The organism is Roseomonas sp. CAU 1739 (assembly GCF_039839775.1).
Lineage (GTDB): Bacteria > Pseudomonadota > Alphaproteobacteria > Acetobacterales > Acetobacteraceae > Neoroseomonas.
This window is the reverse complement of sequence record NZ_JBDOQQ010000003.1, coordinates 1-57,671: the sequence shown is the minus strand read 5'-3', so window position 1 is coordinate 57,671 and position 57,671 is coordinate 1. Positions and strand designations below refer to the sequence as shown.

The window sequence follows — 57,671 nt, the reverse complement described above, 5'->3', positions numbered from 1 at the left end:
CGCATCGTCGCTCGATCCCCCAATCCTGCACTGTCCTTGCAGGAGGTGGGCCGGCGCGACAAGAGGGTGCCCCCTTTTCCACACCCGCCCGTGCCCTCGGGCGGTTCCCCCCGGCGCTCGAAACGCTCGCGCCCCGCTTGATCGAGCATCTTCACCCGCCCTGGGGGGTGATTCCACCCGGGCGGGATCTGCTCTAGTTTGCCCGCCGCACAGGAGACCACCCCATGGATATGAGCGGCGAGCGCCGCATCCACGCCCCGCGCCAGCGGGTGTGGGATGCGCTGAATGACCCCGAGATGCTGCGAGCGTCGATCCCCGGCTGCGAGTCCGTGACCCGCACCGCCGAGGATGCTTTCGAGGCCAAGGTCTCGCTGAAGATCGGTCCGATGGCCGCGAAATTCGGCGGCAAGGTGAAGCTCGAGAACATCAACGCGCCGATTTCCTACACCATCACCGGCGAGGGCAATGGCGGTGCGATGGGCTTCGCCAAGGGCGGCGCCGATGTGGCGCTGGAGGAGATCAGCGCCGAGGAGACGCTGCTGAAATACGCCGTCAAGGCGCAGGTCGGCGGCAAGATGGCGCAGTTGGGCGCGCGGCTGATCGACAGCACCGCCAAGCAGATGTCCGACCAGTTCTTCGACCGTTTCGCCGCCGCCGTGGCGCCGCCGCCGCCCGCCGAAGCGCCGATGCCCGCCGCGATGGAGATCGAGCACGCCGCACCGGCCGCTGCCGCCCCGCGCGCACTGCCGGCAGCACCGGCTGGGATTTCGATCTTCGACCTGCTGCCCGAAGCACCGCTTGGCATCCCGCTCATGGCTTGGGGTGGCGGGGCGATCTGGCTTGTCATCCTGGTGTTGCTGTTCCTGTGGCGCTGAGCGGCGCGCCGTCCCGATCGGCGCCGAACAGCGTCGAGGAAACCCAGGCGCTGCTCGCGGCCGGCGGCTACATCGCCGACCGCGCGCTGGCGACGACGGTGCATCTCGCGCTGCGCATGGGCCGGCCGCTGTTCCTGGAAGGCGAACCTGGCACCGGCAAGACCGAGATCGCCAAGGTGCTGGCCAAGATGCTGCCGCGCCACCTGGTGCGGCTGCAATGCTATGACGGGCTCGACCTGTCGGCGGCGGCCTATGAGTGGAACCATGCGCGCCAGCTCATGGCGATCCGACTGGCCGAAGCCGCCGGGGAGACGGATCGCGAGGCGCTGGAACGCGGCATCTATGACCGCCGCTTCCTGCAATCCCGCCCGCTGCTGCAGGCGCTGGAGGGCGAGCCCTCGGTCCTGCTGATCGACGAGTTGGACCGCGCCGACGAACCGTTCGAGGCGTTCCTGCTAGAGATCCTCGGCGACTTCCAGATCAGCATCCCGGAACTTGGGACGGTGCGCGCCGAGACGCCGCCGGTCGTCATCATCACGTCGAACCGGACGCGGGAGGTGCATGACGCGGTGCGCCGGCGCTGCCTCTATCACTGGGTCGATTATCCCGATGCAGCACGCGAGCGCGCCATCCTGCGCGTGCGCGCGCCGGGCCTGCCTGAGGCGCTGTCGGCGCAGATCGTTGCCTTCGTGCAGAAGGTCCGCGAGGGCGACTACTTCAAGCTGCCCGGCGTGGCCGAGACGATCGACTGGGCGCAGGCGCTCGCGGCGCTGGACGCAAAGGAACTGGAACCCGGCGCCGTCGATGAGACGCTGGGCGTTCTGCTGAAATACCAGGACGACATCGCCAAGCTGAAGGGTGCCGAGGCCGCGCGGCTGATCAGCGAGGTCAATGTCTGAGACGGGTGGCGCGGCGGATCAGATCCGTCGCGCCGTCGCCCAGATCAGCAGCGGCGACACCAGCAGACCCACGATTACCGGCGACATCCAGGCAGCGAGCCAGGGATCGACCAGCAACGCCGCGGCCAGCATCAACAGGCCGATCACCACGCCGCCACGGGCGAAGCGCCACGCCTCGACGAAAGGTAGCGTCGCGCCGTCCCGGCATTGCGTCTTCCATCCGGAATCCCGCCCGGCCAGCACGGCGACGACGTGCCCGGCCTGGCGCACCATCGTCGCCGGGGAGATCAGTGCGGAGATTAGGATTTCAGCCACCGTCCCGCCGATCAGCCGACCCCAGCCACGCACCCTGACCGGGCGCCGCGCCGACACCGCGACCGACAGCACACCAAGCAGTTTCGGCGCCAGCAGCAGCGCCAGCGTGGTGGCGAAAACCCATACCGCGCGTTGCGCATCGACCACCGGCCATTGCGGGAACAGCACATGGGTCTGCGGGAAGTATTCCGGCCGCAGGAAGCGCCCCTGCAACGCCACCGCGATGCCGAGCACCAGAAACATGAGCCACAGCGCCGCGCTGAGGTAGGACCCGATACCGATCGCCAGGTGCAGCCTGCTCAGGGGATGCAGCCCAGCCGCACCGATCACCGCGGCATGTTGCAGGTTGCCCTGGCACCAGCGGCGGTCGCGGGCATCGAGGTCCGGCAGCGTGGGCGGCCCGCCCTCGAAGCTGCCGCCGAGTCTCGGCAGCATGTGGACGCCCCAGCCGGCGCGGCGCAGCAAGGCGGCCTCGACGAAATCATGGCTCATGATGTCGCCGCCGAAGGGCTTGCGGCCTGGCAAGGAAGGCAGGCCGCAGGTCTCGGCGAAGGCGCGCGTGCGGATCAGCGCATTGTGCCCCCAGTAATTTCCATCCGCGCCATGCCAGGCCGCCGCACCGGCGGCGAGCACCGGCCCATAGACTCGGCTGGCGAATTCCTGGAGCCGCGCGAACACCGTCTGCCCGCCGCGCAGCACGGGCACGGTCTGCAGCAGCCCGGCATTGGGGTCGGCCTGCATGGCGGCGACCAGATGTTGCAGCGTCGCCGCGGTCATCAGGCTGTCAGCATCGAGGATGAGGAAGGACTCGTAATCCGCCCCGAACCGCCGCACCCATTCGGCGATGTTGCCCGCCTTGCGGCCCGTATTGTCGCCGCGATGGCGGAAGAAGACGCGACAGCCGGGTGATCCGCGCAGCAGCAGCACCGCGTCGCGTTCGGCGGCGATCAGCGCCGGGTCGCGGCTGTCGCTGAGCACGAAGATATCGAAGGCGTCATCCGCATCGCGCGCATGCAGTTCCTCGCGCATCGCCACCAGCGCGGCGATGAGGTCGGACACATCCTCGTTGCAGACCGGCATCAGCAGCGCCGTCGGTCCCGCCCCCACCGGCCGGGACACCGCCGGCGCACGCCGCAGCAAGGCAGCGAAGCCGAGCAGTGCCGTAGCGAAGGACAGCGCGATCGGCAGCAGAAGGATGGCGAACAGCAGCGTCATGACAGCGCCGGACACCGTCCAGCGCGCCAGGCCCAGCACCTGCCACATCTCGCTCGTGGCAAGCACGGTCACGCCGGCGGTCATGGCGATGACGAAGGCGCGGCCGCGCCTCGTGCCGGCCGGCGACGCAGGCGCGGGGCGCGGCGAACCTGCGCATTCCGACAGCCCGCGCACCGGCATGGCCAACGGTGCCTCCGGCGGCAGTAGGCTCGGCGCCGCGTTCAGCCCGTCCATCGAAAAGTCCAGCTTTCCGACACCGGCGCGGATGGCGTGCCCAGCACCGCGCGCAGTTCGGCCAGCCGCGCGCCGCCCGGTTCTAATTCGAAGGACAGGCGCACCCCCCCCGTCTCGGGATTGGCCTGGACCACTTGGTTGGCGATGCGACCGGCGCTGGTGGTGATGCTGGCCGGCGGCAGCGTGTCGGTCCGACTGGTGAGCGGGGATGTGTCGAGCGCGAAACGCACCGCTTCCCCGCGCCCGCTCGCGCCGCTGCGCGTGGCCGCGAAGCGCAGTTGGTCGGCCGGCAGCGGCGGTTCGGAGACCCAGTGCAGCCGGTAGCGCAGCCGATGCGGCATCCCTGCCTTCAGGCCCTCACGCGGCACCCAGGCGGCGACGATGTTGTCGTGGATCTCACTCTGGGTCGGGATCTCGACCAACTGCACCTCGCCCGCACCCCATTCGTCCAGCGGTTCGACCCACAGGCCCGGGCGGCGGTGATAGGCGGCTTCGAGGTCCTCGAAATCGGCGAAGGCGCGGCTGCGCTGCATCAGCCCGAAGCCGCGCGGCGCGGCATCCTGGAAGCCACTGACCTGGAGCCGGCGCGGATTGGCGAGCGGGCGCCAGATCTGTTCATCCCGCCCGGTCCGCATCAGCAGCCCGTCGGAATCGTGCACGGCCGGCCGGAAATCGCTGATCTCGCCGCGATGGGCTGGGCCGAACATGAACATGCTGGTGCCCGGCGCGATGCCGATGCCGTCCACGGCCACGCGCGGGAACAGTTCAGCTTCCACATCCATCACGGTCGCCGCACCCGGCGCGATGACGAAGCGATAGGCCCCGGTCAGCGATGGCGATTCCAGCAACGCATGCACCGTGATGCTGCGTGCGCCGGGTTCGGGGCGTTCGATCCAGAAGGCGGTGAAGGCGGGGAATTCCTCACCCGCGGGATGGCCGGTGCGGATCGCCAGGCCGCGTGCCGACAGGCCATAGACATGCCCGCGCCCTAGCGCGCGGAAGTAGCTCGCGCCGAGGAAACTGCACACTTCGTCGAAATGATCCGGGCGGTTCAGTGGATGCAGGATGCGGAAGCCAGCGTAGCCGATATCGCCGATGCCCGCGGGCGGCGCCGGGCCATCGAAGGTGAACTGGGCCGGGTCGTAGCGCAGCGGCACGGCATGGCCCTGCTCGACCTCGAACACATCGACGCGGTCCTTGAACAGGAAGCCGAGGTGGTGCGGTTGCACGCGGAAGCCCAAGCCCGCATCCGCCCACAAAGCCTGGTCGGGGCGGAAGCGGATGCCGCGATATCCATCATAGTCGAGCGCATCGAAGCCGCGCGGCAGCGTCGCGCGGAGCGATCGATGCGGACGTTCGGCAAGGGCGCGGGCGATCGTCGGCACGCTTGCAGCATCGAAGCTTGTGCGGCCCGGCGTGCCAAGGCTCCCGGACAAGGACGCCCGGCGCGGTGGCAATGCCAGCGCGGTAGCACCCAACATCGCGGCCAGGTGCCTGCGGTTCAGCTTCATGCGCGGGGTGGAGCCGGGCAAGGCCGCGACGGCGTTCGAACGATCTGCTGCATGGCCTCCTGCCCTCCGTGGCATCCGGAACGACAACGCAGTGAATGGGCTGGGGTTGCCGCACTGCGTCATGGCTCCGTTGGGCGTGGGGCGGGAAGCCAGTATAAGGGTGGTTCCTGGAGGCAATCCGGCCCGCATGTTCCCCGACCGTGACCCGACCCGCATCATCACCCCGCGCGGGACGTCCGCGACCGCCCCACGCGGCATGGCGGCGCCCTCGGGCCACCTCGCCGACAATCTGCTCGCCTTCACCCGTCTGCTGCGGCGCACCGGCCTGCCGCTCGGCCCTGGCGAGGCGATCGCAGGCCTTGAGGCCCTGACCGAGATCGACCTCGCGGAGCGCCGCCAGGTCCATGCCGCGCTGCGTGCCGTGATGGTCCACAAGCGCGAGCATTTCGAGATTTTCGACCAGGCCTTCCAACTGTTCTGGCGCGACCCGGAGGCAGCCGCGCATGCCGCCGCCATGGCGCTGATGGACGCCAACAAGTCGCCGCAGGAGAAAGCGCCGCCGGCATCGCGCCGCCTCGCCGAGGCGATGCAGGAGAACAAGCCCAAGCCGAAACTGACCGACGAACCGCCCCCACAGCACGACATGACCTTCACTGTCAGCGAGCGCGAGCGGCTCCAGGAAATGGATTTCGAGGCAATGTCGGCCGCCGAGATCGCCGCGGCTAAGCAGGAGATCAAGCGGCTGGTCCTGCCGCTCGATGAACGGCGGACCCGGCGGTTCCGCCCTGATCCGTTCGGCCCGGTGGCGGATCTGCGGGCGACGGTGCGGCAATCCCTGCGCACGGGGGGCGAGATCCTGGACCTCGCGCGACGGCGTCGGGTGACGCGGCCGCCGCCGCTGGTCGTGCTGTGCGACATCAGTGGAAGCATGGCGCGCTATGCGCAGATCATGCTGCATTTCCTGCATGCCGTCGCCAATGACCGGGAGCGTGTCCACACCTTCCTGTTCGGCACGCGGCTGACGAATGTGACGCGGCAATTGAAGCACCGCGATCCCGAAGTGGCCTTCGAGATGATCTCCCACATCGTGCCCGACTGGTCGGGCGGGACGCGGATCGGGGAGAGCCTGGCACTGTTCAACAGGCTATGGGGGCGGCGGGTGCTGGGCCAGGGCGCGGTGGTTCTGCTGATCACCGATGGGCTGGACCGGGAGGGTGCACAGGGGCTGGCGGAAGCGACAGGGCGGCTGCGCGGATCCTGCCGGCGACTGATCTGGCTGAACCCGCTGTTGCGCTTCGCGGGCTTCCAGCCCAAATCCCAAGGCATCCGGGCGATGCTGCCCCATGTGGACGACTTCCGCCCGGTGCATAACCTGAACAGCCTGCGCCACCTGATTGCCACGCTTTCCGACAGGCACGGTGCGCAGCGCGGGAGGATGGCGGCATGACGACCGACACCACGAATTCCGAGGACATCCTCGCCACTGCCGCCGCTTGGCGGGCGGAAGGCGAACAGGTCGCGATCGCGACCGTGGTCGAGACCTGGGGCAGCAGCCCTCGCCCGGCGGGCTCGCGCCTGGCGGTCACCGCGTCCGGCCGCCTCGCCGGATCGGTCTCGGGCGGCTGCATCGAGGGCGCCGTCGCCGATGCCGCCAAGCAGGCGATGGCGTCCGGCGCGCCGCAACTGCTCGATTTCGGCGTCTCGGACGAACGCGCCTGGGAAGTCGGCCTGTCCTGCGGCGGCAAGGTGAAGGTGTTCGTGGAGCCGCTGTCGTGAAGGCGGAAACCCTCGCCCGGCTGCAGACCGAACGCGCCGCGCAGCGCCCGGTGGTGCTGCTGACGCGGCTCACCGATGGGGCGGAACATCTGTGGCCGCAGGACAGCGTGTCCTCTGCGCTCGCCGACGCCGCTCGCGCCGCGCTCGGGTCCGAGAAGGCCGGTTCCGTCACCATCGATGGCGAACCGTGGTTCATCCACCCGCACAACCCGCCGCTACGCATCATCGTGGTCGGCGCGGTGCATATCGCCCAGGCAATGGCACCGATGGCGGCCCCGCTGGGCTTCCAGATGATCGTGGTCGATCCGCGCCGCGCCTTCGCCACCACCGAACGCCTGCCCGGCGTCACGCTGAACACCGACTGGCCGGACGACGCCATGGCGGTGCTGAAGCCCGATGCGCGCACCGCCGTGGTGACGCTGACGCACGACCCGAAACTGGACGACCCCGCGTTGGATGCGGCGCTGAAGTCGGATGCCTTCTACATCGGCGCGCTGGGCAGCCGGCGCACCCATGCCAAGCGCCTCGCGCGACTGACCGATCTCGGCCACGGCGCCGAGGCGATGGCCCGCATCCACGCCCCGGTCGGCCTCGACATCGAAGCCGTGACCGCGCCCGAGATCGCGCTGTCGGTGATGGCCGAGATCGTCGCGGCACGCCGCGGTGCGGCACTTGGCGACCCACGCCCCATCTCCGCGCCGACCGAAGGCCGTATCAGCATCGGGATTTCCGCATGATCTTCGGCCCCACGCCGATCGACGAAGCCAAGGGTGCCGTCCTCGCCCATTCGCTGCGACTGACCGGCAAGGTCCTGAAGAAGGGCACGGTGCTCGATGACGAGGCGATCGCCGCGATCCGGGAGGCCGGCAAGCGGGAGGTGATCACCGCCCGCCTCGAAGCCGGCGACGTGCCCGAGGACGAGGCCGCCGAACGCTTGGCGCAGGCGCTGCTGGCGGCGCATCTCGCGAAGTCCCGCGCGGCGACCGGCCGGGTGAATCTGCTCGCCGAGACCGCCGGGTTGCTTGTGCTGGATGCGAAGCGCATCGATGCCATCAACGCGGTGGATGAAAGTGTCACGCTCGCCACCCTGCCGAACCACAGCGTGGTGACGGCGAAGGAGATGGTGGCGACCATCAAGATCATCCCCTTCGCGGTGCCCGGCCCGGTGCTGGCCGTGGCCGACGCCGTCGCGCGCCGCGCAGGCCCGCCCTTCGCCATCCATCCCTTTCGGCCGCTCAAGGTCGGGCTGGTGCTGACCGAGATCCCCGGCATCAAGGACAAGGAAAGCGTGATGGAAGGCGCGGTGGAAGCCACCGCCACCCGCGTCGAGGCACTGTGCGGGTCGATGCTGCCGGTCGAACGCGCCCGCCATGAGGAAGGCCCGGTCGCCGAGGCGCTCGGCCGGTTGAAGCGCGCCGGTGCAGAGGTGCTACTGATCGCCGGTGCCTCGGCCGTGGTGGACCGGCGCGATGTCGGCCCCGCGGCGATCGTGCGGGCCGGCGGCAAGATCGAGCATTTCGGCATGCCGGTCGATCCGGGCAACCTGTTGTGCCTGGGGCGTGTCGGCGACATTCCGGCCATGGTGCTGCCGGGCTGCGCGCGCAGCCCGAAGCTCAACGGCTTCGATTGGGTGCTGCAGCGCGTCTTCGCCGGGCTGAAAGTCACCGGTGCCGACATCATGGCGATGGGCGTTGGCGGGCTGTTGAAGGAGATCGAGGTCCGTCCGCTGCCGCGCGAACAGGCGCCGCGCACGCCGCCGGCCGCGCTGGCGCCGCGCCGCGCGCGCCGCGTCGCGGCCGTGGTGCTCGCCGCCGGGCGGTCGCGCCGGATGGCGCCGCTCAACAAGCTGCTGGTCGCCGATACCCAGGGCATCCCGATGGTCGCGCGGGTGGTGGATAATGTGCTGGCGAGCCACGCCCGCCCCGTGGTGGTGGTGACCGGGCATGAACGCGACCGGGTCGAGGAGGCGCTGGCCAACCGCCCGGTGCTGATCGCCCATGCCGAGGACTACGCCGAAGGGCTCTCGGCCTCGCTCAAAGCCGGCCTGGCGGCGCTGCCGGCGGATGTCGAGGGCTTCCTGGTGTGCCTGGGCGACATGCCGCTGGTCGCGGGGCCGATGCTCGACCGACTGATCGCCGCCTTCGACCCGGAGGAAGGCCGCGCCATCGTCATGCCGACCTTCCGCGGCAAGCAGGGCAACCCGATGCTCTGGAGCCGCGAGTTCCTCACCGAAATGCTGACCATCACAGGCGATGTCGGCGCCCGCCACCTAGTCGGCAAGCACGCCGACCGCATGGTGGAGGTCGAGATGGCCGACGATGCGGTGCTGCGGGACTTCGACACGACGGACGCGCTGAAGGGGCTGCCGGGGACAGTGCGAGCCGGGTGATGACGGTACCGGGTGGGGCCTTGCCCCTCCCGGACCCACCCCACCAAAGGCCGGTGGGCCTTTGGAAACCGTTACCTGGCGCCGGGCATCAGAGGCTGTCGGAATGCTGTCAAGGCGTTGCTAGGCCTCGACCACGACGTAGGATTCTTCCACCCGGACCGGGACTGTCTCGGCCTGATAGGGGCCTTCGACCAGGGCCACGCCCTGTTCCACCGCGGCCGGAAACGGCCGCACCTTGGTCCGCCGCGGGTCGAACCAGGATTTGCCGGTGCGGATGTCGAATTCCCATTGGTGCCAGGGGCAGCGGATGAATTCCCCGGCGCGGGAGAAGTGATATCGCCCGGGTTCGTCCGACAGTGTCAGGCCACACTGGATGCCGCCCGACAGCGCGCCGCCCTGATGCGGGCAGCGGTCGAGCAGGGCGAAGAAATCGCCTTCGAGGTTGAAGACGACGATGCGCTTGCCGGCGGCGTCCACCACCTTGCGCGCGCCGGGTGGGATTTCCGCCACCGGCGCGACGATGTGCTTGCTCATCGGAAGCGATAGATACTGTTTGCATTGCCGCCATAGATCGCCGCCCGCTTCGCCTCGGGGATGAAGGCGGGGATGGCCAGGCGCGGATCGTCGAAATCCCAGTGCGGATAGTCCGACGCAAACAGCACCCGGTCCCAGCCGATCCATTCCAGGGTGTCGAGCAGATGTTCCGGCCGCTCCGGCTCCTCGATCGGCTGGGTCGAGACGAAGATGTGCTCGCGCAGATACTCCGAAGGCGAGCGCTTGAGATGCGGCACCTCGTCCTTCAACCGCTTCCAGGATGCATCGAGCCGCCAGCCGAGTGCGGGCATCCAGCCGAAGCCGCACTCGATCATCACGACCTTCGCAGCAGGAAAGCGCTCGAAGACGCCCTCGACGACCATGGATGCAACCTGCGCCTGGGCCGAGGTCGCATGTTCCTGCACTTCCTCGACATAGAAGGACGGCCAGCCGCCATTGGTCATGGCATATCCGGAATAGCCGAAGGCGTGGATGCCGATGGGCAGCCCAGCCTCGGCCGCGGCGGCGTAGATCGGCCAGTAGCGCTTGCGGCCCAGCGGCTCGCTGGTGCGGCTCATCAGCAGCACCTGGCAGAAGCGCGGGTCATCGGCCCAGCGGCGGATCTCGGCGGCCGATGCGGCACCATCCTCATAGGGCACGACGATCGACCCACGCAGGCGCGGTTCATGGCGCAGCCAGTGCTCGGCCTGCCATTCGTTCACCGCGCGGGCGAGTGCCACCGACAACCCGTCATTCACGTCGCCTTGGCCGGAGGGTTGCAAGGGGTTCAGCACCCCCACATCCATACCGTAGCGATCGAGCAATTGTTCCTGCAGGAACGGCAGGTCCGAGGCCGGGGGGCCACCGCCCGGCGGCCAGGCATCGCGCCGGCAGGCGAGCGGCGCCGCCTTCGGGAAGGGGTAGCCTTTCGCGAAGCCGTGCCGGGCATGGATGCCGTAGGTCACCAGCCGGTGCCAGTCGGCGTCGGACAGGAAGGGGCGGAATTCCGACAGGTCGCGCACGCGCGGATGGATATCGACATCCACCAGGCCGAGCGTCGCGGCCGCCGGGCGTCCGGGCGCGGCAATTGGACGGACGAGGTTCATGCGATGCCTCCTTCCCTGATCCGAGCATAAGTCGCCCGCGGATTGTCCACCATGATCTTCGGCAGCAGCCCCGGCGGCAGGCCGGGCGGGACGGTGGCGTCGCCTTCGAAATGCGCATGCGGCCAGTCGGTGGCCCAGAGCAGCATCTCATCCGACTTCAGGTGGTCGAGCAGCCTCGCGATGGTGTCGCCCTCCTCCGGCGCATCGAAGGGGCGCACGGTCAGGCGGACCTGGTCGCGGATGATCTCGGCCGGCGGGCGATCGACCCAGGGGATCTCGAAGCGCACGCCCTTCCAGGACTTACCCAGGCGCCACAGGAAGGCCGGCAGCCAGGTCACGCCGGATTCCACCAGCACCACCTTCAGCGCAGGAAACTTTCCGAAGACTCCCTCGGTCAGCAGGGAGGCCAGCGACGCCTGGAAGCCATAGGCGTTGGAGACGTATTCCTCGACATGCCAGGACGGCCAGCCCACCGAGGTCGGCGGATGCCGCCAGGCGCTGCCGGCATGGATGGCAAGCGGCAGCCCAGCCTTCTCCAGCGCCGCATACAGCGGCCACCACTCGCGGCGGCCCAGCGGGATCTCCCCCATGCACAGCACCATCGCCTGCACGAAGCGGCGGTCGGGGGAAAGGCGCTCGATCTCCGCCAGCGCGTCCTCGATGCCGTTGGGCAGCAGGATGGCGGCGCGTAGCCGCTCGTCGCGGTCGAGCCATTCGGCCCGTACCCAGTCGTTCACCGCGCGGGCCATTGCCGCCGACATGTCCCGGCTGAACGGCAGTTGCACCGGGAACAGTGGGTTGAGGATGCCGACCGCCGTCCCCCAGCGGTCCAGCGCCTGGGTCTGCAACTGCCCCACCGTGGATGGCGCGCCGCCCTTCGGCCCCCGCCAGTCGCCGCGCACGGAGGATGGCGCATGGGGCGGGTAGGATGCGCTTTCCAGCGCCTCGATGCCGCGTTCCTTCAGCGTGTGGCGCCAATACTCGTCCATGAAGGGCAGAAGCGTCGCCACACCGGGCACGCCCGGATGCAGGTCGCAGTCGATGGCATCGGCCGTCATCGCGTTTCCTCTTTGCCGGCAGGTTCGCCCCGGGCCGCGCCTTGCGCAACCATCCGCCGAAAGGATTCATGGACCGCGCCGCGGATGCCGCGCGACCGTGGCCGGGCAGAAGGCATGGCGGCCCGTGGCCGAACTCTACCTCATCGACGAACGCGCCCCGATGGCCGATGCCTGGGAACGCTTCATCCCGCGCACGGATGCCAGCGTGCTGATCCTGCGCAGCGATGCGATCGCCGCCATCGCGACGGGCGCGCTGTCGCGCCTGTCCGAACCGCGCTTCGCCCATGCCGGGTTGCGCGGGCTGACTATCATCGCCCATGGCAATGCGAGTTCCATGGAGATCGGCACAGGGTGCGGCTGTTCGGTTGCTTCGTGGCATCGGGCCACTGGCAGGCGGGGCATGGCGCTGGCGACTTCGCCACCGGCTGGGTCAGGGCCGGATCGCTGCGGGACTTCACCTCGGGCGCCGGTTACCAGTTGATGCGCCGGATCGCGCAGATGTTCCATGCTACGGTGATCGCCGCCTGCGACGAGCAATTCGCCACCGGCACCCGGGACCAGTCGCTGGTCCATGGCGTGGTCTATGATGGGGAGGTGATGCAGGTGGACCCTTTCGGCTGGTTCACCATCTCGGACGAGACCCGCGTCCCTGTGGACAGCCGCTTCAACCTGCACTGACCCGCCGGCCGCGCACCCCTTCGCCCACCCGAAAACGCCCCTCCCGAAGCTTCCAACCGATCGCGGTCCAGGGGGCCGTTGCCCCCTGGTGGGGTGAGGTCCGGAGAGGGGCGAAGCCCTTCTCCGGGACATCCCTCACTCCGCCGCCGCCGGCACCCCGTGCCCAACCGAGAAGCGCCGCGCCAGCCCGTCGAAGGCGAGGTACAGCACCGGCGTCACGAACAGCGTCAGTGCCTGGCTGACCACCAGCCCGCCCACCACGGCGAGGCCGAGCGGCTGGCGCAGTTCGGCCGCAGCGCCCCAGCCGGCGGCGATCGGCAATGCACCTGCGCCGGCGGCGAGCGTCGTCATCATGATCGGCCGGAAGCGCAGCAGGCAGGCGTCCCGGACAGCGTCGAAGACGGGCACGCCGGCGCGTTGTCGCGTCAGCGCGACGTCGACGATCATGATGGCGTTCTTCTTGACCAGCCCCACCAGCAGCAGTGTGCCGATCACCGCGATGACCGACAGGTCGAGCCCGAACAGCCGCAGCGTCGCGAAGGCGCCGAGGGCGGCGGCCGGCAGGCCTGACAGGATGGTCAGGGGATGGATCAGGCTTTCGTAGAGCACGCCGAGCACGAGATACATGATGAGCACGGCGGCGATCACCAGCATCCCCTGCCCGGCCAGCGCCTGCTGGAAGATCTGCGCGGTGCCGGTGTAGCCGGTGACGATGGTGGGTGGGATGCCGAGTTCCTGCTCGACCGCCTGGATGGCCGCGACGGCTTGTCCCAGGGCCACGCCGGGCGCGGTGTTGAAGCCGATGGTCACCGCTGGCAGCTGCCCCTGGTGCCCGACCGTCAGCGGCCCCGAGCCGCGATCGAGCCGCGACACGGCGGAGAGCGGCACCAGCCGCCCGGTATTGGACCGCAGGTACAGCTTGGCGAGGCCGGTCTCGTCGCGCTGGTCCTCGGGCAGGGCTTCCAGGATCACCGGATAGGCATTGGCCTGGCCGAAGATGGTCGAGATCTGCCTGCTACCGAAGGCGGAATAGAGCGCCTGGCGCACCTGGTCCTGGCTGACGCCGAGAAGGACGGCGCGATCGCGATCGACCGTCACCTGCACCACCGGGCTGTCGAGCTGCAGGTCGGTGTTGACGTCCTGCAGTTCGGGCACGCCTTGCAGGCGGCGTTCGATGCGCTGGGCCCAGTCATACAGCTCGTCCAGCCGCAGGCCCTGCAGCGTGTAGAGGTACAGCGTGCGCGACTGGCGCGCGCCGAAGCTGATGTTCTGGATCGGGTTGACGAAGACCCGCAGCCCCGGAATGCCGCCGAGTTGCCGGCGGAGCTGCTGCACCACCTGCTCCATCGGCGGGCGTTCGCCGAGCGGCTTCAACTCGACGAACAGCCGCCCCTGGTTGATCGAGGCGGAACCACCAACCGCGCCGATATTCGATACCACCGAAACGACAAAGGGCGAGCGCTGGAGGATCTCCGCCGCGCGGTTCTGCATCTCGGCCATGGCGTCGATCGAGGCGCCACGCGGGCCTTCGGTGCTGATCGTCAGCAGGCCGGTGTCCTCGACCGGAAAGAAGCCCTTGGGAATGGTCACCGCCAGCCAGCCGGCCGCGACCAGCGAGGCGGCGAAGGCGAGCCACACCACCGAACGCCAGCGCAGCGCCATGTCCAGCGCACGCCCATAGGCGTGTTCGACCGCCACGAAGCCCTTCTCGAGGAAGGCATCCAGGCGCGACGGCTTGGGATGCGCCGGCAGGCGGGACGCCATCAGCGGTGTCACCGTCAGCGACACCACGCAGGAGGCGACGACGGCGAGCGAGACGGTCGCCGCGAAGGCGTTGAAGACGCGCCCGACGACGCCGCCCATCAGCAGGATCGGCAGGAAGACGGCGATCAGCGACAGGGTGATGGAGATGACGGTGAAGCCGATCTCCTTCGCCCCGCGGATCGCCGCCTGCATCGGCGCGATGCCGTTTTCCATGTGCCGCACGGCGGCTTCCAGCACGACGATGGCGTCGTCCACCACCAGCCCGACCGCGATGGTCAGTCCAAGCAGGGTGACGTTGTCGATACCGTAGCCGAGTGCGTACATCAGCCCGAAGGTGACACACAGGCTGATCGGTACGGCGACGGTCGGGATCATCGTCGCGCTGATGCGGCGGAGGAACAGGAAGCAGACCAGGACCACAAGGCCGATGGCGATCAGCAGGCTTTCCTGCACGTCGTGCACCGCGGCGCGGATCGAAGCGGAGCGGTCGAGCATGACGCCGATCTCGCCGCCGGGCGGCAAGGCGGCGCGCAGCGCGGGCAATGCCTCGCGCACGCCATCGACGACATCCACGGTATTGGCATCCGGCTGGCGCATCACGGCGAGCACCAGTGCTCGGCGCCCATCACGCCAGGACCCGACGCGCTGGTTCTGCACGCCGTCCTCAACCCGGGCGATGTCCTGCAACCGTACCGGCACATTGGATCGACCACCGACGACGAGCCGCCCGAAGGCCTCGGCATCCTGCGGCTGGTCGTTGGCGCGCAGCGACAGCTGCTGCTGCTGCCCCTGCAACAGTCCGACCGGGGTGTTGGAATTGGCCGCGATCACCGATTGCTGCACCTGGTCGAAACCCAGGCCCATGGCCGCGATGCGGTCGGGGTCGAGCCGCACGCGCACGGAATAGAGCTGCTCGCCGAAGACCTGCACCTGCGCGACGCCCGGCACGCGCGACAAGGCAGGCCCGATGATGGTGCTGGAGATGTCGTTCAGCCGATACAGCGGCACGTCGCCATTGGTCTCGAGCGTCAGCAACAGCACCGGCGCATCGGCCGGGTTCACCTTCCGGTAGGAAGGCGGCGTCGTCATCTCGGTCGGCAGGCGCCGCTGGGCGCGCGTCAGCGCCGCCTGCACGTCCTGCGCGGCGGCGTCGATGTTGCGGTTCAGCACGAATTGCAGGGTGATCTGCGTCGTGTCCTGCCCGTTCACCGAGGAGATCTGGTCGATCCCGGCGATGGTCGAGAATTCGCGTTCCAGTGGCAGGGCGACCGAGGTCGCCATCGTCTCCGGGCTGGCGCCGGGCAGGTTGGCGAAGACGGTGATGACCGGGAAATCGACGCGCGGCACCGCCGCGACCGGCAACCTGAGATAGCCGACCACGCCGGCGATGATCGCCGCGGCGGCCAGCAACCCCGTCATCACGGGGCGGCGGATGCAGAGCTCGGAGATGTTCATCGCGACCCGGCCCTACCGCGGCGCTGCCTGGGACACGCGCTGTGGCGTGCCGGGTTCGGTGCGGCCGCGTTCGACGACCCGCATGCCGTTGGCCACGCGCTGCGCGCCATCGACGATGACGCGGTCGCCGTCGCGCAAATCCCCGCGCAGCACGGCACGGCCGCCATTCACCCGCACCAGTTCCACCGCCTGCCGTCGCGCCTGGCCGTCCTTGAGCAGGAAGACGAAGCGGCCTTCCTGTCCGACCTGCAGGGCCGCGGCGGGAACCGAGAGCGCGTCGGGTTCGATGCGCGGGATTAGCGTGACCCGGACGTACTGGCCGGGCCACAGCCGCAGGTCGGCATTGGCGAAGCGCGCCTTGAGCATGATCGTGCCTGTCTGGGTATCGACCGTGCTGTCCACGAAAACCAGGCGTCCTTCGGTCGGCGGCTCGTTCGAATCGCCCGGCACGACGCGCACCAGCGGACCTTCACCGCCCGCGGCCATGGCGGCGCGGATCTCGCCGAGCCAACGCTCGGGCACCGAGAATTGCACCAGGATTGGATCGACCCGCGTGATGGTCGCCATGCCCGCGCTTTCGGCCTGGCGGACGAAATTGCCGGGACGCAGCGGCAGCGCGCCGAGCCGGCCGGACATTTCGGCGCGGACCGAGGCGAATTCGATGGCAAGGCGGGTCTGGCTGATCAGCGCCTCATCCGCGCGGACCACCGCCTGGGCGGAGGCCGCATCGGCCTGGGCCTGCTCGAAGCGCTGCTGGGCGGTGTAGCCTTCCCCGCGCAGGGATTGGTACCGCACGAGATCGGATTGGGTGCGAGTGAGCAGGGCGCGGTCGCGGGCAAGCTGTGCCTCCTGCTGCGCCAGGATCGCCTGGTTCAGCCGGGAATCGAGGATGAACAGCGGGTCGCCCTGGTTGACGGTCTGGCCTTCCTCGACCAGCACACGTTCGATCTGGCCATCGACGCGGGGACGGACGGTGACCACCGCTTCGGGCACCACCAGGCCGTTCGAGGTGATCTCGATCGGCAAGGGACCGCGGATCGCCGGTTCGGTGGTGACGGCAACTGCCAAGGGTCCGGCGGGGCGGGCCTGCTGCGGCGCGGCCGCGGCCATGGGCGCGCGCTGCTGGTACCAGTACCAGCCGCCCACGCCGCCCGCCGCGACCACCACAAGAAGAAATAGTCGCCCCGATCGCGTCATCGCATGTCCCCAGCCGGCCACCGTCCATTGGCGCACTGCAACATGCGACGAACAAGGGGCCGAATACCGATCATTCTCTCAGAATTGTGTCGAAACCCTCCAATTTGTATCGGCGCGCTGTTCGCATGACCGAAACGTCATGCAATGCAACCCTGGCGTACATTCCGTGCTGCTTCCTCCACGCTCCACCTTGCCGGGATGGCGGCAGCCATGCCACGGCGGGGGATTGAGCGCGTGGCCCACCCGCGCCACGCTGCGCCCGACATGCACATTGACATCCCCCCGCCCGGCGAGGCCCGGACCATCATCCCGGGCCTGCGCTGGATGCGCTTCCCCCTGCCCTTCCCGCCCAGCAACGTTAATGTCTGGCTGCTGGAGGACGGCGAGGGGTGGCTCGCCATCGATGCCGGCATCAACAATGACGACACCCGCGGCCACTGGCGCACCGCCATCGCCGGAGAGGCCTTCGGCAACCGGCCGCTGACCGGCTTGCTGATCACCCATTTCCATCCTGACCATGCCGGGCTGATGGGCTGGCTGGCGGCGGAACACCGCCTGACGCCCATGATGACGCGGATCGAGTGGCTGCAGGCGCGGTCGCTATGGTTCGACACCGGTGCCGAGATGATCGAGCACCAGGTCGAATTCGCCCGCATCTCCGGCGCGCCGGCCGAATACGGCGCCTTCCAGCGTGCGCGCGGGCCGCTGTACCAGGTGTCGGTGGCCCCGCTGCCGCGTGCCTTCCGCGCCATCGCCGATGGCGACACCCTGGTGATCGGCGGGCGGGAATGGCGGGTGATGACGGGCCAGGGCCATGCGCCCGACATGGCCTGCCTGTTCTGCGCCGAGGCCAAGGTGCTCATCGCCGCCGACCAGATCCTGCCGCGCATCACGCCCTATATCGGACTGCATGCGGGGGAACCGATGGCCGATCCGCTGGGGGCCTTCCTCGCCACGCTGGAACGCTTCCGCGTGCTGCCGGACGACACGCTGGTGCTGCCGTCCCATGGCGAACCCTTCACCCTGCTGCACAGGCGGCTCGACGCGCTGGCGGCACATCACGCCGATCGGCTCGGCGCGCTGGAGGAGGCCTGCCGGGAACCGCAGACGACACATGCCTTGCTGCCGGCGTTGTTCCGTCGGCCGCTCGACAACCGCAGCCTCGGCTTCGGGCTGGGGGAGACGCTCGCACATCTGCGCCGCCTGGAAGCGATGGGCCGCGTCGAAAGACTGCCCGACGCCGACGGCGTGATTTCCTGGGCAAGGATCTGACCATGGCACGTCCGGCACGCCGCATCCCGACGCCGCGCGCGATGATCGTCGCCCCGCAGCCCGAGGCGGTGGAGGCGGGTGCCGCCGTGCTCGCCGCCGGCGGCAACGCGATCGACGCGACGCTCGCCTGCGCCTTCACCCAGGGCGTGGTCGATCCGATGATGTGCGGCATCGGTGGCCTCGGCGTGCTGACCATCCACGACCCGAAGACCGGCACGCAGGTCGTCTTCGACGGCCTGTCCCCCTGCCCGGCCGGCGCGCATGCGCAGATGTGGTCCAACCTGTTCGAGCGTGAATGCTCTGACGGCTATGGCTTCGTGCTGCGCGGCGCGGTGAATGAGATGGGGCGCACGGCGGTGACCGTCCCATCCATCCTGCGGACTTTCGCCGATGCGCATGCGGCATTCGGCAGGATGCCCTGGGCCAGCCTGTTCGACGGCGCGATCGGCTGCGCGCGCGATGGCTGGATGGTGCGCCCGCATGTCCACACCATGATGGCGATGGATGAGACCGCCTATGGCCGCGTCAACACCGCCGAGAAGCTGAAGCTGACCAAGGATGGCGCACGGCTGTACCTGCGCGCGGACGGCACGCCGAAGCGGCCGGGCGATCGCGTGGTGAATGCGGAACTGGCCGAGACGCTGGGCACGATCGCGCGCGACGGCGCGGATGCCTTCTACACCGGCGAGATTGCCCGCCGTATCGCCGCAGATATGGCAGCCCATGGCGGGTTGATCACCGAAGACGACCTCGCTGCTGTGCGGTCGCGTCGCGCCGCGCCGCTGCGCGTGCCCTATCGCGGCCGTATGCTTATCCTGCCACCGCCGCCCGCCGGCGGTATCTTCGTGGGCGAGGTGCTACGTATCCTCGAACATTTCGACCTGCCGTCGATGGGTCACAACAGCGCGGCGATGATCGCCGTGCTGGCCGAGGCGATGAAGATCGCCGGCATCGACAAGGACACCCATGTCGGCGATCCGGACTTCGTCCCGGTGCCGCTCGACATGCTGCTCGGCGATACGCACACCGCCGACGCCGCCGAACGCATCCGTCGTGGGGAACGCGCGGACCTGACGCGCGTCGGTGCGGAATCGAAGGGCACGACCACCATCTCCTGCGTCGATGCCGATGGGCTGGTGGTGTCGGTCACGCATACGCTCGGCGTGCCGTCTGGCGTGGTGGTGCCGGGCATGGGCTTCATGCTGAACGGCGCGATGAACTGGTACGATCCACGCCCCGGGCGGCCGACTTCCTACGCACCAGGCAAGCGGCGGTATTCATCCATGTCGCCGCTGATCGTGATGGAGGGTACGACACCTGTTGCGACGCTGGGCGCACCGGGCGGCGCTTGGATTGGCGTGGCGCTGGCGCAGGTGCTGGTGAACCTGCTGGATTTCGGCATGGGTATCCAGGAGGCCGTGCTGGCACCGCGCGTGAGCGCGACGAGTGCCACGCTCGACCTGTCGCTGCGCATCCCGCGCGCGACGGAAGCGGCGCTGGCGGCCGATGGCTATCGCGTGAAGCGCGTGCCGACGACCTATGCCTTCGCCGGCGTGCACGGCATCGCCTTCTGGGATGGCGCGCTGGAAGGCGCGGCCGATCCGCAGCGCGACGGCTATCCGGCGGGGATCGCCTGATGGATTTGGCGGCGTTCTGCCGGGCGATCCCGAAGGTGGAACTGCATGTCCACCTGCTGGGCGCCATCCGACTTGACACGCTGGCCGAGATGGCGGGGCGCCAGGGTGCAGGCTTCTCGGCCGAGGAGGTCGCCGAGTTGGCGCGGCGCGATGCCAAGCCCAAGGGCGTCCTGCACATCCTGCGCGCGCTGGAACAGCGCATCCTGCGCGGGCCGGAGGATCTGCACCGCATCGCCTATGAATACCTGGAAGACGCCGCATCGCAGGGCGTCCGCCATGCCGAGATCTTCTGGAATCCGACCGGCACGGCACGCGATTCCGGCATTCCCTATGCGGCCGGCGCGGATGCCATTCTCGCCGCCTTCGACGACGCCAAACACGACCACGGCATCGCCGCGCTGCTGATCCCATCCATCGACCGCGAGGCGACACCCGAGGAAGCCGCCGAGATGGTCGGCTGGATGGAAGCGCATCGGCGCGATCGCATCATCGGGCTCGGCATCGACTATCGCGAGAATGACGGACCGCCCGAGGCCTTCTGGAAGGCCTACCGCGCGGCAAAGCAGGCCGGCTTCCGCCTGACCGCCCATGCCGGCGAATTCGGCTGCCATTGGCGCAACATCGAAACCGCCATCGACCTGCTGGAGGTCGAGCGCATCGACCACGGCTACACCGTGCTGGACAATCCGGCGCTTGCGCGGCGCTGCGCCGATCGCGGCATCGTCTTCACGGTGGTGCCGACCAATTCCTACTATCTGCGGACGCTCGATCCGGATCGCTGGGCGCTCGACCATCCGATCCGCCGCATGCCGGCCGCGGGGCTGCTGATCCATCCGAACACCGACGACCCGCCGCTGCATCGCGTCGATCCGCAACGCTGCTGGTCCATGATGGTGGAGGATTTCGGCTTCGACCTCGATGACCTCCGTGGCTTCATGCTGAACGGCATCCTCGGCGCCTTCATCCCCGATGCCGAGAAGCGCGGGCTCGCCCAGACCTTCGTGGCCGAATACGACGCGCTGCGCGCGGCGATGCACAGCGCCGGCTGACATCACGCTGGCGTGCGGCGGACCGCGCATTGCTTCGGACCGCTGTTTCAATGACCCTGTCGCGCATCGGCGGGACGGCGATCAACGCCACGGCCCCGCGCGTGCCGGAGGATGTTCCAAGAATGCGCCAAAGCCCCATTGCGATCGCCCTGATCGCGGTCACCAGCCTGTCCGGCGCGGCGCAGGCGCAGTCACCGCAATTCCCGGCCTGCCCGCCGACGATCGAGGTGGCCCAGCAATTCACCGGTGCCGCCCCCGAGGGCTGGCAGGTCGTACCGAGGCCGACCGATCGCCGCGTCGCCGATATCCGCTTCCAGAACGGCCCGTCGCCGACCGAACCCTTCATCGCATCCACCTCCGGCAGCGGCCCGGGACCGAGTTGGAGCCTGCACTACGAATTCCCTGCCTCGCTCGCCGCGGTGCACATGGTCTGCATCTACGCCAACACCGCCTTCAGCCTGGTGCGCGAGGTGCGCGGCCCGCTGCCACCGCGTGCCAGCGTGACCTACGACCATGTCCGCTTCACGGTGACCCTGTCCTACCCATGACGTAATCCGACAGGTGGCAGGGTCGTCGGCCCTTACGGCGACGGCCCTGGCCGCCTATGACGGGGCCAACCAGAAGCCCCGATGGATACCGCCGCATGAACGCTTCCGAGACGATCGCCGCCATCCGCGCCGATGCCCGCTTCGCCAAGGCCGCCGAGACGCTGGCCGCAGACCACGATCGCACGGTCGCCGATGTCGTCACCCTGACCGAGATCCCCTCCCCGCCCTTTGGCGAGGAAAAGCGCGCTGCCGCCTATCTCGACCTGCTGCGTGCCCATGGGCTCGAGGAGGTGGAGCAGGACGAGATCGGCAACGTCATGGGCATCCGCCGCGGCTTCGGCAATGGCGACATGCTGGTGGTCGCCGCGCATCTCGACACCGTCTTTCCCGCCGGCACCGATGTGCGCGTGCGCCGCGAAGGGACGAAGCTGTTTGCCCCGGGGGTGAGCGACGACACCTGGTCGCTGGCGGTGAACCTCGCCTTCATCCGCGCATTGGATGCGGCCGGCATCCGCACGCGCCAGGACCTGCTGTTCGTCGGCGATGTCGGGGAAGAAGGGCTCGGCGACCTGCGCGGCGTGCGGCACCTGTTCGCGACATCGCGCCACCGCCCGCGCATCCGCGCCTTCCTGACGGTGGACAGCCCGGATGTGGACCGCATCGTCTCGGGCGGCGTCGGGTCTCGACGGTATCGCGTGACCTTCCGCGGCCCCGGCGGGCATTCCTATGCCGCCTTCGGCCTGGTCAACCCGATGTATGCGATGGCGGAAGCAGCGCGCGGCCTCGCCGCCGTCGAGGTGCCGAAATCGCCGCCGACAACCCATTGCGTGTCTGTTGTCTCGGGCGGCACCTCGATTAACGCCATCGCCAATGCGGTGACGATCGAGGTCGATCTGCGCTCCGCCTCCGCGCTGGAACTCGACAAGCTGGACCAGCGCTTCCTGAAGATTGTCGATGAGGCGGTGGCGACGGAAAATGCCGCCCGCTCCGTCGCTGCCGGCGTGATCACCGCCGAGATCGCCCGCGTCGGCGATCGCCCGGCTGGTGAGACGCCGGCAGGTTCACCGATCTGCGCCATCGCTGCGGCGGCCGTCGCGGCGGAAGGCTATGCGCCGCGCTTCGAATTCTCCTCGACCGACGCGAATGTGCCGATGAGCCTCGGCATCCCCGCCTTGAAGGTGGGTGCGGGCGGGCGCGGCGGGCGGGCGCATTCGCTGGAAGAATGGCTCGACGTCGCCCCCGAGGAGAGCCTGCGCGGCATGCGCACGACACTCGCCGCCATCCTGGCGCTGGCGGGGATGGAGGGGATCGGCTGATCCCCTCACGGCGCCTTCAGAAGGTGAAGGTCACCGCCAGGAAGGCGCCCTGCATCGTCAGCTTGTTGACCAGGTCGTTGCTGCCCTGGTCGAAGGCCATCGCGCGGTAGCCGAGGACAACCCCGGCCCAGCCGCTCTGGTAGCCGATGCCGCTGAAGGCCTGCCAGGTGATGTTGGAATCGCCCGTGCCAATATCGGCGTAGTACGGCACGAAGAAGCCGGAATCGCCGATCCGGATACGCCCGCGCAGCCCGACGATGCCGTTCCAGATGTTGTCGCTGCCCGACAGGCGGCCGTTGCGCGACATCACGACGCCGTTGCCGCGCGGGCCGGTGATGTCGGTGCTCAGCCCGTAATTGGTCCGCGCATCCAGTGCGAGCAGGCGGAAGCCGGCGATCGCATCCACATTGCCCCAGTCCCCCGAGGCAAGCGTATAGCCGCCGCCCAGCGTCCAGACCGTCGCCTGGAGCGAACTGTCGCCGCTCACATTCACGGTACTGGAGATCGGATTCGACGGCAGCACGGCGGCGTTGACCGCATCCACCCGGCTCGAGCTCGATCCGAGATCGACATACATCAGGTCAGTGATGATGGAAAAACGGCCGTAATGCGCCTCGGCCGCGATCATCGCGGCGAAGTTCAGGTCGCTCAGGTAGTTGTCGGCATCCGCCTTGACCGACGCCTGCGCGTCGCGGCCAGTCGGCAGCGCGTAGTTGAGCGTGGTGTTGAACGTCGGCGCCCAGGCGTAGACGCCGATCTGGAAGCTCCAGCCAGAGGCCTCGCCGGCGCCCTGTGCCCTGGCGGCCGGGCCGATCAACAATGCCGCAACAAAGGCCGCGGGAAGCAGGCGTGATAGGCGCATGTTGGCGTGGCCTCCTGACGCATCGGGTAATCGACGGGCATCGGCATGGGGATGCCAGCCGGGACTCCTGGAAATGGCCGAAACAATCCTTCGCCTCGGCCGCCAATGCCAGATGTAATCGATAGCCGTTTCCCGCATTCGTGAGGCCGGCATCGACCGACGCGCCATCAGCCCGCCGGCTTCGGCTGCGCGGCGAGGACGGCGTCGAAGCGATCCATGCGGTCGATGCCGCCGACCAGTTCGGCGAAACCGTCGCGGCGCAGCAGGTCGCGCACATCGCCATGCGGTCCCGCAACGGCCAGCCGGATACCCTTGGCCGCCAAGGTCGCATGCAGCTTGCGCAGCATGCCGACCGCGGCGAGATCAAGCGACGGCGCGGCCGAGAGGTCGCAAACGACGAGATGCACCGAGCCCGGCGGCATGTCCGCGAGTCGCCCGAGCACGGCGGCAAGCACGTTGTCGACGTTCACGTACATCAGCGCCCCGTCCGGGCGGAATGCCAGCACGCCCGGGATCGGTTCGTTGTCCGGATGGCGCGTGCTGTCGCTGTACAGGGCAGTGCCAGGTATGCGCCCGAGGAAAGCGACATGCGGCCGGCTGGCGCGCAACAGCATGATCAGCACGGATACCAGCGCCGCCAACAGGATCCCCTGCAGGATGCCGAGCAGCAGCACGCCCGCCAGCGCCACCGCGGCGGCCGCGAAATCGGATCGGCTGACACGCCAGAGGCGACGCAGCTGGGGAATGTCGATCAGGCCTGCCACGGCCGTCAGCACCACCGCGGCGAGCGTCGCCTTGGGCAGGTCGGCCAGCAGCCCGGTCAGGAACAGCAGGCACAGCGCCAGCGTCGCCGATGCAAAGCACAGCGCCAACGGCGTGCGAGACCCGGCCTTCTCGGCGACTGCGGATTGCGACAGGCCGCCGGCGACCGGATAGCCATGGCCGAGCCCGGCCATAAGATTTGCCGCCCCGATGCCGAGGAATTCCTGGCGCGCATCCAACGCGTATCCGTGCTTCTCGGCAAAACCGCGCGCCGCTGACACGCCTTCGATATAGGCCAGCAGCAGGCAGCCGGCGGCGAGCGGAAAGACGCCTTCCACATCCGTGAGCCGGAGCGATGGCAGCCCAAGTTCCGGTAGCCCAGACGGGATCAGCCCGGTCACCGACACGCCCCGTGCCGCGAGCCCCAGCACCCCGGAGGCGACGATCGACAGCAGCACCACGCCAAGGGCGACAGGCCGCCCCGGCAGGACCTTGCCGCCCATGACGAGCAGCAGAAGGGCGACCAGCCCGACGACCAGCGTGACGACTCTCAAGTCGGGCAACTGACCGGCCATCGTCACGATCCGCTCGATGGTATTCGACCCACCGCCCGCGACCCCGAACAGCGCCGGCAACTGCGTGATCGCGATGGTGATGCCGGCGCCCGCCTTGAATCCGACCAGGATGCTGTCGCTGATCAACTTGACCAGCACGCTGAGCCGCAGCGCCCAGGCGAGGATGCACAGGATCGCGACCGCGAAGGCGGCGAGGCTCGCGATCGACGCGTAACGGGCGGCGTCGCCGCCAGCCATCGCACCGACCGAGGCCGCGACCATCAGCGAGATGGCCGATGTCGGTCCGATGGCGAGATGGCGGGACGAGCCCAGCAGCGCATAGCCGAGCCCGCCCAGCATGTAGCCATAGACGCCGACCTGCGGCGGCAAGCCTGCGAGCGTCGCATAGGCGAGCGCGACGGGCACCGCATAGGCGGCCAGCGTAATGCCAGCGACAAGATCAGCCCTCAGCCACGCAGGCTGGTAGCCCGCGACCCAGCCGAAGGGTGGCAGCAGCGCGCGCAGCCGCCCTGTCCGCATGGCACTCGCGGCGCCCGTCCCGGTGGGCCGGCTGCCAGGGGCGGTGGCATCGTCGGTCGGCGCGGGGGCGCCATCGCCAGTCGGGCCACGCGGTGCGCTCATGCCCCGGGGACCTCCTGTCGCGCCGCTGCTTCGCCGTCACCCGGCCGCCGCGTGGGCGCAGGCATCGTGACGGCTTCGGCGGTCAGGTCGCGCTGCAGGAAGTAGTTCAGGAAGGTGCGGATCGCGGCGACGGCGGCGAGCTTGCCGATCTGGTCCCAGTCCGGCGAGATCGCGGTGCCGACGATGTCGGCCGCAAGCTGGAATTCGAGAGCGAGCAGCAGGCTGCGTGCCAGGCCCATGCGCACGTTGCGCGTCCGCATCCCGACCAACGGCCCGACCAGCTGAACCAGCGCAACGATCATCGCCACCAGGATGATGAGGACGCTTACGGCCTCGATGCCGAGCTTCAGCCAGGATGCCGCGACGCTGACCGCGGCTTCGAGACCCTCGGGCAATGGACCCAGATGCATCGCTCAGCCCCGCATCGCGTGCCGCGGCACGCCGAACATGTCAGTGCGCCCGTCTCGGGGCGGGACGGATGCGGCGCTTGTCCAGGCCGCCGGGTCCGTCGCCTTCGGCCGCCGGCGCGACGGCGCGAAGCCGTGTGGCCGCGGCGGCCACACTCGGCGGCGCGGCGTCGTCCTCGACCCGTGGCGCGGCTGCACCCTCGATCGGTGTTGCGGCTGCGCCCTCGATCGGTGTTGCGGCGGCGCCCTCGACCGAAGCCGCGGCGGCGTCCTCGCCGATGAACATGCGCTCGATCGCCGCAAGGCGCCGGGTCACTTCCTCCGGCATCTCGCCCGCCGCAATGATGACGGAGCGCAGCAGAGCGAAGCCCTCGGCGCGCGCACCCGCATCCGCCGGGAGCAGCGCCGGCAGGCTCTCGATGGCACGCGCCTCGTCGATCAGCAGCATGAAGAACTGGTACCGGACAATGCGCTTGAAGTCAGGCAGCGGCAGCGCCTGAACGCCGAAGTGCCGGCGGATGAGGCGGATCACGCCGAAGCTGCGCTCATCGGCCTGATGGGTGGGCAGGCGGATCCACAGCAGGGCACGCAACACGGCTTCGCGCAGCCCGCCCTCGCTCATCGCCGCGCGCAACCGCTCGGTGGCCATGGCCACGAAGTGCCGATGGTCGGGGGAATCGGCCGGCAGCATCCGCGGCGGGGCGCTGGCGGCAGCCACGCCCGTCATCGCCTGGACAATCGGCGCCGCATAGAACTCCTGGAAGAAGCGCTCGGTCAGCGCGTCGCGCTGCCGGCCATAGGCCTGGAGCGTCTGCGTCACGGCGTCCGAGACCTGGCGTTCGGCGACGCGGCCGGGATTGTCGGGCGCCACCGGCGCGCGGCCGGCGCGTGCCAGGTCGGCCGCCCAGCGGACCCAGCCCATCCAGGGATTGCGGTCCGAGAACAGCGTGTAGGACAGCCGCGCCGGATGCAGCTGCGCCGAGGCCATGGTCATCGCCGGCGTGGCCAGCTGGCGGACCGCCGGCTGGGCAAGCTGGCGGTACAGGGCGAGATTCGTCTCCGACAGCCGGCGCATCGCCGCGAAGCGCTTCGCGTCCTCCTCGCTGGTGCCGCCATAGGCGGCGAGGTCGGCCAGTGCGCGCGCCTCGAAGGTGGCAAGCCAGTCGCCATGGGCAGGAGCGTCCACCGGCTGGTCCTTGGCCGGGTGCAGCACCGCCTCGTAGAGTCCGGGCGGCAGCACGTCGATCATGTCCATGTTCGACGCGAATTCGTTGTGCTCCTTCCGTGCCACACCGCCCGAGACGAAGATGCCCAGGTGCCCGATGCTGGCATGGACGGAATAGACGATGGTCTGCCCGTGCGTGCGAAGGTCGTCGAGGCTGCCGTACAGATCGGTGATCCAGGACAGCGCCTGCGCCGGCGGCGTGATGTCGTCGCCTTCCGAGCAGAACACGATGATCGGCGAGGCGATGGCGCGCAGGTCGACGCGCGTGCCATCGGAGAAGGTGAGCTCGCCGGTGGCCAGGCGGTTGCCGATGAACAGCGCATCGACGATAAACTGCATCTCGGCGGCGTTCAGTTCGACATGGCCACCCCACCATGTCTCGAAGCCGAGATAGCGCTCGGCGGCGCTGTCCACATCGGCCCAGACCTCATACTGCTTGGTCCAGTAGGTATTGGCCGGATTTCCAGATTCGAAATTGGTCACCAGCCAGGCGCCATCGAAGATGCCGCCGCCGAGATCGCCGGTCATGGCGGTCATCCACGACCCGCCCAGCAGGCCGCCCAGGTAGCGCATCGGCGCCTTGCCGGGCACGCCTGCCCAGGTGGAAACCGGGCTGCCCGCGACCATCAGCGGGCCGAAGGCGTCGGGACGGATGGCCGCGGCCATCAGCAGCGCCCAGCCGGCCTGGCAATTGCCGATCGCAACCGGCTTGCCGTCGGCATCCCTGTGGCGGCGCCCGACCTCCTCGGTGAAGGCGACGATGGCGCGGACCACATCCTCGATCGTCTGGCCGGGTTCCGGCTTGGGCCGGAAGCCGACGAAATAGCACGGATGGCCGGCGGCCAGGGCGACGCCGATCTCACTGTCGGCCTTGAAGCCGCCGATGCCCGGGCCGTGGCCGGCGCGCGGGTCGATGACGATGAAGGGGCGGTTGAGCGGGTCGGTCGCCGGGGCGCCGGCGGGCGGGGTGACGCGCGCCATCCAGTAATTCACCGGCCGGGGCAGTTGGCGCCCGTCCAACACGACCTCGAAACCAAAGTCGAGGACATTGCGCATGGGGTCGTCCTCGCGTTCGAGGAACGCGTTGCCGCGCTCCCGAAGAACATCGAGGAACATCACCGAACGCTGCCAGGCATCCACGGCATAGGCCGCCCAGGGTAGAAGGCCGGGATCGGGCGTCATGGGGGTTCTCCTGCGGCGCGTGCGGGTGCCTGGACAGTGAAGCCACCACTAGCAGGGCCAGCGGTCGCCGTGCTTGATTCTGATCATACCAGCAATTTGCCCGGCGACCGCAGGAATGACGCGCCCTGCCCGCCCGGGATGCCGCGCGGCGGGGACACGGCCCGCGCCCGCCACCAATGGCCCGTGGCGGCCCGCCTTGCCCAGGCGGGCCCGCCGGGGTCAGCGCGTCACGCGCACGCGCGCAGTTCGACTCCGCGCTTGCTGCGCTCAGGCGTGAAGGCCACGCCGCCGCGTTCGAAGATCCGCCGCAGCGTGGCGAGGACCGTCGTCGGCGGCATCGCGTGGCCCGCTTCGAAGGTTTCCAGCAGCGCCACCGGTATGCGCGCGACGAAGGCGACTTCCGCCGTGTCGAGATCGAGCAAGGCCCGAGCCTCGCGGCACAGCAGTGGCGTCAGGACAGGTTCCATGGGGCTTGGCTCCCTCGCCTGCGTCGTGTTGCGCCTCAGCCCTTCGAGGCCTTGCGCTTGGCCTTCTTGACGCCGCCCAGCGCGGCGGTCTTCAGCGAGGGGCTGGCCTTGAAGCGCACCGTGGCGCCGGCCTTGATCTGGACCTTCTCGCCGGTCTTGGGGTTCAGGCCGGTCCGCTTGGGCGTCTCGCGCACGGTGAAGGCGCCGAAATCGGGAATGGTGAAACGCCCGCTCTGCACGATCTCGGTCTTGATGGCCTCGATGATGTCGCCGGCCAGCTTGGCCGATGCGACGCCGGACAGTTCGGTGGCGCCGGCGATGACGTCTGTCAGGAACTTCTTTGACACGGACAGGATCTCCACATTGCAGAGATCACCGCATAGCGGAGCGCGCGAAACTTGTCAGCGCCCGTAAGCGGATTCGGACATGCGCGGGAAGCGCCGCTACAGCGCGTCACGCGCCTGCGCCACCGCGTCGCGGGTCGCGACCAGCGCCGCCAGGGTGATCGCGGCCTGTTTCACCGCACCGGCTTCGTCAGGATCGACATAGGAGACCTGCTCCTCGGCATCGACCACCCCGGCGGCGAGCTGTTCGCGCAATTCATCGAGTCGGGTCCCGACCTCGGCGGTGTCGGCATCCGCCATCGCGAGCCATTCGGCCACGATGACGTCGACCTCGCGCGCCATGCGCCCGGGCTGGACGCCGCGGGCGGCCATGGCCTGCAGGCGCAGCAGCGCCGCATCGAGTGGACGCATCGGCGCCCGCCGCCCGCCTGCCATGGTCGTGATCCTCATTCATGCGTTTAACGCACATGTTCTGATATTGTTCCATTCGCCGCAATGGCATGGCCTTGCCATGCCGCGTGGCGATCACCCGATCAGGTCGAGGATGATCCGGCGCAACTCGGCCTGGGACAGGCCGGTGGGCTTCGGCGCGGACGCCGCATCATGGGCGGGGTCCTGTGGATTGACGGGGGTCTGATACCCGCGCGGGGCATCGTGATTGAGCAGAGTGTGCATGTGCATTGCCAGCGGGGCGCGTCCATCGGGACGGTCCGCCAGTATCCTTGAAGTCTGGGCGTGTGGTGGAAGGTTGTGCGATCGGGACCGGAGCCGCGCCGGGTGGCGCATGGCCCGTTTGTCGATCAGGCGCTCAGCGGGCCCCGCAGGGCCCGGGCGCGAGACGGGCGGGCACCGAGGCGCCCACCCGTTGCAGGCGATCGTTCAGGCGAGCTTCAGGTTGCAGGCCGACATCTTGCCCTGCTGGCCGCGCTGCACGTCGTAGGAGATCTTGTCCCCTTCGCGCAGCGCGGAGATGCCGGCGCGCTCGACGTCGGAGATGTGGACGAACACGTCATTGGTGCCGTCTTCCGGCTGGATGAAGCCAAAGCCCTTGGTCGCGTTGAACCACTTGATGGTGCCATTGGACATGGAAGTATTCCGATCAAACAAAATGTGCCGCCACGCGAAACCGCATGGCGGATCAAACTGATGCAGGGAGCGGGCAGCGGGCTCGGTGCTCGATCACGAGCTTGGAGAGCAGGCCGAACCAAACAAGGCTGACGAGGCATAAGTGGGCGCCTGGGTGGCGATTGCAAGGGGTCGGGACCGACCGCCCATGTCATGGACCGCTGGAGCCTGTGCCGACCTCGAACGCCGGCGCCGCCATACGGCGACCTGAATTGCGCGCCATGCGATGTCGCATTGGCGACTTGACGGTCCGGCGGAGTCGCGTTGTGCGGTCCCGAATCTCGGTAGGGCCGCTGGTTCAAGGTCACCGCAATCTCATCTGCCACCATTGACGGAATGTCCTTTCGTCAGGTCACCTCTCCTGACCTTCCCGCCTCGATGGAGTTCGACATGTCGCACCGGCCCTTGCGCGCACTCCTCGCCTTGCTGCTGCTCGGATCGTTCTGGCTGCCGCCGTCGTCGGCACCGCGCGCCCAGACCCTGACCGCCGTGCTGGAGGCGGAGATCGTCACCCTCGATCCGCATTTCACACCGGCCTATATCACCCGCACCTTCGGCTACATGGTGTTCGACACGCTGTTCGCCATGGACGGCCAGGGGCGGGTGCAGCCGCAGATGGTCCAGGACTGGACCACCTCTCCTGACGGGCTGACCTGGACCTTCACCCTGCGCGAGGGACTGACCTGGCATGACGGCACGCCGGTCACGGCCGCGGATTGCGTGGCGTCCATCCGGCGCTGGGGCGGCCGCAGCGCGATCGGCAGCCGACTGCTCGCCGCGACCGCGACCATCGAGGCGACCGGCCCGCGCAGCTTCACCCTGACGCTGAAGCAGCCCTATGGGCTGGTGCTCGATACGCTCGGTACAACCTCCTCCCCCGCCCCCTTCATGATGCCGGAACGCCTCGCCCGTACCCCGGGCACCGAGCGCATCACCGAGATCATCGGCTCCGGCCCCTTCACCTACAGCCGTGCCGACCATCGTACCGGCGACCGCATGCTGCTGCGGCGCAACGCCGCCTACGTGCCGCGCAGCGAACCGTCCGACCATCTGGCCGGCGGCAAGGTCGCGCGCATCGAAGCGCTCGACATCCGCGTCATCCCCGATGGCGCGACGGCAGTCTCGGCGATGCGCGCCGGCGAGATCGACTACATCCAGTATGCGCCCTTCGACCTGCTCGGCCAGTTGGAGCGTGACCGCCGCGTGCGGTTGCAGAACTTCACCGGGCTGGACCAGTTCACCGGCCATTACCGGCTGAACGCGGCCTCGGGGCCCTTTTCCGACCCGGCGGTCCGGCGCGTGCTGCTGCACCTGGTCGACCAGTCGGAGGTGATGGCGGGCTTCGGCCTGTCCGACCGCTACGCCCGCACCTGCAATGCCTTCTTCATCTGCGGCTCGCCCTATGAATCCGATGCGGGGACGGAACCGATGCGCAGCCCGTCCATCGAGGCGGCGCGCGCGGCGCTGCGGCAGACACGCTATGCCGGCGAGCCGGTCATCGTGCTGGTCGCCAACGATCTGGAGGCGGCGAAGATCTCCTCCGAGATCCTGGCCGACCGGCTGCGCCGCGCGGGCTTCACGGTGGACATGCAGGTGATGGACTGGGCCTCGGTGCTCGCGCGGCGCACGCGCCGCGAGGGCTGGAGCGTCTTCGGCGTGCACGCCCTCGGCGTCGACCTGCACAATCCGCTGACCAATTCGGTGGTCGGCTTCAACTGCACCAGCGCGCTGACCGGCGGATTCCATTGCGTCGAGGAGCTGACGCCGCTGTTCGGCGAGTTCGCCGCCGCACCGACGCTGGAAGCTCGCCAGGCGATCGCGGCGCGGATGCAGCAGATCATCTATCGTGAAGGCATGGGCATCCCCTGGGGCCAGTTCGCGCAACCGGCCGTGCATCGCGTGCAGCTCGAGAACCTGATCCCCTCCGCGATCCCCCTGTTCTGGAATGTCGGGAAGCGTTGAACGCCATGTATGACGTGATCGTGGTGGGGGCCGGTTCCGCCGGCGCCCCGCTTGCCGCACGGCTGTCCGAGGACGGCCATCGCCACGTGCTGCTGCTGGAAGCCGGCCGCGACTGGCGATCCGCCGAGGCGCCGCACGCGCTGCGCAGCGCCAACATCATCCCCTTCATGCACGACCCGAAGCACCAGGCCGAATGGCAGTGGCCCGGACTGATGACGCGCCGGACGGCCGCTCAGGAGCCGAAGTTCTACTGGCGTGGCAAGGCGATGGGCGGGTCGTCCGCCGTCAATGCGCAGATCGCCATCCGCGGCGTTCCGGCCGCCTTCGACGCCTGGGCCGAGGCCGGCTGCGAAGGCTGGGCCGCCAGCGACGTGCTGCCGCTGTTCGATGCCATCGAGGATGACGCCGATACCGGGGTGGCGCCGGGCATCCGCCAGGGCGGCCCCCTGCCCGTCTTCCGCATGCCCACCGACCAGTGGGGCGCGGTCGATCTGGCGCTACGCGATGCGGGCCTGGCCGCCGGCTATCGCTGGAAGCCCGATCTCAATGCGCCCGAAGGCGAGGGCATTTCCTGCAACCCCATCAACCTGCGCGACGGGCTGCGGGTGACCACCAATGACGGCTACCTGGAACCGGCGCGCGGGCGGGCGAACCTGACGATCCGCGGCGGCGCGCTGGTCGATCGCGTGCTGTTCGAGGGCCGTCGCGCGCGCGGCGTCCGCGTGCGCTTCGGCGAGGTATGGGAGGACATCGAAGGCCGCGAGATCGTGCTGTGCGCCGGCGCGATCCACAGCCCTTCGATCCTGATGCGGTCGGGCATCGGGCCTGCCGCATCGCTGCGGGCGCTCGGCATCTCGGTGCTGCACGACCAGGCTTCGGTCGGACAGCACCTGATGGATCATCCGATCCTGCGCGCCAGCATCGACCTCAGGCCGGACTTCCGCGCGGCGGGGACGGATGCCCGCCACACCAATTGCTGCCTGACCTACAGCAGCGGCCTGGCCGGCGGCGGTGAGCGCGACATGATCATGATCGCCTACAACCACCGCGGCCTGACGCAGGATGGCGCACCGGCGCCGGGCGGTGCGGTGGGCGTTGCGCTGTACGATGCCTTTTCGCGCGGCGCGTTGCGCCTGACCTCGGCGGACCCGGACGGGCAGCCCGAGGTGGATGAGAACATGCTGGCCGACCCGCGCGACCGGCTGCGGATGCGCGATGGCGTGCGGCGCTTGGCGAAGCTGACGGCGCTCGACCCGCTGTCCGGCATTGCCGAACGGATCACCTTCGGCGAAAGCGGCCTGTCCATGGCGGCTGCGGCGGCGCTCGAAGACGATGCGCTGGACACCATCATGCTGCGCGAGGCGGGCGACATCCAGCACGCTGCCGGCAGTTGCCGCATGACGGCGCACGAGGATCCGCGTGGCGTGGTGGACCCGGATCTGCGGGTGCGCGGCGTGACGGGTCTGCGCGTGGCGGATGCCTCGATCATGCCGACCGATTGCCGCGCCAACCTGCACTTCACCTGCGTCATGATCGGGGAAAACCTGGCGCGCCGCATGCGCGGCTGAAGGTTATTCCGGATGCCGGAATGGTCGATCCTGCAGACGGCCGACATCGCTTCGCCGTGGTAGGAGCCATGCCGAACGCACCGCCAGACGGGCGGTCGGATCGGTGCCTTGCCCCGCGCGATGTCTTCGTGATGGGCTGACGCGCAAGGCGGTCTCCGGCGGTCAGGGCCTGCGGCGCACCACAACGACAATGCCCGGCACGGGCCAATGGTTCAGCAAGAATAGGGAAACGGACATGCAGCCCCATCTTGGCCGTCGCGCCATCCTCGCCACCCTGCCGATCGCCACCCTGCCGGCACAGGCGCAGGAGGTATTCCCGTCGCGCCCGATCAGCATCGTCAATGCCTATGGCGCCGGCGGGCAGACCGATATCGCGACGCGGCTGACCGCCGAGCGGCTGTCTGCGGCGATCGGCCAGCGCGTCGTGGTCGAGAATCGCGTGGGCGGCGCGACCTCGATCGCCTCGACCTATGTGGCGCAGGCGCGGCCGGATGGATACACGCTGCTGGCCGGTACCAGTTCGCTGGCCATCAATCCGACGCTGCAACCCAGGCTCACGCCGCGCGATCCGCAGACGGAACTCGCGCCGGTCGGCATGGTCTATCGCGGTGCCTTCGTCTTCCACGTCTATCCGGGATTGCCGGTGACGACGCTGGCCGAGTTCATCACCTATGCGAAGGCGAACCCGGGCAAGCTCAACTATGGCGGCGTGGTGGGCACCGTCGTGCACTTGGCGACCGAGATGCTGTGCCAGCGCGCCGGCATCGAGATGACCGCCGTGCCGAACCGTGGCGGGGTGGAAGGGCTACTCGACCTCCAGGCCGGGCGCATCCACTGCAATTTCCAGTCACCGGTCGAAGCCATGCCGTCCTTGCAGGAGGGCAAGACCCGCGCACTCGCCATCTCGTCTCGCCAGCGCCTGGCGAATCTGGCGGACGTGCCGACGGTGGCGGAGACCCTGCCGGGCTTCGAGGCCGTGCTGTGGATGGCACTGTTCGCACCCGCCGGCACGCCGGGGCCGGTCATCGACAAGGTCGCCGCGGCGCTGAACGCGGTGACCGAGGACAGGGACTACCACGCGCGCATGGCGCAGATCGGCCTGGCGGCTGAAAGCGGCGGCGCGGCGGATGTGCGCGCGCTACTGGCGTCCGATACGCTCAATTGGCGCAGGGTGATCACCGAGGCGGGCATACCGACGAACTGACGCCGGCGGTCGACAGCCCGGACCGTCGGGGCGTGGGGTTGTGCCGGCGATCCTGGAGCAGGGATCGCGGGTAAGCGTCGTGGTGCGGTGCCGATGGTGATGAGGATATGGCGTCCTGCATGTGACGAAACGGGAAACTGGAGCGAAAGCGCATCGATCTGGTGGGGCTGATACCAGCCGCCGAATGAGTCGACCGCTGGTAGCCGTTTTGCCCGCCCCTCAGACGCCGCGCGCGCAAGATCCCGGTATCCCTTCGGGGACAGCCGCCTACGGCGATTGTGGTGAACCTGTCTTGTGATCCTACGGGCGTTCTTGGCAGGCTGCGGAAACTCGTTTGTTCAGGTCGGTGTGGGTCTGATTCGCTTCTGATGGTGGCGGCGGTCGAGCCGATGCGCGGGACGGATCGGCAGACGGGATCGATGTGCAGCTATGTGTGTCCGGAGGCGTTGGTGCCGGCGGATCACCCGCTACGAGAAATTCGGGTTCCCGTGAACGGCGCGCTGGAGCGGCTGTCGGGCGAATTCGACAGGATCTACGCGGCGAGCGGCCGGGACTCGATTGCGTCGCGCGCCATCTTGATATGCCGCAACACCGCGACCGATCTGGTGCCGGATTTCGGTTCGGTCTGGACCTGCCCGGCAAGGACAGCGCGTGCTGCGGCCTCGGCATCGAGTGTGTCGCTCCTGCCGTTGCGCCGCCGGGCGCCGCGATCGGTCCGATTGGCCTTGAGGACGCGATGCCAGGCCTCACGCAGGGCGCGGCCAAGGCCTGCACCATACGATCCGGTCCCCCCGATGCCGAATTTTGCCACCGTGCCGAAGGACAGCGCCCAGGAGCCGATGCGGCGATACCCGGCGCGGTTCAGGCCGTAGAGCTTTGGACGGCAGGCTCGTTCTGATAGCTTGAAGCTCTACGACGCATCGCCCTACCCGGAGAGTGTCTCCTGAGCATCCCAGTTACCCTGGCCCCCGGCGCGGCAGACACAGCGCCGCTTCGCGACCTGATCCTGCGCAAGCTGACCTACACCCTCGGTAAGCTGCCGGCGGAGGCCCGGGACCGCGACTGGTTCATGGCGACCGCGCTGGCCGTGCGTGACCGCATCGTCGACCGTTTCCTGGCAAGGATGCGCGATCCGGCCGGACCTGGCGGCAAGCAGGTCTACTACCTGTCCCTCGAATTCCTGATTGGCCGTTTGTTGCGGGAGAACATCACCAATCTCGGCCTGACCGAGGAATTGCGGGAGGCCTTGGCCGACCTCGGCATCACGCTCGACCAGGCAAGGCTCGCGGAACCGGATGCGGCACTCGGCAATGGCGGCCTCGGGCGGCTCGCAGCCTGCTTCCTCGAGAGCATGTCGAGCCTCGGCATCCCCGCCTTCGGCTACGGCATCCGCTACGATCACGGCCTGTTCCGCCAGATCCTGCGCGAGGGCTGGCAGCAGGAATACCCCGAGGATTGGCTGAGCTTCGGCAACCCGTGGGAATTCGCCCGCCCCGAGATCCGCCACCGCATCGGATTCGGCGGCGAGGTGTCGGTCGAACAGGGCGCCGATGGCACCGAACGCCATCGCTGGCACCCTGGCGAATGGGTGGACGCCGTCGCCTACGACACGCCGGTGGTCGGCTGGCGCGGCCGCCAGGTGAACACATTGCGGCTGTGGCGCGCGCGCGCGCCCGATCCGTTGCGCCTCGACGCCTTCAACCGCGGCGACCATGTCGGCGCCCTGCATGAACAGGTGCGCGCCGAGGCAATCTCGAAGGTGCTCTACCCCTCCGACGACAGCCCGGCGGGGCAGGAACTCCGCCTTCGGCAGGAATACTTCTTCACCTCCGCCGCGCTGCAGGACCTGCTGCGCCGCCATCTGCGGGCGGAGGCTGGGCTCTCGACGCTGCCCGATCGCGTCTCCATCCAGTTGAACGACACGCACCCGGCCATCGCGGTCGCCGAGATGATGCGCCTGCTGGTCGACGACCACGACATCGCCTGGGAGGAGGCGTGGCGCATCACCCGTGGCACCACCTCCTACACCAACCACACCCTGCTTCCGGAGGCGTTGGAATCCTGGCCGGTGCCGCTGATGGAGCGGCTGCTGCCGCGGCACATGCAGATCATCTACCGTATCAATGCCGAGCACCTGGACACAGTGCGCGCGGCGCACCCCGGTGACGACCGGCTGCTCGCCGCCGTCTCGCTGACCGATGAGCACCATGGAAGGCGGGTCCGCATGGGGCATCTCGCCTTCATCGGTTCGCATCACGTCAACGGTGTCTCGGCACTCCATACAGGCCTGATGCGCCAGACCGTCTTCCGGGACCTGCATGCGCTGCATCCAGGCCGCATCGTCAACAAGACCAACGGCATTTCCTTCCGTCGCTGGCTGATGCAATGCAATCCCGGCCTGACCGCGCTGCTGGTCGAAGCGCTCGGCCCACGCATTCTCGATGCGCCGGAAGCGCTGTCCGAGCTGCGCGCCTTGTCGGAGGACGCCGCCTTCCGCGGCCGCTTCGCCGCGGTCAAGCGCGCCAACAAGGAAGCCCTGGCTATCCAGATCCAGGAGCAGGCGGGCGTGCGCGTGGACCCGGCAGCACTGTTCGACGTGCAGATCAAGCGTATCCACGAATACAAGCGCCAGCTGCTGAACGTGCTGCAGACCGTCGCACTCTACGAAGCAATGCGGGCGCAGCCGATGCGCGACTGGACGCCGCGGGTGAAGATCTTCGCCGGCAAGGCCGCGCCCGGGTATCATCGCGCCAAGCTGATCATCAAGCTCGCCTGCGACGTGGCGCGTGTCGTCAACCGCGACCCCGCCGTGCGCGGCCTGCTTAAGGTCGTCTTCCTGCCGAACTACAACGTCTCTGCGGCGGAAGCGATCGTGCCGGCCGCCGACCTGTCCGAACAGATCTCGACCGCCGGCATGGAGGCCTCCGGCACAGGCAACATGAAGCTTTCGCTGAACGGCGCGCTGACGATCGGCACGCTGGACGGCGCAACGGTGGAGATGGCCGATCACATCGGCAAGGACCACATGTTCCTGTTCGGCCTGTCGGCGGACCAGGTCGAGGAGAAGCGCGCGGGGGGCTGGCGCGGGGAACAGGCCATCGCCGCCTCGCCCAACCTGGCTGAGGTGCTTGACGCCATCGGCGGCGGTGTGTTCTCGCCGGACGATCAAGGACGCTACCGCGAGATCATCGATCCCCTGCGCGCGGAGGACTGGTTCATGGTCGCCGCCGATTTCGACGCCTATGTCGCCGCGCAGCACGGCGCCGCCGGGCTCTACCGCGACCCTGAGGCATGGCGGCGGACGGCAGTGCTGAACACGGCGGGCATGGGCTGGTTCTCCTCGGACCGCGCCATCGCGGAATATGCCGCGGAGATCTGGCGCATCGCACCCGCACCATGACCGGCTGGCGCGCCGCGGCGACGGAGATCGCCGAGCTTCTCGCAGCGCGCCACCCTGATCCCTTTGCCCTGCTCGGCCCGCACGCGGTGCCGGGCGGCATGGTGGTGCGGGCCTTCGTGCCTGGCGCCGAGACGCTGGAAGCGCTGTTTGTCGGCGCGTCTCCAATGGCACTCGAACGGCGCGATCCGGACGGCTTCTTCGAAGGCCTCGTCGCCGGCGCCATACCGCCGCTCGCCTATCGGCTGCGTGCGGCGCGGGGCGACGACCGCTGGGAGTTCCTCGATCCCTTCGCCTTCGGCCCGACGCTCGGCCCGCTCGACGACCACCTGCTGGTCGAGGGCACGCATGCCCGGCTCTTCGACCGGCTCGGCGCGCATCCCTGCACACATGTTGGCGCGGCCGGCGTGCGCTTCGCCGTCTGGGCGCCGGAAGCGCGGCGCGCTTCGGTGGTTGGCGACTTCAATGCCTGGGACGGGCGTCGCCACCCCATGCGCAAGCGCGTCGATTCCGGCCTGTGGGAGATCTTCCTCCCCGGCGTGGCGGAGGGCGCGCGCTACAAATATGAGATCCTCGGCCGCGACGGCGAACTCTGCCCGCTCAAGGCCGATCCGTTCGGTTTCGCGGCCGAGTTGCGGCCGGCCAGCGCCTCGGTCGTCGCCCGCACCGACCATTTCGCCTGGACCGATTCCGCCTGGATGGCACAGCGCGCGACACGCGACGCGACCCGGGCGCCCATGGCGATCTACGAGGTCCATGCCGGATCCTGGCGGCGCCATCCGGACGGGCGTTACTATACCTGGGACGAATTGGCGGATGCGCTGATCCCCTACGTCGCCGATCTCGGCTTCACCCATGTCGAGTTCATGCCGGTCAGCGAGCATCCACTCGATGCGTCATGGGGCTACCAGCCGCTTGGCCTCTATGCCGTGACGGCGCGGCACGGACCGCCGGAAGGCTTCGCGCGCCTGATCGACCGCGCGCATGCGGCGGGCATCGGCGTCATCCTCGACTGGGTGCCGGCGCATTTCCCGGTGGATGCGCAGGGGCTCGCGCGTTTCGACGGTGGGCCGCTCTATGAACATCCCGACCCGCGGCGCGGCTTCCTGCCCGGCTGGGGCACCGCGGTCTTCGACTTCGGCCGCAAGGAGGTAGCGGCCTTCCTTGCCGCCAATGCGCTGTTCTGGCTCGGCCGCTATCACGCGGATGGGCTGCGGGTGGATGCCGTCTCCTCCATGCTTTACCTGGACTACGACCGGCCGGCCGATGGCTGGGCGCCGAATGAGGATGGCAGCAACGTCAACCGCGATGCGGTCGCCTTCCTCCAGCACGTCAACACCTTGATCGCGCAGCAGGTTCCCGGGGCCTTCACCGCAGCGGAGGAAGCCTCCGCCTGGGCCGGCGTGACCGCCGCGGCCGAGGATGGCGGACTCGGCTTCCGCTTCAAGTGGAACATGGGCTGGATGAACGACACGCTGCGCTACGTGGCGAAGGAGCCCGTGCACAGGCGCTGGCACCACAGGCTCGTCACCTTCGGCCTGATGTACGCCTGGAACGAGGCCTTCATCCTGCCGTTGAGCCACGATGAGGTCGTGCACGGCAAGGGCACGCTGCTTGGCCGCCTGCCGGGCGATGAATGGCAGCGCTTCGCCGGCCTGCGCTGCTACTACGCCTTCATGTGGGGCCATCCCGGCAAGAAGCTGCTGTTCATGGGCCAGGAATTCGGCCCCTGGCGCGAATGGTCGGAGACGCGGGAATGCGACTGGTGGCTGCTGCAGCACGCGCCGCATCGCGGGTTGCAGGATCTGGTGCGCGCGCTGAACCGCCTGCATCGCGACCATCCGGCGCTGCACGCGCGGGACTGCGAACCCGAAGGCTTCCAGTGGATCGAGGCCGACGACGCGGCCCATTCGGTGTTTTCCTGGTTGCGCTTCGATGGCGAAGGCGGCAGCCCGGTCGCCGTCATCTGCAACTTCACGCCTGTGCCGCGTCCCGGCTATCGCGTCGGATTGCCGGCGGCGGGCGCCTGGCGCGTGCTGCTGAACACGGACGAGGCGCGCTTCGGCGGCAGCGGCCAGCCTGTGGTGGTGGAGGCGACAGCCATCCCCTGGCAGGGGCAGCCCGCCTCGGCCGTGGTGGACCTGCCGCCGCTGGCGGCTCTCTACCTGGAGCCGGTCGTCGCGCCCGTTGCGGACAAGGGCATGGACATGGTGACGTGAGACAGGGCGGACAGCGCCATCGTCGAATGGGAGGACACCATGGGTGAGCAACGCCCGAGCATCGGCCCGCCCTATGCGCGCAGCGCCCTGGCCTATGTGCTGGCCGGCGGTCGTGGCTCGCGCCTAATGGAACTGACGGACCGTCGCGCCAAGCCCGCCGTGTTCTTCGGCGGCAAGTCGCGCATCATCGATTTCGCCCTGTCCAACGCGATCAATTCCGGCATCCGGCGCATCGCGGTCGCGACGCAATACAAGGCGCACAGCCTGATCCGCCACCTTCAGCGCGGTTGGAACTTCCTCCGCCCCGAACGCAACGAGACCTTCGACATCCTGCCAGCGAGCCAGCGGGTGAACGATCGTTCCTGGTATCTCGGCACGGCCGATGCGGTGTTCCAGAACCTCGACATCATCGAGGACTACGCGCCGCGCTTCATGGTCATCCTCGCCGGCGACCACATCTACAAGATGGATTACGAGCAGATGCTCGCGCAGCATGTCGAGACGCGCGCCGACGTCACGGTGGGCTGCATCTCGGTGCCGCGCGCGGAGGCCTCGGGATTCGGCGTCATGCATGTGGATGAGGCAGACCGCATCACCGCCTTCGTCGAGAAGCCTTCGGACCCGCCGGCCATTCCCGGCCAACCCGACCTGTCCCTCGCCTCCATGGGCATCTACGTCTTTGACACGCGCTTGCTCGCGGCCGAACTGCGCCGCGATGCGGAAGACCCGAATTCCAGCCATGATTTCGGCAAGGACCTGATCCCCAGCATCGTCGCCAATGGCCTCGCCTATGCGCATCGCTTCGAGCGATCCTGCGTCCGCTCGGGTGCCGAGGCCATGCCGTATTGGCGCGACGTCGGCACGGTCGATGCCTATTGGCAGGCCAATGTCGACCTCACCGAGATCGTCCCGGACCTCGATCTCTATGATCGCGCCTGGCCGATCTGGACCCATGCCGAAGTGACGCCGCCCGCCAAGTTCGTCCATGACGAGGACGGACGGCGCGGCGAGGCGATCTCCTCCCTCGTCTCCGGTGGCTGCATCGTCTCCGGCGGACGGGCGCGGCGCTCGCTGCTGTCCACCGGCACCCGCCTGCACTCCTACGCCGTGCTGGATGGCGCGGTTGTGCTGCCCAATGTCGATGTCGGGCGTGGCGCGCGATTGACCAATGTGGTGGTGGATCGCGGCGTGCGGATCCCGCCGGGCCTTGTCGTCGGGGAGGACCCGGTCGCCGACGCTGCCCGCTTCCGCCGCACGGAGAATGGCATATGCCTGATTACCCAGCCGATGATCGAACGGCTGGGCTGACCATGACGCTGCCTGTCCTCGCCGTCGCCTCGGAGGTCTATCCGCTGGTCAAGACCGGCGGGCTTGCCGACGCCGTCGGCGCGCTGCCGGCGGCACTGGCGCCGCAGGGGATCGCGATCCAGACGCTGATCCCCGGCTACCGACAGGTGCTGGGTGCGCTGGGCGCAGCATCCGTCGCCGTGGCGCTGCCGGACCTGTTCGGCGGCGCTGCACGGGTGCTCAGGGCGCAGCATGCCGGGCTCGACCTGCTGGTGCTTGATGCGCCGCATCTCTTTGACCGGCCGGGTGGCCCCTATATCGGGCCGGAGGGCGGGGAATGGGGCGACAACGCGCTGCGCTTCGCCGCACTTGGCCGCGTCGCGGCGACGCTGACGGCGGAAGGCGGCTTCGCCGCCGTGCATGCCCATGACTGGCAGACGGGCCTGGTGCCGGCCTATCTGCGCTTCGCGCCGCGACGCCTGCCCTGCCTGTTCACCATCCACAACATGGCGTTCCAGGGGAAGTTCCCGGCCTCGATCTTTCCCACACTCGGCCTGCCGCCCGCAGCCTTCGCCCGGGACGGGCTGGAATACTACGGCGGCGTCGGCTTCCTGAAGGCGGGGCTGTGGTTTGCGGATGCGATCAACACCGTCTCCCCCTCCTATGCCGAGGAGATACTGACGCCGGAGGGCGGGATGGGCCTCGATGGCCTGCTGCGCGGCCGCTCGGGCGATCTGCACGGCATCCTCAACGGGCTCGATGTCACGGATTGGGATCCGGCGACTGACCCGCACCTCGCCGCGCGCTTTTCTGTGGCAGACGCATCGCCGCGCGCGGCCAACAAGGCGGCGTTGCAGGCGCGGCTCGGCCTGCCGGTCGAACCCGATGCGCCGCTTTTCGCCTTTGTCGGGCGGCTGGCCTGGCAGAAGGGCGCGGACCTATTGCTCGCCGCTGCGCCGCAGGTGCTGGGCCAGGGCGCGCAGCTGGCGCTGGTCGGCTCCGGCGAAGACGCTGTCGAAAACGCCTGCCGCGGTTTCGCCGCGGCCCATCCCGGCCGCGCCGGCGTCTTCATCGGCTTCGACGAGGGGCTTGCACGCCTGCTGTATGGCGGGGCGGATGCGCTGGTCGTGCCGTCGCGCTTCGAACCATGCGGCCTGGCGCAGCTAGCGGCACTCCGCTATGGCGCGCCGCCGATCGTTGCGCGCACCGGCGGGCTGGCGGACACCGTCATCGACGCCAACCCGATGGCGCTGGCCGCCGGCTGCGCCACCGGCGTGCAAGTCGCGCCGGGGCGCGCCGATGCGCTGGCCGCCGGTCTGCGCCGCGCGCTGGACCTGTTCCGCGATGCGCCGACGTGGCGCGCGATGCAGGCGCGGGCGATGGCGACCGACGTGTCCTGGGGGCCGTCGGCGGCGCGCTACGCCGCATTGCTGAAGGGCCTCGCCGCACGACATGGATGAAGGCGCGCCGGAGCCGCTCGGCGTCCATCTGACCGCGCGGGGCGCGACCATCGCCATTCCCGCGCCGGGCGCGACGGCGCTCGATTTCTGCCTGTTCGACGCGGCCGGCGAGCGCGAGGTCGCGCGCTACCGCCTGCCGGGTCGCACCGGCGATGTCTTCCATGGTGTCCTGCCCGGCCTCGCCATTGGCGCGCGCTATGGGCTGCGCGCGCATGGTCCGTTCGCGCCTGAGGCCGGGCAGCGCTTCAACCCGGCGAAGCTGCTGCTCGACCCCTGGGCTCGCGCGCTTGATCGCGCCTTCGTCCTGCACCCCGCGCTGTTCGATAGTGGCATCGCGCCCGACCCGGCCGATAGCGCGGCCTTCATGCCGAAGGCCGTAGTGGTCGCGCCACTGCCTGAGGCGCCGCCGCCGCGCGTGGAGGGGCCGCGCGTCATCTACGAACTGCATGTGCGCGGCTTCACGCGCCGGCATCCTGCAATCCCGGCCGCGATCCGCGGCACCTTCGCCGCCCTTGGCCACCCCGCCGCCATCGCGCATCTCACCGGCCTCGGCGTGACGCATGTGGAGATCATGCCCGCCGCGGCGTGGGTCGATGAGCGGCAGCTTCCGCCGCTCGGGCTGTCGAACTACTGGGGATACAATCCGGTTGCATGGCTGGCGCCCAATCCGCGCCTCGCGCCCGGCGGCATGGCAGAAGTGCGCGCGGCGGTCGCCGCCCTCGCCGAAGCCGGGATCGGCGTCATTCTCGACGTGGTGCTGAACCATTCAGGGGAAGGAGACGCGTTCGGCCCGACGCTGTCGCTGCGCGGCCTTGGCGATGCCGCCTGGTATCGCACCCTGCACGGCGTGCCGGGGCGCTATGCGAACGAAACCGGCTGCGGCAACAGCCTTGCGCTAGACCGCCCCTGGCCGCTGCGCCTGGCGATGGACGCGCTGCGCCATTGGGTTGGGCAGGCCGGGCTGGCGGGGGTTCGGCTCGACCTTGCCACCACGCTCGGCCGCCGTATGACGGGCTTCGACCCGGACGCGCCGCTGTTGCAGGCAATGCGACAAGATCCCCTGCTCGGCAACCGCTGGATCATCGCCGAGCCTTGGGACATCGGCCATCACGGTCATCGCCTGGGTGACTTCCCGCCGGGCTGGGGCGAATGGAACGACCGCTTCCGCGACGGTGTGCGGCGCTTCTGGCGCGGCGATGCCGGCAGCATCGGAGACTTCGCGACGCGGCTCGCCGGATCGCGCGATGTGTTCGGGCCTCGCCCGGCGACGGACAGCATCAACTTCGTCACTGCGCATGACGGCTTCACGCTGGCCGATTTGGTCAGCCACGCGCGCAAGCACAATGACGCGAATGGCGAGGAGGAGCGCGACGGATCGGGCGAGAACCTATCGTGGAACCACGGTGTGGAGGGCGCCACCGAGGACGCAGCGATCCTCGCGCGTCGCCGCGCCGATGTGCGGGCGCTGCTCGCGACGCTGCTTGCCGCACGCGGGACGCCAATGCTGGCCATGGGCGACGAGGCGGGGCGCAGCCAGGCCGGCAACAACAACGCTTGGTGCCAGGACACCGTGCTGTCCTGGTTCGACTGGGACGGCGCGGATGCCACGCTGATGGCCTTCACCGCACGACTGGTCGCTGCGCGCCACGCGCATCCCGCCCTGTCCGCCGCCGCCACGCTGACCGGCGCGCCGGACGCGACGGGGGAAGCCGACGTGCGCTGGCTGCGCCTCGACGGCGCGCCGATGGGCGATGGCGACTGGGCCGATCCGGGCGCGCGCAGCCTCGCCATGCTGCTGCACAGCGCCGGTGACCGTGTGCTGGTCGTGGTGCATGGTGGCGTGGAACCCGCGCGCATTGACCTGCCCGCGCCTCGTCTGGGCTTCACCTGGCACCTGCTGGCGGATAGCGGCGATCCGCGGCGCGAGGGGCCAGCCGGCGCGACGTTGGCCGTTCCGCCGCGTTCGGTGCTGTGGCTGGCCGAGGCAACACGCGCAGCGCGTCCACCCGCAGCGCCAGATCCTGCGCTGCTCGCGGCGCTGGCGGCGGAGGCCGGCATCGCCCGCGACTGGCACGATATCGCCGGTACGCGGCACATCGTGCCGGAGGGCACGCTGCGCAGCGTGCTCGGCGCGCTGGGACTGCCCGCGGAGACTGCGGCGCAGGCGCGCGACAGTCTCGCGCGCCGTCGCGCTGCGCATCGGAACAGCGCGCCGCCGGCGGGTCTGTGCCACCCGCCGCCTGAAGGCCGCCGCTTCGGCGTCGCTGCACAAATCTTCGCGCTGCGACACGGGCGGGATCAGGGTATCGGCGACTACACGGCGGTGGCCCAGCTGGCCGCGACGGCCGCAGCACGTGGCGCGGCCCTGGTCGGGCTCAGCCCGCCCCACGCGCTGATGCCGGTGGAGCGCGACCGCGCCAGCCCCTATCAGCCCTCTGACCGGCGTTTCCTGGAGCCGGCGCTGCTCGACGTAACGGCGCTGCCCGTGATTGGCGACGCCGCGCCGGTGCGCGCCGCACTCGCGCGCGCCGAGCCCATCTTCGTAGCGCTGCGCGAGGGCGCGCTGGTGGATTACCCGGCCGTCTGGGCCGCCAAGCGGCCGGTGCTGGAAGCCGCTGCCCGCGCGCTGCCGGGGGACCATGCGGGTCTCGCAGCGTTCCGCGCCGCGGGCGGCGAGGCGCTTGAGGGTTTCTGCGCCTTTGCCGCGCTGTCCGAGCGCTTGGGGCCACGCGCGGCGGGGCGCTGGCCGGCGGGGCATGCACATCCGCGGGATGCTGCCATGGCCGTCTTCCGCAGCGACCATGCGGAGGCCATCCGTTTCCACGCCATCCTGCAATGGCTCTGCGACCGGCAATTCGCCGCGGCTGCCGCGGCCGGGCCGGGGCTGTACCGGGACCTTGCCGTCGGCGCGGCGCCGGATGGGGCGGAAGTCTGGTCGCAGCCAGGCGCCTTCCTGGCTGGTTTCTCGATCGGCGCGCCGCCCGACCCTTTCGCCGCGGAGGGGCAGGTCTGGGGGTTGCCGGTGCCGCATCCGCATCTCTCCGAGGCGACAGGCCATGCCGGCTTCGCGGCGCTGCTCGCCGCCAATATGCGGCATGCGCGCGCGCTGCGCCTCGACCATGCGATGGGGCTGGAGCGTCTGTTCGTCGTACCGGAGGGCGCGAAGGCGTCGGAGGGTTGCTACCTCGGCTTCGACGGGGGGGGGATGCTCGCGGTGCTGGCCCAGAGCAGCCGCGCGGCGGGCTGCACCGTGGTGGCTGAGGCGCTCGGCACCGTGCCGGACGGATTCCCCGATCGCCTCGCGGCAGCACGCGTACTCGCCTATCGCGTGCTGTGGTTCGAGCGGGAGGGCGATGGCTTCCGCCCGCCCGCGACCTGGCCCGACCTCGCCGCCGCCTGTGTCTCGACCCATGACGTCGCTCCGCTGGCCGGTTGGTGGGAGGGGACGGATATCAAAGAGCGTGGGGCGCTCGGGCTGCTGTCGCCTGACCAGGTGGCGGTGGCTCAGGCAGCGCGGGCCAGGGAGCGGGCTGCGCTCACCGCCGCCTGCGGCATCGAGGACGGCACTTTCGGGGCGGCGACCGCGGCGGCGGTGCATCGCTTTGTCGCCAATGCACCCTGCGCGCTGATGCTGGCGCAGGCCGACGACCTGGCAGGCGAACGGATGGGCGTGAACCTTCCGGGCACCGATCGTGAGCGACCGAACTGGCGGCACCGTCTGCCCTTCGCATCGGAGCGGCTGCTTGATGGCGATGTGGCGACGGCTGTGCTCGGCACGTTTACGACACGCGGTGCCGTGACGCATATCGAGCGACCGGGTGATTGATCGAGCGGCCTGGGGCATCGCGCTGGCGCATATCCATGCAGATCGAGGCGACGCAGACGTGCCGATGGTGATGGGCGCTGTGGCACCAACGCCGCGCGGCGCGGTGCCGTGTGGCCTGGGGCATCACCGCTGTCGCAACCTTTCGCAGCCGGCGTCCTGTGTTGTGCGCTCATGCGATATGATCGTGCGGCTCGGACCATCGGCTTCGGCATTCGCGCTCGATCGCTTGGCACGCATGTTGCTCAATCGACGCATGTTGCTCAGTCAATGAAGTCGAATGTGAGGGAGAGCGACCCAATGCGCAGGCGACCGTTTGGTCGATCGTCTTCCTGCTTGCTGCTGCCGACCGGTTCACGCAGCATCATGCGGAGCCTCGGGGTAACCTGGGAGGAACGCATGATCGGATGCGGCATGGGGCGATCGATGCGGAGCGAGCGGGATGATTCCGAACGCGCTGGAAGCAGCCTTGGTCTCCAACTCGGCCGGCAGGAAAGGCACGTCGGCATGGGCCGGCCCTCTGCGCTCGCGGCGATGCGTCTGAGGCTTCTCCTCGCGGGCCTTGCCCTGGCCGGTGTCGCAGGAGGCGCACCTGGTCTCGCGGCAGCGCAGGAATTGCGCGTCGTATCCGAGCTCGCGCCCAACAGCATGGATCCGCACTGGCACAATTTCGGCGGCAACAAATCCTTCGCACCGCACATCTTTGAACCATTGGTCATTCTCGACGACCGGCAGCGCCCGGCCCCTGCCCTCGCGACGGCATGGCGCGCGACCGAGCCCCGGACATGGACCTTCCAACTGCGCGACGGCGTCCGCTTTCACGACGGCACACCGCTTACGGCAGACGATGTCGCCTTCACGCTGCGCCGCGCCGCCGACGTGCCCGGCAGCCCTTCAAGCTTCGCCGTCTTCCTCCGGCCGATCAGCGCGGTCGAGGTGCCGGACCCCGGCACTGTCGTCATCCGGACGGCCGAACCGTTTCCGTTGCTGCCGATCTATCTCAGCCAAGTTCCCATCGTGTCGCGGCACAGCGGCGAAGGCGCGACGACCGCCGACTACAATGACGGCCGTGCCGTCAACGGCACCGGGCCGTACCGCCTAGTCCAATGGTCGCGCGGGGATCGCGTGGCGATGGCGCGCAATGAGGACTACTGGGGCGGTCCGGGACCATGGCCGCGCGTCGTGCTGCGCAGCGTCGCGCAGCCATCGTCGCGGGTCGCGTCGCTGCTGTCCGGTGACGCGGACCTGATCGATGCCGTGCCGCCGCAGGACCTGCCGCGATTGCGGAGTGATGCGCGGCTCGTCGTCTCGACCAGCGTTTCTCCGGCCGTGGCAGGCTTCCATCTTGATGTGGTCGAGCGCGTACCACCGGGCATCCGCGGTCCGGATGGCCAGCCGCTGGCGCGCAATCCGCTGGCCGACCTGCGCGTCCGCCAGGCGCTGTCCATCGCCATCCAGCGCGATGCCATCGTGGAGCGCGTCATGGGCGGGCAGGCCCGCGTCGCCAACCAGTTCATGGCGGCCGGCGACTACGGCTATGCGATCGGGCTGCCGCCGATCCCGTTCGATCCGGCCCGCGCGCGGGCCCTTCTGGCGGAAGCCGGTTATCCCCAGGGCTTCCAGATGGTGATCCACTGCCAGAACAACCGCTTCGTCAATGACGAGCAAATCTGCCAGGCGGTCGCCCAGATGCTCAGCCGTGTCGGCGTCCGCACCACGGTGGAGGCGATGCCGCACGCCATGCATGTCACACGCAGCCGCAACCGGGAATTCAGCTTCTGGACCGGCCTGTGGGGCGTGGAGACCGGCGAGCCGACGGCGCCGCTGGTGACGCTGGTTGCCGCGGTGGACGATGCCCGGGGCCGGGGCCAGTTCAACCGCGGTCGCTACAGCAATGCCGCCTTCGATGCCCTGCTCGACCAGGCACTCGGCACCATGGATGACGGGCCACGCGAGCGGTTGCTGGCCCAGGCAACGGAGATCGCATTCGCGGATGTCGCGCTGATCCCGCTGCATCACCAGTTGAACATCTGGGCGCATCGGCGGGGCATCACCCATGACGCGCGGATCGACGGATATACCCGCGCCATGAGCGTGCAGCCCGCCCCGTAGCAGCCTTGCAGCGCGTGGTGCGCCTATCTAGGCTGCCCCGTATGCGGCAGCGCTGCGCGGCCGTGGCCTGAAAACCGGAGTTTCAGATGCGTCCAACCCATCGCCGCTCCGTTCTCGCCCTTGGCGCGGGTGCTCTTGCCGGTAGCCTCGCGCAGACGGCTTCCGCCCGCCCGCTCGACCAGGTGCTGTCCAGCCGGCGGCTGCGCGCGGGGATCAACCCGACCCTGCCGCCCTTCGGCACCTTCAACGATCGCAACCAGATCGATGGCTTCGACGCCGACATCGCGCGCGAGATCGCGAAGCGGATGAACATCGAGCTTGAGATCGTGCAGGTCGGCAGTCCCGATCGCATCCCCTTCCTGCAGGCGGACCGCATCGACATCGTGCTCGGCGCCATCACCCGCACCGTCGAGCGTGCGCTGGTGATCGACTACACCCAGCCGCTGCACACGCAATCCGTCGTGGTGCTGACGAAGGAAAGCGGGACGGCCAAGCCGATCGCGCGGCTGGCGGATCTGAACGATCCGGCGGTCCGGCTCGTTCAGGTGCGTGGCACCGTCGGTATTCCCTGGATCCAGGCCAATGCGCCGCGGGCCCAGGTGACGCTGCTCGACAACTACCCCGACACCTTCCGCGCCCTGTCCCAGGGACGTGCCGATGCGATGGTCGATGTATACGAGAGCGTAGTGATCCCGATGCGCAACTTCCAGGGTACGCCGTGGAAGATCCTGGACGAGGTGATCGCCTCCACCTGGGTCGGCATCGGTGTGCAGAAAGGCAATTACGGCCTGCGCGACGCGCTGAACGTCATCCTGTTCGAGATGCACCGCGCCGGCTTCGTGAACACGACCTGGGAGAAGTGGTTCGGGTCGCCCATGCGCACGCCGATCCCGTTCAACCCGATGTTCTGAACCACCGTGACGCTGCAATACGGGCAGGTCCTGCACTACCTGCCCGGCTTCCTGATCGGCGCCGGCATGGCGCTGTGGATCGCGCTGGTGGCCTTCGCCGGCGGGCTGCTGATCGGTCTGGCGGGGGCGGCGGTGCTGACGCAGGGGCCGCGCTGGGCGCGCATCCCGGTCATCGCCTATGTGCGCTTCTTCACCTACACGCCGCAGCTCGTGCAGATCTTCTTCCTGTTCTTCGCGCTGCCAGAATTCGGCGTGCTGCTCTCCCCGGTCGCGGCGGTGCTGATCGGCATGACGCTGAACGCCGGCGCCTATCTGACGGAGATCGAGCGCGCGGGCTTCGCCTCCGTCCCGCAGGCGGAACTGGACGCAGCGGAGACGCTCGGCTTCTCCCGCGTGCAGACGGTCTGGTACGTCATCGCGCCGCATGTCGTGCGCACGCTGTATCCTGCGCTGTCCAACCACTACATCATCATGACGCTCGGCACCTCGATGGCCGCGATCTTCGGTGTCGAGGAACTGACCGGGCGCGCGCTGAACGCCAACGCCATTTCCTTCCGCGCGGTCGAGATCTTCTCGATCACGGCGGTGATCTACATCCTACTGACCATCGTGGCGTCCATCCTGCTCTGGGCGCTCGGGCGATGGCTGTTTCGCGTCAAGGCACGGGTGTTCTAGCCGATGTCCGCCTGGCAGATTCTGGCCAATGAGGCGCCGCGCTTCTTCACCTGGTGGAACATCGCCTTCCTGGCCCAGGCGGTATTGAACACGCTGATCGCCTCGGTGGTCGGCTGCGCGATCGGCTATGCACTTGGCTTCCTGCTTGCCGTATTGCGCCTGCCGCAGGTGATGCGATTCGGCACGGTGCGCGCAGCCGCGATCCTGTGGGTCGAAGCCTTCCGTCGCATTCCCTTCCTCGTGCTGCTGCTGCTGGTGTTCTTCCTGAGCCAGGCGCTGCGGCTGGAAGTGCCGCTCTGGGCCATCGCCGTCGCCGCCGTCGCCATCCGCATGAGCGCACTGGCCGCCGAGAATGTCCGCGCCGGGTTCGAGAGCGTCCGCCCGCAGCAATGGGAAGCCGCCCTGACCATGAACTTCGCGCCGCTGTCGGCCCTGCGGCGGGTGGTCCTGCCGCAGTCCTGGCGCGTGATACTCCCGCCTTCGATCGTGCATGTGCTGAGCATGGTGAAGGAGACGTCGCTGGTCTCGCAGATCGGCTTCATCGAGATCACCTTCGCCGCCAAGATGCTGACACAGCGCGGGTTCAGCGCGATCCTGACCTACGGCACGGCCCTCGTCCTGTATTTCTGCGTGTCCTGGGCGCTGGCTTCGATGGCGCGGGCGGCGGAACGACGGTTGGTGACGCGCCCGGTCGCTACAATCCCGATGCCTTGAGTGCCGCGCGCAGTGCGGCGGCATCCGCCGCGTCCACCGGCGGCTGCGGCAGGCGTACGGTGGCGTCGGGAATGATGCCGATCTCCCGCAGGCACCATTTCAGCCGCGCGGTGGCGCGGCCGCCGGGTGGCGCGCCGTAGATCGCCTCGGCCAGGGGTTCGAGCTTTTCGTGCAAGGCACGCGCGGCGGGCAGGTCGCCGGCGCGCACGGCGGCGTCGAGTGCCGCGATCTCATCAGGCATCAGGTCGGCCAGCGACACCAGGCTGCCATCGCTGCCGTGCACCATGCAGGCCAGCAGATGCTCGTCCCCGCTGGCGCAGACCGCGACATCGGGGCGCAGCGCCTTCACCTGGCGGCGCAGCGCGTCATACCCATCGACTTCCCAACCACCCTCCTTGATGCCCACCACCTCGGGGATCGTCAGGAGTTCCGCCACGGTCTCCGGCGTGAAGCCCATGCGTCCGGCCGCGTGGTGCGCCTGGAACAGGAACAGCGGCGTGCCCGGAACGGCGGCGGCGATGGCGCGATGGTGCAGCATCGCCATCGCCGTGGTGTGCGCCAGCGCGAAGGCATTGGGCAGGAACACCATGATAGCGTCGGCACCGGCGGCAAGCGCCTCCATGGCTTCCTCGGCGGCTTCCAGGCTCGATTCCGCATTGACCCCGGCGACGACCAGGCGAGACGCATCGACCGTCGCGCGCGTCACCTCGACCGCCCGCCGCTTCTCGGCACGGGAGATGACGTAGTTCTCGCCCGCATGCCCGTTGATCAGCACGCCACGGATGCCCGGCCGCATGACGCAATGGGCGGTGTGCACCGCATAGGCGTCCCAGTCCGGCGCGTAGTCGCGGCCCATCGGCAGGACCGTGCTGGGGTAGATGCCGTGGAAACGCGTGTCGGTCATGCGGCATTCCTCTGCGCGGCCAGCAGGCGGTCGATGGGGAACAAGGGTAGGTCGGGATCCTGCCCCAATATCGCCTGGGCGAGGATCTTCCCCATATACGGCCCGCTCGTGTAGCCGGAATGCACGCTGCCGATGGTCCAGGCATCATCCACGCCGGGGATCGCGCCGATGGCCGGCAGCGCATCCGCCGTCTCCGCTTCCAGCCCGAGCCAGGAGCGGACGATGCGTGCCTCGCGCAGCGCCGGCACCGTGTGCGCCGCCAGCCGCACATTGCCGAGGAAGTTCTCCGGCTTGACGGCGATACCGCCGCGCACGCGGTCGCCGATGCCTTGCCAGCCACCACCGATCAGCACGGTTCCATTGGCATATTGCTTGAGGCTGAGCAGGCCCGAAGCGACGCCGAGCACGGTGCGCATCACCGGCTTCATGCGTTCGGTGACGACGAGCTGGTTGATCAGCACCTTGATCGGCAGCGTGATACCGAGCCAGCCGACCATGTCCTCCAGCCACACGCCGCCCGCCAGCACAAGGCGCCGCGCCGTGACCGGGCCGGCGCTGGTCTCCAGCACGAAGTGGCCACTGATGCCGCGGACGGGCGTATTCTCCAGCAGGGCCACGCCCGCCTCCAGCAGCGCCGGGCGGAAGGCACGGCCGGTCAGATACGCCGAGGCAAAGCCATCGATCGGGCAATGCCCCGCCAGCAACACGCCATCGGCGAGGCCGGGTTCGATCGCCTGCGCCTGGCGCCCCGTGATCAGTTCGATCGGTGCGCCGGCGGCGCGACGGATGCGTGCGCGTTCCTCCAGCATCTGCGCCTCGCCTTCGGTGAAGGCGACGGACAGGCCCGGACAGGCGGTGGCGATCACGCTGCCGCCCGGGCACCACTCCGGCATGCGCATCCACATCTCATGGGCCCGCAGCGCATAGGGGATTAGTGCGGCACGCGTCATCTGCATGGTGAGCGTACCGGCATTCACCCCCGACGCCTCGCGGCAGATCTCGCCACGATCCAGCAGCACCACGCGCATGCCGCCCTTGGCGAGGAACAGCGCCGTCGCGCATCCCATCACGCCGGCACCGACCACGGCGCAATCGAAGGGCGCTGTCATATCGGCGCGGCCGCCGGCACGGGAATGTCCGCATAGTCGAACGCACCAAGGATCGCTTCCATCGGCACCGGGCGCAGGGGAACACGGCCCGTGGCGAAGCCGACTTCCGCCACCCCTATGCCACGGCGTGCCGCGAGGATCGCGGCGGCGGCCTCTCCGCACATCCGGCCCTGGCACGGGCCCATGCCGCAGCGGGTGAAGTGCTTCAACTGGTTGATCGTCGCTGACCCGGCAGCAGCCGCATCCTCGATCGCGGCGCGGGTCACGCCTTCGCAGCGGCAGACGATGGTATCAGCCGGCATGACGTCGATCAGCGCCGGGCGCAGCGCCATCATGCGTGCCATGGCGCCACCTGCGCGACCGGCACGCGCCAGCGCGGCAGCCTCGGACGCTTGCCGCGCGGCGTGGTCGCCGCCCATCTTGAGATCCCCCAGTGCGGACAGCGCGGCGATGCGCCCCGTGCCCGGCGCCGCCGCTGCGCCGCGCACGCCGCCACCGTCGCCGGCCACATACAGGAAGGGGATGCTGGTCCTCTGCCCCGCATCCAGAACCGGAACCCATCCGCCCATCTCGGGCCGATGCGCGTGTGTGGCACGAAAGCTGCGCGTCGCCTCGGTCGCCGGCACAAGCCCGTGGCCGACACAGAGAGCATCCGTGTCGATCGCACGCTCCGAGCCGCCACTCGCAATCCGCACGCGCGCCACCTGGTCCTCGCCTTCGGCGGCCACGATGCGCGATGCGGAGAACACCGGCACGCCTGACGCCACCAGCCTGGCACGCCACGCCATGCCGCGCGCCAGCAGATCGGGCCGCGCGGACAGGGCGGGCAAGCTGCGCAGCCATTCGCCCGTTGTCGCGGCATCGACCACCGCCGCCAGGCGCCCACCGCCCGCAAGAATCTTCGCGGCCACGGCGTAAAGCAACGGCCCGGCACCGGCGACGACCACGCGCCGGCCCGGCAGCACGCCCTGCGCCTTCAGCAGGATCGTCGCGGCCGCGAGGCCGATGACGCCAGGCAGCGTCCAGCCCGGAAATGGGATGATGCGTTCATGCGTGCCACAGCACAGGATCAGGGCGCGTGCCGTCACTGTGAAGGGTGTGCCATCCGGGCTGAGTGCGGAGAGCGTGAAGGGCGCCGGGGATTCGCCTTGCGGCACCAATGGACCGCCCCCGAGGCCCCAGACGCGACAGCCGCTGCGAACCTCTGCTCCGCTCGCCGACAAGGCAACCCGCAGCGCATCGCCGGCGCGCCTGTCGGCATCGGGCTTCGCAGCAAACCCGACGGGCAATGCGCGATAGACCTGCCCCCCCGGCACTGGCGCTTCCTCCAGCAGCACGGCACGCGCCCCGCCGCGGGCCACTTCCGTCGTCGCCGCCATGCCGGCCGGGCCGCCGCCGAGGACCGCGACATCGTGCATCATTCCGGCGTCACCACCTGGCCCATGGCGACCGGCGTCAGGCAGGCCTGCACCAACCGGCCATCCACGCGCAGCAGGCATTGCTGGCAGACGCCCATCATGCAGAAGGCGGTATGCGGACGAGCGGGGTCCTCGCCTTCGCCGAAGCGCCAGAGCCCTGCGGCAATGAGCGCGGCGGCGAGGCTCTCACCGGGATGCGCGGCCAGGTCTCGGCCGTTCACCGTGATGGTCACCGGCGCGGGCCGCGCCATGCCGACGATGCGAAGGTCCATGCCGGGAGGATAGGCAACGGCCGCGGCCGTGCAACTCCCATACGGGCTTGACGGGACTGTGCTTCGGCCACGAGCATGGACGAACCGACAACCGGGGCATCACGTTTGGCATTCCTGTCCATTGCGGGGCTGACGGTTAGCTACGGCGGCAAGGCCGACGTGCTGCGCGACGTCTCGCTGGAGGTCGGTCGCGGCGAGGTGGTCGGGCTGATAGGCCCGTCCGGCTCCGGCAAATCCACCATCCTGCGCACGCTTGTCGGCTTGCTGAAGCCGAAGGCCGGCAAGGTCAGCGTGGATGGCACGACGGTGGACTACGGCAGCCGTGGCAGCCTGCGCATCGCGCGCGACCGCTTCGCCATCGTGTTCCAGCAATACAACCTGTTCCAGAACATGACCGCGCTGCGCAACGTCGCCATCGCGCCGACCCTGGTGAAGAAGCGCGCCAAGGGGGAGGTCGAGGCCGAGGCGCGCGCCCTGCTCGCGCGGGTCGGCTTGGCCGAGAAGGTCAATGCCTACCCGGACGAGCTGTCGGGCGGCCAACAGCAGCGCGTCGCCATCGCGCGGGCGCTGGCGCTGAAACCCGACATCCTGCTGCTGGATGAGGTGACGGCCGCGCTGGACCCGGAATTGGTCGGCGAGGTGCTGGACACCATCCGGACGCTGCAGCGCGACGGCATGACCATGCTGATCGTCAGCCATGAGATGGGCTTCATCCGGGAGGTGGCCAGCAAGGTCGCCTTCCTGGACCAGGGGTCGGTGGTCGAGGTCGCCCCCCCCGACGAGGTCTTTGACCGGCCGCAAAGCCCACGCCTCAAGGAGTTCACGTCGCGGATCCTGCGCCACTGACGGCGCGGTCTTCAGGAGATGGACGACCGAGGATGACAGACCGCCGGGTCCTCGTCGCTGGTGGCGCCGCTCCCTCCTGACTCCGAAGGAGGCTTCGGCCCGCCCGCTGGAGGACGTGTTGCGCGCCGGGGAGCATCGCTCGGCGTCAATCCGATGCTGCCGTCCCGGGCGCGGTTCAACGACCGCAACGTGATCGACGGCTTCGAGCCGGAGGTCGCGGTGGCGATCGCAGCCAGGATGGGCGTGCGCCTGGAGCTGCAGGCGGTGGGATCGCCGGAGCGTATCCCGATGGTCGCCTCTGGCCGCATCGACTTCGTCATTGGGCGCGATGAGCCGCACCAGTGAGCGCGCCAAGGTCATCGACTACATGGTGCCGGTGCGTTCCGAGAATTACGGCATCCTCGCCCCTGCCGGGCGCGGGCTGAACACGGTCGAAGCCCTGAAATAGCCTGAAGTGCCTCTGGCGGCGGTGCGCGGCATCACGGCCATTCGCCATATCCGGCGCACCATCCCGCGCGCGCAGGTGCTGCTTCTAGACAACGACCCTGACCGCGATCGCGCAGGGCCGAGCGTAAGCCTCCTTCGATGGCGTGGCCTCGGTGCGTTTCTCGCTGAGTCCCTTCAATCAGATTCAATGGAAGATGATGGCGGTGCCCGAGTTCGGCGTCACCCATTCGGGCCTCGGCGTCGCCAAAAACAACCATTCCCTGCGGCTCTGACTGAACGTGGCGCCGTATGACCTGCACGCCAATTTGCACCGCCGCGCCAGGTCGGTCAGCCGGACGCTTTGATCCAGATCAAATGGCATTGACGTTCTGCCGGCTGATCGGCATCGTGTATTCATGTTGGATACTATGTATTCTCCTAAAATACCCTAATCCCCCGTACGCCCGCTCGCGTCGGCGATGAAGGCGCTTGCCCTCCTCGACCACCTGTCCACGCTACGTGACAGCGTCCGGCCGGCCGAACTGGCCCGTGACCTCAAAGAGGGCCGCGCGACGGTCTATCAACGCCTTATCACCCTGGTTGAAGCCGGTTGGGTCGAAGCGCTTCCCGACGGTCGCTACCGGCTGACCCTGCACGCCACACGCATCGCCAAGGCAGCAGCCGAACAGGCCGGCATCGGCGATCGCGCCATGCGCGTCCTCGAAGCCTTGGTGGGCGAGACGCAGATGTCCGCTTCGCTCGCTGTGCTGGAAGGCATCGGGCCCTGCATCGTTCAGCGCGTCGAACCGGAATGTGGATAGGCGTGGAACAAGGACCCCGCTGTGGAGTGCGCCCCTTGGGGTGGACAGATTGAGCGATTGAAATTGACGGGCCTTGCTGGGCTTCCGAAGGATGGAAGCTATGACGAAGCATCGATCACACAGCGCCGCGTTCAAGCGGCAGGTA

Annotated in this window: 49 protein-coding genes (1 of these 49 running past the window's edge); 28 read left to right on the top strand and 21 right to left on the bottom strand. The window is 69.0% G+C overall.

All coding sequences use genetic code 11. The features are described 5' to 3' along the window. Positions 1–5, bottom strand: partial view of a sodium:proton antiporter gene (locus AAFN86_RS06495; RefSeq protein WP_347542453.1) — the beginning only. Its footprint begins 1,417 nt before the window's first position; 5 of the gene's 1,422 nt are visible here — the first part of the coding sequence; its start codon is at positions 3–5; its stop codon lies off the left edge, out of view. 219 nt (positions 6–224) lie between these two features. Here AAFN86_RS06495 and AAFN86_RS06490 point away from each other — a divergent pair, with 219 nt between their 5' ends. Both AAFN86_RS06490 and AAFN86_RS06485 read left to right on the top strand, forming a co-directional pair. After that, positions 225–875 carry a carbon monoxide dehydrogenase subunit G gene (locus AAFN86_RS06490; RefSeq protein ID WP_347542452.1) on the top strand — a complete coding sequence of 217 codons (651 nt, stop codon included), beginning with the start codon at positions 225–227 and terminating at the stop codon, positions 873–875. After that, the gene (locus AAFN86_RS06485; protein WP_347542451.1) at positions 866–1,774 is read left to right on the top strand and encodes a MoxR family ATPase; all 909 of its coding nucleotides are present in this window, start codon (positions 866–868) and stop codon (positions 1,772–1,774) included. Before AAFN86_RS06490 ends, AAFN86_RS06485 begins: the two co-directional genes overlap by 10 nt. 18 nt (positions 1,775–1,792) lie before the next feature. On the opposite strand, the gene mdoH is transcribed toward AAFN86_RS06485, so the two are convergent. Both mdoH and AAFN86_RS06475 read right to left on the bottom strand, forming a co-directional pair. After that, positions 1,793–3,538, bottom strand: a complete 1,746-nt coding sequence (gene mdoH / locus AAFN86_RS06480) for a glucans biosynthesis glucosyltransferase MdoH (protein WP_347542450.1) — start codon at positions 3,536–3,538, stop codon at positions 1,793–1,795. Then, complete coding sequence (locus AAFN86_RS06475; protein WP_347542449.1) at positions 3,526–4,923, bottom strand: glucan biosynthesis protein; 1,398 nt, start codon at positions 4,921–4,923, stop codon at positions 3,526–3,528. The genes mdoH and AAFN86_RS06475 overlap by 13 nt, the downstream gene beginning before the upstream one ends. Before the next feature lie 313 nt (positions 4,924–5,236). Between AAFN86_RS06475 and AAFN86_RS06470 the strand changes: the two genes are divergently transcribed. Genes AAFN86_RS06470 through AAFN86_RS06455 form a run of 4 tightly spaced genes read left to right on the top strand, consistent with a single transcriptional unit; the run spans position 5,237 to position 9,214 of the window. Then, positions 5,237–6,496 carry a VWA domain-containing protein gene (locus tag AAFN86_RS06470; protein WP_347542448.1) on the top strand — a complete coding sequence of 420 codons (1,260 nt, stop codon included), beginning with the start codon at positions 5,237–5,239 and terminating at the stop codon, positions 6,494–6,496. Further along, positions 6,493–6,825, top strand: coding sequence for an XdhC family protein (locus tag AAFN86_RS06465; protein ID WP_347542447.1), 333 nt, complete (start codon positions 6,493–6,495; stop codon positions 6,823–6,825). Before AAFN86_RS06470 ends, AAFN86_RS06465 begins: the two co-directional genes overlap by 4 nt. Beyond that, positions 6,822–7,562, top strand: coding sequence for an XdhC family protein (locus AAFN86_RS06460; RefSeq protein WP_347542446.1), 741 nt, complete (start codon positions 6,822–6,824; stop codon positions 7,560–7,562). The genes AAFN86_RS06465 and AAFN86_RS06460 overlap by 4 nt, the downstream gene beginning before the upstream one ends. After that, a complete protein-coding gene (locus tag AAFN86_RS06455; RefSeq protein WP_347542445.1) occupies positions 7,559–9,214 on the top strand; it encodes a molybdopterin-binding/glycosyltransferase family 2 protein in 1,656 nt (551 codons plus the stop codon). The genes AAFN86_RS06460 and AAFN86_RS06455 overlap by 4 nt, the downstream gene beginning before the upstream one ends. Positions 9,215–9,334: 120 nt before the next feature. Here the strand turns inward: AAFN86_RS06455 and AAFN86_RS06450 are convergent, their stop codons facing one another. The 3 genes from AAFN86_RS06450 to AAFN86_RS06440 are packed head-to-tail and all read right to left on the bottom strand — an operon-like array spanning position 9,335 to position 11,912. Then, positions 9,335–9,748 carry a Rieske (2Fe-2S) protein gene (locus AAFN86_RS06450; RefSeq protein ID WP_347542444.1) on the bottom strand — a complete coding sequence of 138 codons (414 nt, stop codon included), beginning with the start codon at positions 9,746–9,748 and terminating at the stop codon, positions 9,335–9,337. Next, positions 9,745–10,854 (bottom strand): amidohydrolase family protein, encoded by a 1,110-nt coding sequence (locus AAFN86_RS06445; RefSeq protein WP_347542443.1) that lies wholly within the window; start codon positions 10,852–10,854, stop codon positions 9,745–9,747. Before AAFN86_RS06445 ends, AAFN86_RS06450 begins: the two co-directional genes overlap by 4 nt. After that, on the bottom strand, positions 10,851–11,912 hold the full coding sequence (locus tag AAFN86_RS06440; RefSeq protein ID WP_347542442.1) for an amidohydrolase family protein: 1,062 nt from the start codon (positions 11,910–11,912) through the stop codon (positions 10,851–10,853). The genes AAFN86_RS06445 and AAFN86_RS06440 overlap by 4 nt, the downstream gene beginning before the upstream one ends. 97 nt (positions 11,913–12,009) lie before the next feature. On the opposite strand from AAFN86_RS06440, the gene AAFN86_RS06435 reads away from it, so the two are divergent. Together AAFN86_RS06435 and AAFN86_RS06430 are read left to right on the top strand one after the other, a co-directional pair. Further along, positions 12,010–12,393: a hypothetical protein gene (locus AAFN86_RS06435; protein ID WP_347542440.1), complete on the top strand. Its 384-nt coding sequence runs from the start codon at positions 12,010–12,012 to the stop codon at positions 12,391–12,393. Between the two features lie 17 nt (positions 12,394–12,410). Next, positions 12,411–12,590: a hypothetical protein gene (locus tag AAFN86_RS06430; protein ID WP_347542438.1), complete on the top strand. Its 180-nt coding sequence runs from the start codon at positions 12,411–12,413 to the stop codon at positions 12,588–12,590. A gap of 135 nt (positions 12,591–12,725) precedes the next feature. Here the strand turns inward: AAFN86_RS06430 and AAFN86_RS06425 are convergent, their stop codons facing one another. Beyond that, positions 12,726–15,809, bottom strand: coding sequence for an efflux RND transporter permease subunit (locus AAFN86_RS06425; protein WP_347542437.1), 3,084 nt, complete (start codon positions 15,807–15,809; stop codon positions 12,726–12,728). Positions 15,810–15,821: 12 nt separating this feature from the next. Beyond that, the gene (locus tag AAFN86_RS06420; RefSeq protein WP_347542436.1) at positions 15,822–17,006 is read right to left on the bottom strand and encodes an efflux RND transporter periplasmic adaptor subunit; all 1,185 of its coding nucleotides are present in this window, start codon (positions 17,004–17,006) and stop codon (positions 15,822–15,824) included. 264 nt (positions 17,007–17,270) lie between these two features. Here AAFN86_RS06420 and AAFN86_RS06415 point away from each other — a divergent pair, with 264 nt between their 5' ends. The 5 genes from AAFN86_RS06415 (at position 17,271) to AAFN86_RS06395 (ending at position 22,828) form a co-directional block, all read left to right on the top strand. Further along, positions 17,271–18,278, top strand: coding sequence for an MBL fold metallo-hydrolase (locus AAFN86_RS06415; RefSeq protein ID WP_347542435.1), 1,008 nt, complete (start codon positions 17,271–17,273; stop codon positions 18,276–18,278). 2 nt (positions 18,279–18,280) lie between these two features. Further along, complete coding sequence (locus tag AAFN86_RS06410; protein WP_347542434.1) at positions 18,281–19,915, top strand: gamma-glutamyltransferase; 1,635 nt, start codon at positions 18,281–18,283, stop codon at positions 19,913–19,915. Beyond that, positions 19,915–20,964, top strand: a complete 1,050-nt coding sequence (gene add, locus AAFN86_RS06405) for an adenosine deaminase (RefSeq protein ID WP_347542433.1) — start codon at positions 19,915–19,917, stop codon at positions 20,962–20,964. The genes AAFN86_RS06410 and add overlap by 1 nt, the downstream gene beginning before the upstream one ends. Positions 20,965–21,086: 122 nt before the next feature. Beyond that, positions 21,087–21,512: an STY0301 family protein gene (locus tag AAFN86_RS06400; RefSeq protein WP_347542432.1), complete on the top strand. Its 426-nt coding sequence runs from the start codon at positions 21,087–21,089 to the stop codon at positions 21,510–21,512. Between the two features lie 95 nt (positions 21,513–21,607). Next, positions 21,608–22,828, top strand: coding sequence for a M20/M25/M40 family metallo-hydrolase (locus AAFN86_RS06395; RefSeq protein WP_347542431.1), 1,221 nt, complete (start codon positions 21,608–21,610; stop codon positions 22,826–22,828). A gap of 16 nt (positions 22,829–22,844) precedes the next feature. Here the strand turns inward: AAFN86_RS06395 and AAFN86_RS06390 are convergent, their stop codons facing one another. From AAFN86_RS06390 to AAFN86_RS06350, 9 genes are all read right to left on the bottom strand, one after another. After that, positions 22,845–23,858, bottom strand: coding sequence for a hypothetical protein (locus AAFN86_RS06390; protein WP_347542429.1), 1,014 nt, complete (start codon positions 23,856–23,858; stop codon positions 22,845–22,847). Further along, positions 23,858–25,648: a SulP family inorganic anion transporter gene (locus AAFN86_RS06385; protein ID WP_347542428.1), complete on the bottom strand. Its 1,791-nt coding sequence runs from the start codon at positions 25,646–25,648 to the stop codon at positions 23,858–23,860. The genes AAFN86_RS06390 and AAFN86_RS06385 overlap by 1 nt, the downstream gene beginning before the upstream one ends. Further along, positions 25,645–26,058, bottom strand: a complete 414-nt coding sequence (locus AAFN86_RS06380) for a DUF1622 domain-containing protein (RefSeq protein ID WP_347542427.1) — start codon at positions 26,056–26,058, stop codon at positions 25,645–25,647. The genes AAFN86_RS06385 and AAFN86_RS06380 overlap by 4 nt, the downstream gene beginning before the upstream one ends. A gap of 40 nt (positions 26,059–26,098) precedes the next feature. Continuing rightward, positions 26,099–28,462, bottom strand: coding sequence for a DUF3141 domain-containing protein (locus AAFN86_RS06375; RefSeq protein ID WP_347542426.1), 2,364 nt, complete (start codon positions 28,460–28,462; stop codon positions 26,099–26,101). Positions 28,463–28,689: 227 nt separating this feature from the next. Further along, positions 28,690–28,929, bottom strand: a complete 240-nt coding sequence (locus AAFN86_RS06370) for a hypothetical protein (protein ID WP_347542425.1) — start codon at positions 28,927–28,929, stop codon at positions 28,690–28,692. Positions 28,930–28,964: 35 nt separating this feature from the next. After that, entirely contained in the window at positions 28,965–29,276 is a 312-nt protein-coding gene (locus tag AAFN86_RS06365; RefSeq protein WP_347542424.1) for an HU family DNA-binding protein, read from the bottom strand. Between the two features lie 96 nt (positions 29,277–29,372). Continuing rightward, positions 29,373–29,723, bottom strand: a complete 351-nt coding sequence (locus AAFN86_RS06360; protein WP_347542423.1) for a hypothetical protein — start codon at positions 29,721–29,723, stop codon at positions 29,373–29,375. A 75-nt stretch (positions 29,724–29,798) separates the two neighbouring features. Continuing rightward, positions 29,799–29,948, bottom strand: coding sequence for a hypothetical protein (locus AAFN86_RS06355; RefSeq protein ID WP_347542422.1), 150 nt, complete (start codon positions 29,946–29,948; stop codon positions 29,799–29,801). Between the two features lie 204 nt (positions 29,949–30,152). Then, the gene (locus AAFN86_RS06350) at positions 30,153–30,359 is read right to left on the bottom strand and encodes a cold-shock protein (RefSeq protein ID WP_347542421.1); all 207 of its coding nucleotides are present in this window, start codon (positions 30,357–30,359) and stop codon (positions 30,153–30,155) included. A 429-nt stretch (positions 30,360–30,788) separates the two neighbouring features. Between AAFN86_RS06350 and AAFN86_RS06345 the strand changes: the two genes are divergently transcribed. The 12 genes from AAFN86_RS06345 to AAFN86_RS06290 all read left to right on the top strand — a co-directional run bounded on the left by AAFN86_RS06345 (position 30,789) and on the right by AAFN86_RS06290 (position 51,730). Further along, on the top strand, positions 30,789–32,360 hold the full coding sequence (locus AAFN86_RS06345; protein ID WP_347542420.1) for an ABC transporter substrate-binding protein: 1,572 nt from the start codon (positions 30,789–30,791) through the stop codon (positions 32,358–32,360). A gap of 5 nt (positions 32,361–32,365) precedes the next feature. Then, a complete protein-coding gene (locus AAFN86_RS06340) occupies positions 32,366–33,928 on the top strand; it encodes a GMC family oxidoreductase (protein WP_347542419.1) in 1,563 nt (520 codons plus the stop codon). 235 nt (positions 33,929–34,163) lie between these two features. Beyond that, entirely contained in the window at positions 34,164–35,132 is a 969-nt protein-coding gene (locus tag AAFN86_RS06335; protein ID WP_347542418.1) for a tripartite tricarboxylate transporter substrate-binding protein, read from the top strand. Positions 35,133–36,075: 943 nt separating this feature from the next. Beyond that, the gene (locus AAFN86_RS06330; protein WP_408906591.1) at positions 36,076–38,532 is read left to right on the top strand and encodes a glycogen/starch/alpha-glucan phosphorylase; all 2,457 of its coding nucleotides are present in this window, start codon (positions 36,076–36,078) and stop codon (positions 38,530–38,532) included. After that, entirely contained in the window at positions 38,529–40,748 is a 2,220-nt protein-coding gene (gene glgB / locus AAFN86_RS06325) for a 1,4-alpha-glucan branching protein GlgB (RefSeq protein WP_347542417.1), read from the top strand. The genes AAFN86_RS06330 and glgB overlap by 4 nt, the downstream gene beginning before the upstream one ends. Positions 40,749–40,787: 39 nt before the next feature. Then, entirely contained in the window at positions 40,788–42,056 is a 1,269-nt protein-coding gene (gene glgC / locus AAFN86_RS06320; protein ID WP_347542416.1) for a glucose-1-phosphate adenylyltransferase, read from the top strand. Positions 42,057–42,064: 8 nt separating this feature from the next. Then, positions 42,065–43,495, top strand: a complete 1,431-nt coding sequence (gene glgA / locus AAFN86_RS06315; RefSeq protein ID WP_347542856.1) for a glycogen synthase GlgA — start codon at positions 42,065–42,067, stop codon at positions 43,493–43,495. After that, positions 43,488–47,321 (top strand): glycogen debranching protein GlgX, encoded by a 3,834-nt coding sequence (gene glgX, locus AAFN86_RS06310; RefSeq protein WP_347542415.1) that lies wholly within the window; start codon positions 43,488–43,490, stop codon positions 47,319–47,321. The genes glgA and glgX overlap by 8 nt, the downstream gene beginning before the upstream one ends. Positions 47,322–47,825: 504 nt before the next feature. Continuing rightward, positions 47,826–49,430 carry an ABC transporter substrate-binding protein gene (locus AAFN86_RS06305; RefSeq protein ID WP_347542414.1) on the top strand — a complete coding sequence of 535 codons (1,605 nt, stop codon included), beginning with the start codon at positions 47,826–47,828 and terminating at the stop codon, positions 49,428–49,430. 86 nt (positions 49,431–49,516) lie between these two features. Then, a complete protein-coding gene (locus AAFN86_RS06300) occupies positions 49,517–50,341 on the top strand; it encodes a transporter substrate-binding domain-containing protein (protein ID WP_347542413.1) in 825 nt (274 codons plus the stop codon). Positions 50,342–50,347: 6 nt separating this feature from the next. Beyond that, positions 50,348–51,016, top strand: a complete 669-nt coding sequence (locus AAFN86_RS06295; protein WP_347542412.1) for an amino acid ABC transporter permease — start codon at positions 50,348–50,350, stop codon at positions 51,014–51,016. Between the two features lie 3 nt (positions 51,017–51,019). After that, positions 51,020–51,730, top strand: coding sequence for an ABC transporter permease subunit (locus AAFN86_RS06290; RefSeq protein WP_347542411.1), 711 nt, complete (start codon positions 51,020–51,022; stop codon positions 51,728–51,730). Here AAFN86_RS06290 and AAFN86_RS06285 read toward each other — a convergent pair. The 4 genes from AAFN86_RS06285 to AAFN86_RS06270 are packed head-to-tail and all read right to left on the bottom strand — an operon-like array spanning position 51,711 to position 55,433. Continuing rightward, complete coding sequence (locus AAFN86_RS06285; RefSeq protein WP_347542410.1) at positions 51,711–52,634, bottom strand: dihydrodipicolinate synthase family protein; 924 nt, start codon at positions 52,632–52,634, stop codon at positions 51,711–51,713. The genes AAFN86_RS06290 and AAFN86_RS06285 overlap by 20 nt on opposite strands. Beyond that, a complete protein-coding gene (locus tag AAFN86_RS06280; protein WP_347542409.1) occupies positions 52,631–53,743 on the bottom strand; it encodes an FAD-binding oxidoreductase in 1,113 nt (370 codons plus the stop codon). The genes AAFN86_RS06285 and AAFN86_RS06280 overlap by 4 nt, the downstream gene beginning before the upstream one ends. Next, positions 53,740–55,164 carry an FAD-dependent oxidoreductase gene (locus AAFN86_RS06275; RefSeq protein ID WP_347542408.1) on the bottom strand — a complete coding sequence of 475 codons (1,425 nt, stop codon included), beginning with the start codon at positions 55,162–55,164 and terminating at the stop codon, positions 53,740–53,742. Before AAFN86_RS06275 ends, AAFN86_RS06280 begins: the two co-directional genes overlap by 4 nt. Further along, complete coding sequence (locus AAFN86_RS06270) at positions 55,161–55,433, bottom strand: 2Fe-2S iron-sulfur cluster-binding protein (RefSeq protein ID WP_347542407.1); 273 nt, start codon at positions 55,431–55,433, stop codon at positions 55,161–55,163. Before AAFN86_RS06270 ends, AAFN86_RS06275 begins: the two co-directional genes overlap by 4 nt. Before the next feature lie 75 nt (positions 55,434–55,508). On the opposite strand from AAFN86_RS06270, the gene AAFN86_RS06265 reads away from it, so the two are divergent. From AAFN86_RS06265 to AAFN86_RS06255, 3 genes are all read left to right on the top strand, one after another. Continuing rightward, positions 55,509–56,279: an amino acid ABC transporter ATP-binding protein gene (locus tag AAFN86_RS06265; protein WP_347542406.1), complete on the top strand. Its 771-nt coding sequence runs from the start codon at positions 55,509–55,511 to the stop codon at positions 56,277–56,279. 153 nt (positions 56,280–56,432) lie between these two features. Beyond that, entirely contained in the window at positions 56,433–56,624 is a 192-nt protein-coding gene (locus AAFN86_RS06260) for a transporter substrate-binding domain-containing protein (protein WP_347542405.1), read from the top strand. A 560-nt stretch (positions 56,625–57,184) separates the two neighbouring features. Continuing rightward, positions 57,185–57,526 (top strand): helix-turn-helix domain-containing protein, encoded by a 342-nt coding sequence (locus AAFN86_RS06255; RefSeq protein WP_347542404.1) that lies wholly within the window; start codon positions 57,185–57,187, stop codon positions 57,524–57,526. The last annotated feature ends 145 nt before the right edge of the window (positions 57,527–57,671 follow it).

Bases quoted from the DNA above. Each gene is read 5' to 3' on its own strand.
- AAFN86_RS06390 (WP_347542429.1), bottom strand. From the start codon at position 23,858: ATGGCGCGTCGGTCGATGCCGGCCTCACGAATGCGGGAAACGGCTATC.
- AAFN86_RS06425 (WP_347542437.1), bottom strand. From the start codon at position 15,809: ATGAACATCTCCGAGCTCTGCATCCGCCGCCCCGTGATGACGGGGTTG.
- AAFN86_RS06285 (WP_347542410.1), bottom strand. From the start codon at position 52,634: ATGACCGACACGCGTTTCCACGGCATCTACCCCAGCACGGTCCTGCCG.
- AAFN86_RS06350 (WP_347542421.1), bottom strand. From the start codon at position 30,359: ATGTCCAATGGCACCATCAAGTGGTTCAACGCGACCAAGGGCTTTGGC.
- AAFN86_RS06275 (WP_347542408.1), bottom strand. From the start codon at position 55,164: ATGATGCACGATGTCGCGGTCCTCGGCGGCGGCCCGGCCGGCATGGCG.
- AAFN86_RS06265 (WP_347542406.1), top strand. From the start codon at position 55,509: ATGGACGAACCGACAACCGGGGCATCACGTTTGGCATTCCTGTCCATT.
- AAFN86_RS06430 (WP_347542438.1), top strand. From the start codon at position 12,411: ATGTTCCATGCTACGGTGATCGCCGCCTGCGACGAGCAATTCGCCACC.
- AAFN86_RS06395 (WP_347542431.1), top strand. From the start codon at position 21,608: ATGAACGCTTCCGAGACGATCGCCGCCATCCGCGCCGATGCCCGCTTC.
- AAFN86_RS06490 (WP_347542452.1), top strand. From the start codon at position 225: ATGGATATGAGCGGCGAGCGCCGCATCCACGCCCCGCGCCAGCGGGTG.
- AAFN86_RS06420 (WP_347542436.1), bottom strand. From the start codon at position 17,006: ATGACGCGATCGGGGCGACTATTTCTTCTTGTGGTGGTCGCGGCGGGC.
- glgC (WP_347542416.1), top strand. From the start codon at position 40,788: ATGGGTGAGCAACGCCCGAGCATCGGCCCGCCCTATGCGCGCAGCGCC.
- AAFN86_RS06385 (WP_347542428.1), bottom strand. From the start codon at position 25,648: ATGAGCGCACCGCGTGGCCCGACTGGCGATGGCGCCCCCGCGCCGACC.
- AAFN86_RS06470 (WP_347542448.1), top strand. From the start codon at position 5,237: ATGTTCCCCGACCGTGACCCGACCCGCATCATCACCCCGCGCGGGACG.
- AAFN86_RS06450 (WP_347542444.1), bottom strand. From the start codon at position 9,748: ATGAGCAAGCACATCGTCGCGCCGGTGGCGGAAATCCCACCCGGCGCG.
- AAFN86_RS06335 (WP_347542418.1), top strand. From the start codon at position 34,164: ATGCAGCCCCATCTTGGCCGTCGCGCCATCCTCGCCACCCTGCCGATC.
- AAFN86_RS06255 (WP_347542404.1), top strand. From the start codon at position 57,185: ATGAAGGCGCTTGCCCTCCTCGACCACCTGTCCACGCTACGTGACAGC.
- glgB (WP_347542417.1), top strand. From the start codon at position 38,529: ATGACCGGCTGGCGCGCCGCGGCGACGGAGATCGCCGAGCTTCTCGCA.
- AAFN86_RS06345 (WP_347542420.1), top strand. From the start codon at position 30,789: ATGTCGCACCGGCCCTTGCGCGCACTCCTCGCCTTGCTGCTGCTCGGA.
- AAFN86_RS06260 (WP_347542405.1), top strand. From the start codon at position 56,433: ATGCTGCCGTCCCGGGCGCGGTTCAACGACCGCAACGTGATCGACGGC.
- AAFN86_RS06290 (WP_347542411.1), top strand. From the start codon at position 51,020: ATGTCCGCCTGGCAGATTCTGGCCAATGAGGCGCCGCGCTTCTTCACC.
- AAFN86_RS06415 (WP_347542435.1), top strand. From the start codon at position 17,271: ATGCACATTGACATCCCCCCGCCCGGCGAGGCCCGGACCATCATCCCG.
- AAFN86_RS06355 (WP_347542422.1), bottom strand. From the start codon at position 29,948: ATGCACACTCTGCTCAATCACGATGCCCCGCGCGGGTATCAGACCCCC.
- AAFN86_RS06280 (WP_347542409.1), bottom strand. From the start codon at position 53,743: ATGACAGCGCCCTTCGATTGCGCCGTGGTCGGTGCCGGCGTGATGGGA.
- AAFN86_RS06305 (WP_347542414.1), top strand. From the start codon at position 47,826: ATGGGCCGGCCCTCTGCGCTCGCGGCGATGCGTCTGAGGCTTCTCCTC.
- AAFN86_RS06465 (WP_347542447.1), top strand. From the start codon at position 6,493: ATGACGACCGACACCACGAATTCCGAGGACATCCTCGCCACTGCCGCC.
- add (WP_347542433.1), top strand. From the start codon at position 19,915: ATGGATTTGGCGGCGTTCTGCCGGGCGATCCCGAAGGTGGAACTGCAT.
- AAFN86_RS06360 (WP_347542423.1), bottom strand. From the start codon at position 29,723: ATGAGGATCACGACCATGGCAGGCGGGCGGCGGGCGCCGATGCGTCCA.
- AAFN86_RS06300 (WP_347542413.1), top strand. From the start codon at position 49,517: ATGCGTCCAACCCATCGCCGCTCCGTTCTCGCCCTTGGCGCGGGTGCT.
- AAFN86_RS06370 (WP_347542425.1), bottom strand. From the start codon at position 28,929: ATGGAACCTGTCCTGACGCCACTGCTGTGCCGCGAGGCTCGGGCCTTG.
- AAFN86_RS06445 (WP_347542443.1), bottom strand. From the start codon at position 10,854: ATGAACCTCGTCCGTCCAATTGCCGCGCCCGGACGCCCGGCGGCCGCG.
- AAFN86_RS06340 (WP_347542419.1), top strand. From the start codon at position 32,366: ATGTATGACGTGATCGTGGTGGGGGCCGGTTCCGCCGGCGCCCCGCTT.
- glgX (WP_347542415.1), top strand. From the start codon at position 43,488: ATGGATGAAGGCGCGCCGGAGCCGCTCGGCGTCCATCTGACCGCGCGG.
- mdoH (WP_347542450.1), bottom strand. From the start codon at position 3,538: ATGGACGGGCTGAACGCGGCGCCGAGCCTACTGCCGCCGGAGGCACCG.
- AAFN86_RS06400 (WP_347542432.1), top strand. From the start codon at position 21,087: ATGCGCCAAAGCCCCATTGCGATCGCCCTGATCGCGGTCACCAGCCTG.
- AAFN86_RS06410 (WP_347542434.1), top strand. From the start codon at position 18,281: ATGGCACGTCCGGCACGCCGCATCCCGACGCCGCGCGCGATGATCGTC.
- AAFN86_RS06440 (WP_347542442.1), bottom strand. From the start codon at position 11,912: ATGACGGCCGATGCCATCGACTGCGACCTGCATCCGGGCGTGCCCGGT.
- AAFN86_RS06375 (WP_347542426.1), bottom strand. From the start codon at position 28,462: ATGACGCCCGATCCCGGCCTTCTACCCTGGGCGGCCTATGCCGTGGAT.
- AAFN86_RS06380 (WP_347542427.1), bottom strand. From the start codon at position 26,058: ATGCATCTGGGTCCATTGCCCGAGGGTCTCGAAGCCGCGGTCAGCGTC.
- AAFN86_RS06455 (WP_347542445.1), top strand. From the start codon at position 7,559: ATGATCTTCGGCCCCACGCCGATCGACGAAGCCAAGGGTGCCGTCCTC.
- AAFN86_RS06270 (WP_347542407.1), bottom strand. From the start codon at position 55,433: ATGGACCTTCGCATCGTCGGCATGGCGCGGCCCGCGCCGGTGACCATC.